Raw genomic sequence first — 57185 nt, forward strand, 5'->3', positions numbered from 1 at the left:
CCGTGCCGGCGATTCGGCATGCCTTGACCGTTGAGCTTGCGCGCACCCTGGGCACGATGCACCGGGGGGGCGTGAACCATCGTGATTGCTACCTGTGCCACTTCCTGTTGCACACCGACCAACCGGTTACCGTGCACAACATCAAGCTCTCGGTGATCGACCTGCACCGTGCCCAGGTGCGTTCGAAGATTCCCCGGCGCTGGCGTGACAAGGACCTGGCGGGGCTTTACTACTCCGCCCTGGAGATCGGTTTGACCCGGCGCGACAAACTGCGGTTTCTCAAGGCGTACTTCCAGCAACCTTTGCGCCAGATCCTGGGCGAGCAAAGCGCGCTGCTGTCGGCGTTGGAACGCATGGCCGCCAAGCTTTACGCACGCAAGCAACGATACGGGGATGCGCTCTGATGGCGGGTTGGAACCTGGAACCCGCTTACGCCGCCCTGGCGGATGACTTTGGTAGCCTGGAAGCCGTGTTCGCCCTGCAAGGCGAGCGGCTGACCCGCGATCCGTTGTCCGAAGTGATTCGCGTGGAGCGCGGCGGGGTCAACTATTACGTCAAGCGCTACGTCGGTGCAGGCAAGGGGTTGCGCCGCTATCTGGGCAAGCCACGAGTCAAGTCCGAATGGCAGAACCTCAAGCGCTTCGCCAAGTGGGGCATACCCACCGCCGATGTGATCGCCTGGGGCCTGGAGCGTAAAGGCCTGGCGTATCACCGCGGGGCGATGATCACGCGCGAGCTGCCGAAGACTGAAGACTTGTCGGCATTGGCCGAGCGCAATGACCCGCAACTGTCAGACCCGGTGTGGGTCAACAAGATCAGTCGCCAGCTCGCTGAATACACGCGGACCATGCACGACCACCGGTTTACCCACAACGATTTGAAGTGGCGCAACTTGTTGGTGGACGACCAGCAAACCCTGTACCTGATTGATTGCCCCAACGGCGATTTCTGGCGCGGGTTCTGGCTCAAATACCGCATCACCAAGGACCTGGCCTGCCTGGACAAGGTCGCCAAGTATCACTTGTCGGCCACCCAGCGCCTGCGCTTCTACATGCAATACCGTCAGCGCAAACACTTGAGCGCGGCGGACAAACAGCGAATTCGCCACGTGGTGAAGTTTTTCGAGGGGCGAGAATGAGTGATTTCCTGGCGGCCGAAGATCGAGCATTGCTTGAGCGCAACGGCCTCGGCACTTTCGACGCGCTGTGGGCCAAGCAACTGGATGCGGTGGACGAGCCCAATACCAGCCGCGGCGGCTGGAGCAGCGTGTTTCGCCTCGAACTCGAAGGCCAGGGCTACTACCTCAAGCGCCAGAGCAACTACCTGACGCGCACCTTGCACCGCCCGTTTGGCGAGCCGAGTTTTGCCCGCGAATTTCGTAATATCAGCCGCTATCGGCAATTGGGTATTCCGGCATTGCAGGCGGCGTTTTTCGGTGAGCGCAAAGTGGCCGGAGAGCATCGGGCGATGTTGCTGACCCGGGCGCTGGATGGTTGGAATGACCTGGATTCATTGCTGGAGCAATGGTCTGAGTTGAGCGACGTGCAGCAGCGGGCAATCCTGCTGGCCTGCGGTCAGCTTGCTCGTCAGTTGCACAGCGTGAGCCAGGTGCATGGCTGTTTTTATCCCAAGCATATTTTCCTGCAAGCCACCGGCGACGGGTATGCGGCACAGTTGATCGACCTGGAGAAAACCCGCCCGCTGCTGTTCGGCTGGCGGGACCGGGTCAAGGACCTGGAACCGCTGCTGCGCCGTGCGCCGCAATGGTCGGACGATCAGGTTCGCCAGCTGTTGGCGGCCTACCTGGACCAGCCGCAGGACAGCGCATTGGTTGCCACCTGGCACCAGCGCCTGGCGGCCCGGCGCAGTCATAAGGAGAACCGCTGATGCGTTTGTCCGAACTGAAAAATGCCGGCCGCACGCCAAGCCTGCCCCTGAGCATCGAACTGGCAGACGCTGCCGGGCCTGGGCAGTTGCAACTGCTGAGCCTGCTGCGGGTATTGCCGGGCCAGCGTTATGTCGGCGCAGCTGTGTGGCGCGGGCGCCCGGTGCTGGCCAAATTGTTGGTGGGCAGCAAGGCGGCGCGGCATTTTCAGCGTGAACTCAAGGGCGTGCGGCTGTTGGCCGAGCAAGGCCTGACCACGCCGCTGTTGCTGGCCGATGGTCTGCAAGAGGGTGAGGGCGGTTGGCTGCTGTTCGAGTTTCTTGAAGGCGCCGACAGCCTGGCTGATGCTTGGCAGGCTGTTGAACACCTGCCGCCGCTGGCTGACCAGCAGCAAGCGGTGCTCGCCGAAGCGCTGGGTGCGATTGCGCAGATGCACGCCAAGGGCCTGTGGCAGGAAGACCTGCACCTCGACAACCTGCTGCGTCAGGACGGCAAACTGTATTTGATCGACGGCGCCGGGATCTGTGTCGAAGAGGCGGGCAAACCGCTGTCGCGTAACCGGGTGCTGGAAAACCTTGGGGTGTTTTTCGCGCAGTTGCCGAAAAACCTCGAGCCGTTTACCGAAGAGTTGCTGGTGTATTACCTGCTGAGCAATGGCGAACACGCGTTGCCGCTCGAAGCGTTGCAGAAGCAGGTACGCAAGGTCAGCGTCTGGCGCTTGAAGGACTTCCTGAGCAAGGTTGGCCGGGAGTGCACGCTGTTCAGCGTCGTGCGCGGGCCGTTCGCCCTGCGCGCGACTCGTCGTGAGGAAGAAGCGGCGATGCTGCCGGTGCTGGCGCAGGCTGACGCGCTGCTGGATCAGGGCCACCTGTATAAAACCGGTGGGGCGGCCAGTGTCGCCAAGGTCGAGGTGGCCGGTCGACCACTCGTGATCAAGCGCTACAACATCAAGGGTTTTGCCCATTGGCTCAAGCGCTTCTGGCGCCCGAGCCGGGCCTGGCATTCGTGGCGCGAAGGCAATCGCCTGGCGTTCCTCGGCATCGCCACGCCCAAGCCGCTGGCGTTGCTGGAAAAGCGCTTCCTGTGGCTGCGCAGCCGCGCGTATCTGGTGACCGAGTACCTGCCGGGGCCGGACATCATCGAGCGGTTCGCGCCGTATGTTGAGAGTGGCGAGGCACCCGAGGCCGAATTGCAGGCCCTGGATTATTTGTTCGCAGAGTTGATCCGCGAGCGCATCAGCCATGGGGATTTCAAGGGGCATAACCTGTTCTGGCACACGGATCGCTGGGCGCTGATCGACCTGGATTCGATGTGTCAGCACACGTCCTTGAGCAGCTTCGCTCCGGCATATGCCAGGGATCGGGCAAGGTTTATGCGTAACTGGCCTGAGAGCAGTGCGTTGTATCGGGTGATTGATCAGCGGTTGCCAAAGGCAGTGGGCTAGGGGTTTAGGGCCGCTGCGCGGCCCAACGGGAGCAAGCTCCCTCGCCACAAGTTCGATGGTCAGTTTCTAAAATGTGTACTCGGCGCCGGCGCCTGCATACCACGAGCGTCCCGGCGCTGCTTCGTAATAGCGGCCGTTGCCGTCTCCGACGATGACCGACCCTACGTACTGGCGATCCAGCAAGTTATCCAGGCGCAGGGTCTGGTGGAACGTCCAGTGCTCCACCTTCTGCTCAAAGCGTGCACGCCAGTTGAACACGCTGTAGCCCGGTGCCGCGTGTTGCTGGTTGGTATCTTCGACGTAGACCTTGCTGCGGTACATGCCTTCCACGGCGGTGCTGACCCAGTCCCGGGGTTTCCAGTTGAGCTCTGCGAACAGTGTGGTTTGTGGCACACCGGGGAGGTAGTTGCCTTTGTCCACCGGTTTGCCGCCGCCAATGAAGTCGCTGTCGTAGGTGGCTTGCAGGCGGGTGTAGGCGATGTTGGTACTCCACTGCTCGCTGAGCTGGCTTTCGATGCCCAGCTCGAAGCCGCGGCGCAGGGTGCGGCCGGCGTTCTGGTAGCTGGTGCGGCCACCGATCGATTGGTCCACCACCAGCTCGTCCTCGGTGGTGATCTGGAAAACAGCGGCGTTGACCCGGGTGTCGTTCAACTGTGCCTTCAAGCCCACTTCATACTGCGTGCTTTCCGACGGCTTCAGGCCGAAGTTGAACCCTTCGATGTTGCCCGGCGCGTACGCCAGTTCCGCCTGGGTTGGCGTCTCGAACCCCTTGCCGGCACTGACGTAGCCGTGCAGGTCGGGCGTGAAGGCATACATCACGCTCACGGACGGTGTGTTCTTCTGATAGGTCTTGTTGCCGCTGGAGTCGCCGTTGCTCAGGAACTGGTCGTCGACATCCAGTTCCATGGTGCTGTGGCGTACCCCGGCTTGCAGGGTCCAGCGATTGATGGCCCAGTTGGCCTGGATGTAGGGGTCGAGGCTGCGGGCGGTGTCGATTTCATCCCGGCGCAACTGGCCTTTTACGCCAAGGGTGCTGCCGCTGTAGTTCTGGTAGCCGTGGCGGCTGTCTTCGCTCTGGTCGAAATCCAGGCCGGTGATGATCATCAGCTCGCCCGGTACGCTGTCGACCGGTTGCATCCAGCGCACGGAGCCGCCGTAGAACTTGCGGTCGAACTGCACCACGCCGCCGCCGCGTTCGTTGGCGGGCGTTCCCTTGGGAATCGACAGGTACTGAATCACGCTCCGTCGCCCGGTATAGGCATTCACCTGCAGTGTGGCGTCACCGAAATACCGCTCGTAATTCATCCCCAGTTGCTGGTGGTCGATGCTTTTGCGGGTGTTGTACAGCTCGGCAGCGCTGCTGACTGAGCGCGGGTCGGCCTTGTACGCATCCCACGCCTGCCCCAGCGGATCCTGCGTGCCGTTCTGTTCCAGGCTGCTGTAGATCAGCGCCAGTTCGCTGTCTTCATCGGGCTCGAAATTGAGCTTGGCAAAGGTCTGGTCGCGGCGGGCGCTGCTGTGGTCGCGATAACCGTCGGTGTCCATGCGCGAGGCGTCCAGCACGAAGCCTGCGCCGTCTGCCGCGCCTTCGGCGGTGAGGTGGTTCTTGCTCAGGCCGTCACTGCCCACCAGCGTCTCGGCACCGATGCGCGGCGGGCCTTCGCCGTTGCGGGAGAACATCTGGATCACGCCGCCGGCATTGCTGCCATACAGCGTGGCGGCCGGGCCGCGCAGGACTTCGATGCGCTCGGCGGTGTCGAGGTTGAACGTCGCCGCCTGGCCCTGACCGTCCGGGGTGCTGGCGGGTATGCCGTCGGCGATCAGCTTGATACCGCGCACACCAAATGCCGAGCGAGCACCGAAGCCACGGGAGGAAATCTGCAAGTCCTGGGCGTAGTTCTGGCGATTTTGAACCACCAGGCCGGGCACGCGGGACAGTGCCTCTGAAGCATTGATGCCCAGTTGGCCATCGCTGATTTGCTCGCGGCTGATGCTGTCCACCGAATACGGCAGGTCAAACGATGGGCTGGCACTGCGCGAACCGGTGACCACGCTGGGGTCCAGGACCAGTGGCGCTTCATCGGCCTGGGCGCTGCTGTACAGGCCAAGCAGTCCGGGAAGCAGCATCGCAAATCGAGTGGGTACAACAACTTTCATGAGTAAACCAGCATCCATGGCGCACAAAAGTGCGCGAGTTTAACGATTCAGCCAGCTTTTGCCATTTCGGAATCTTCTTACATGGCGCGGCGGTGCGTGGGGTCTGGGTCACCAACAGGGCCGATGTTAGCGTTGCTGGCCATTCAGAGGGCTTGCCATGACGCTAAAAATGACTGCTGCGCTAAGCATTGGAATCCTTGTGTTGAGCGGCTGCGGAACGGCCAATACGCTGTTGCGCGAAGACGCGGCGGCGGCACGTGAACTCAGGAAGCAAAAAACCTACTGCCAGTCGATTCCCCGTGTCTACAGCGGGGTTGCCTTTGATTTCTGCCTGCTGCACGCCGCGCCGGACCTCACTGGCGTGCTGATGCCATTCGTTCTATTGGATATAACGGTCTCGGGCATTGTTGATACAGTGGTCCTGCCCTATACGGTCTACAAGCAAGGTACCGATGGCAACATCAGTATCTATTGGCGCCCGGGTTCATAAACGGATCCGGCAAGGTTGTATGGGGCAGGGATGAATGCCCACACTTATGCCAAATGGAGTTGTCCGTGAGTCTTGCAACCAGAGTCCTTCTCGCCGCTGTACTGGTATCCACCACCGGTTGCGGCACCATCAACACGGTGTTTCGCCCGGACGCCGTTGCCAGCCAGAACCTCAAGGAATCGCGCAGTTATTGTGAAAACGTGCCGCGTATCTACAGTGGGGTGATCTATGGTTTCTGCACCTTGAACGGCGCGCCCGACACCACCAAAGAGCACACGCGCGATGCCTCCGGCTCCCTGCCGATCTTCGCCGCCGAGCTCGTGGCCTCCGGCTTGCTCGACACCCTTGTGCTGCCCTACACGGTCTACCGCCAGAACAGGGACGGCAGCATCGAGATTTTCCGCTAGGCCTGCAGTGACAACCGGTCGCCACAATCCCTAGATCATCCCGCGCCGTGTTTACGCTATAATCCCGCCCTTTAGCTGTTTCTCGCCCAGGCGGGGAGCACACTTTTTTCAGGCGTGACGCGCCTGCATGCAGACTAAAAGAGGCTAGACCCCTGTGGCATTGACGATTCTTGGCCTGTCCGGCGCCCTTAGCCATGATCCTTCCGCAGCCTTGTACATCGACGGCAAGCTGATCGCGGCCGCCGAAGAAGAGCGCTTCGTGCGCGACAAACATGCAAAGAACCGCATGCCCTACGAGTCGGCGAAGTTCTGCCTGGAACAAGCCGGTATCAAGCCTTCCGACGTTGATGTGGTGGCGATTCCGTTCGCCCCCATCAGCCTGTTCGGCGAGGCCCGCTGGCACTACGCCAAGCGTTACTGGTACGCCCCGGACCGCGCCCTCGACGCGATCCTGATGGGCAACCGTCGCTACAAGCGCTATCGCAACAAGATCGTCTGGTGCCTGGAGCAACTGGGCTTCGATCCGAAGAAAATCAAGATCGAACCGGTTGAACACCATCTGGCTCACGCCTCCAGTGCCTACCACTGCTCGGGCTTCCAGGAGAAGACCGCGATCCTCGGGATCGACGGCAAGGGCGAGTACGCCACCACCTTCTTCGGCTACGGCGAAAACGGCAAGATCCACAAGATCAAGGAATTCTACGATCCGGACTCCCTCGGCGGCCTGTATGGCGCGATCACCGAGTTCCTCGGTTTCGAGATGCTCGACGGTGAGTTCAAGGTCATGGGCATGGCGCCGTATGGCGATGCCAGCAAGTACGATTTCTCGCGCCTGGCCTCCTTTGAAAACGGCGAGCTGGTGATCAACACCGACTACGCCAACGTCATCGGCCTGCGCCGCTACAAAGAGAAGGGCAAGGGTTTCTACTTCTCGCCAAAACTGATCGAGTGGCTGGGTCCGAAGCGCGAAGGCGATATCGCCGACGAGCCATACATCCACTACGCGGCCAGCATGCAGGCGCTGTTCGAGAAGCTGGCGTTGCAGATGATCGACCATTACCTGGGCGACATCCTCAAAGACACCGGCAAGCTGGCGTTTGCCGGCGGCTGTGCGCTGAACGTCAAGCTGAACCAGAAGATCATTGCCCGCGACGACGTCAAGGAGCTGTTCGTGCAGCCGGCGTCCGGCGATGCCGGTACTGCGGTGGGTGCAGCCGCCTACGTGTCTCACGCCCGTGGCGTACCGGTTGAGAAGATGGAACACGTCTATCTCGGCCCGTCCTACAGCAACGAAGACGTGATCGCAGCGTGCGCCAAGCACGAGAGCAAGCCGGTTTGGCGCAAGATTGAAAACATGCCCAAGCGCATCGCCAGGATCATGGTCGACGGCAACCCGGTGGCCTGGTTCCAGGGCCGCATGGAGTTTGGCCCGCGTGCCCTGGGCGGTCGTTCGATCATCGGTTGCCCAAGCGCCACCGGCGTGGCTGACCGGATCAACCACCAGATCAAGTTCCGCGAGCGCTGGAGGCCTTTCTGCCCGTCGATGCTCGACACCGTTGCGCCACAGATGATCAAGGTCGATCACCCGGCGCCGTTCATGACCTTCACTTTTGAAGTGTCGGAAGAGTGGAAAACCCGCGTGCCGGAAGTGGTCCATGAAGATGGTACCTCCCGTGCCCAGGTGCTCAAGCGCGAATACAACCCGCGCTACTACGACATGATGAAAGAACTGGAAGTACTGACCGGCAATGGTGTGTCGCTGAACACCTCGCTCAACCGTCGTGGCGAAGCGATGATCTGCTCGCCGACCGACGCGCTGAATATGTTCTTCGGTTCCGACCTGCAGTACCTGATCATGGAAGACATCCTCGTGGTCAAGGACGGCGTGGACCCTTATGACGCCGTGGTCTAAATGCTGAACCGCTTCCAGGGCTGGCGTGAACGTGGCTGGACGCCTGTCGAGGCCGAGGTTTACGCCCAGGCCTGGCAGCGTTTTGGCGGCAGCGTGGCGACTCATCCGCAGATCGTCGAGCGGCTGGCGCACCTGGCGCAGATTCCGGTGCGCTACCTGGGCTGGGAGCAGGACGGTGAGCTGAAGGGCGCAATTGCTACCTGGGGGCGCGACCTGGCCCTGTCCAAGGACGTGCTCAAGCGCAAAGGCAAAAAAGGCCTGTTTGATCTGGGTAATGCCGAGATCATCCTGCCGATTGCCGCCGATGCGCAGGTGCCATTGCGCCATCGCGCGCGTTATCTCTCTGCACTGAATGAGGGGCGCGTAAGCACCCTCAAGCCCCAGGCCGAGCAGTTGGCCATGGCGCGCACACCGGAAGAGTTGTCGAAGAAGTTTCGCTACAACCAGCGCCGCGAACTGCGTTTGCTGGAAGAGGCGGGCGGCGTGGTAAGGGCGGTCGGCGAGTTTTCCAGCAGCGAACTGGCGGCGATTTACTGCGACCTGTTCCAGCGGCGTTGGGGTTTCCCTGCGGCGGGGGCCGAGCGTTTGGCCGAGGTGCTGGAGTTGCTCAAGGAATTCCTGTTCGGCTCGGTGCTGTTTCTCAATGATGCTGCGATTGCCGTGCAACTGGTGTATCAGGTGCAGGCGCCGCAGTGGGTCAGCGCCGAATACGTCAACGGCGGTGTCGACCCTGAAACCAAGGCGTTCAGCCCCGGCAGCGTGCTGAGCTTCCTCAATACCCAAAGTGCCTGGGAGCAAGCGCGGGCGAGCGACAAGCCGCTGCGTTTCTCCTTCGGGCGTTCCGACCGTGAATACAAGGAGCGCTGGTGCAACCCGGTGCCGGTGTTCAGCGTATGAGTCGCAAACAGCAATTGCTCAAGCAGCACCGGCGCAACAAGCGTATTGCGCTGTTGGTGGGCCTGTTGCTATTGGTGGCTGTCGGTGTGCTGGTGGCCTGGTGGTTGCCGCTGGTGCTGGCCGTGGTGCTGTGGGCCGCGCATGAGGCCTGGTTTGCCGATCATCTGTTCTACTCGCCTAAAGACGACTATGAGTACGCGTTTCCTGAAGGGAGCGAGTGCACGGGCCTGCGTCTTGAAGCCGGGCGCCTGCTGTTGGACACGCCTCTGGTGGGCGATGAAACCCTGATCGTCGGGATTGAACTCAAAAGCTCTTGGCTCGGGCGTTTTCTCGACCCGGCGGTGGACGTGTCGGGCCTGGATGCACCCGACCGGCAAGTCTTCGAGCGTGGTCTTTCAGGCCGGCGTTACCTCAACCTGACGGGCATGGGCGAAGCACTCGCCGGCGGTAAGCTGCGCTTGCGCGGGCGCTTCTGCCGGATCAAGGGGCAGCCGACGCTCTGGTTGTTCCGCCAGCCGGACTACCGTCGCCAACGGGTGATGGTCATCGCGCCCCATGCCGACGATGCCGAATTGGCCGCTTTCAGCCTGTACAGCCAAGCCGACGAGAGCTGGATCGTCACCCTGACGGCGGGCGAAATCGAAGCCGATCACTATCAGCAGATGGGCATGCCCAAGGCCGATGCCGCACGACTCAAAGGCCGCCTGCGTGCCTGGGACAGCGTCACCGTGCCGCGTTGGGCGGGCGTTCCCGAAGCGCAGTGCGTGCAGTTGGGGTACTTCTGCATGCAGCTTGCAGCGATGCAGGCCGCACCGGATCAGCCCCAGGCTTCCCGGGAAGCTCAGTTGGACGATACGCGGCTGTTTCGCCAGTTCAATGCCCTGGCCTTGCCCGGGGATGTGGACGGCGCCCCGACCTGGAATAACCTGATTGCCGACCTGCGGGCATTGCTGCTCAAGGCGCGCCCGCAGGTGATCGTGTTGCCAACGCCGTTGCTGGATCCGCACCCGGATCACATCTGCGCCCACGCCGCGATTCTCGAAGCCTTGCAAGGCCTGGAGTGGCAACCGGGCACGTTGCTCGGCTACGCCAACCACCTGCATGATAACGATCGTTGGCCCATGGGTGATTCGGGCGCTGGCGTGGCCTTGCCGCCGCGTTTTGATGCCTCCCGTGAACTTGTGCCTTGCAGTTTGCCGCTGACGCTCAGCCAGCAGCAGGACAAGGCCATGGCCCTGGGCATGATGCACGACTTGCAGCCGCGGGCGCCGTTCAAGCGCCGCGTGCGCAGGTGGTTGCAGCAATTATTGGCGGGCCGTAGTCCATCGCCTTACGGAGAGAATGAGTTCTTCCGCAAGGCGGTGCGCCGTCATGAGTTGCTCTGGGTGTTGAAGCAGGATTGAGACCTTATTGAAGGCAGGCTTGCAGCGCCTGCCGCCCCTTTTCGCCGGGCTGCGCGCCCGCAGCCAGATTGCAGCATGGAGAGTTATGAAACCTCGTTTCAAGGTTTTGCAGTTACAGCCGGACTACAACGTCAAGACCCACGACTTCGCCGACCTCGGCGAGCAGATCGTCAAGGCCTTGCCGGCTGAACGTTTCGAGGTCACATCCGGGTTCCTCAGCGGCCGCCCGCTGCCCGGCCAGCCCCTGAGCGTGGCTGAGCACTCCCATTATTTCGAGTTGCCGGAAAAGTCCCTCAAGGGCATTCGTTTCGGCGCGATGTGGCAGATCTACAAATATTGCCGCGAGCAGAAATTCGACGTGGTCATCTGTAACCGCTTCAAGTCGGTGAACATGATGCTGTCGCTCAACCGCTGGTTGAAGATCCCCCTGTGCATCGGCATTTCCCACGGTTTTGGCGAGTACGCCCGAGGCTACCGCCGGCGCCAGACGCAGAAGTGGGTCAGCCCGGCGTGGCGATTCGTCGGGGTGTCGGCAGCGGTCAGGGATTACCTGGTGGACCTCAACTGCGGGTTCACCCGCGAAAACACCACCTTTGTCACCAATGCCATCGACATCCCCCAGGCCGAAGCCTTGCAGTTGCCACGGGATGAAGCGCGCGAGGCCCTGGGCCTGCCGCTGGATGCACGGATGATTGGCGCCCTGGGCCGCCTGGTGCCGATCAAGGGCCACACCCATTTGTTGCAAGCGTTCGCCACCCTCAAGGACAAATACCCTGAGGCCCAGGTGGGGATCATCGGCTCCGGCCGCGCCGAAGCTGACCTGCGCGCCGATATCGAGCGCCTGGGCCTGACCGGCCGTGCGCACCTGCTGGGCTTTCGCGAAGATGGCATGAAGTATGTGCGCGGTTTCGACATCTGGACCATGCCGTCGTTGTTCGAAGGCCTGGGCCTGGCGCTGCTGGAAGGCATGAGCGGCCATCTGCCGGTCATCGCCTCCAATGGCCCGGCGATGCTGCCGTTGGTGCAAGGTGCCGGCGGCCTCTCCCATGATCCGGGCAATGTCGAGCAGTTGGCGGCAGCACTGGACACTTACCTGGCGCTGAGCGACGAAGAGCTGCGTGCCAAGGGTGAGCAAGTGTTCCGCTACCTGGAAGAAAACCACACCTTGGACGAGTTCCGGCACAAGTATTTGAACCTGATCGAAACCGGTCTGCGTGAAGTAGGTAAAGCATGAGTCTGCAGCAACCCCTGGTCACTGTGATCATCGCCTCCTACAACCACGGGCCGTACATCGAGCAGAGCATTCTCAGTGTGCTCGGCCAGACCTACCCCAACATCGAGTTGCTGGTGGTAGACGATGGCTCCAGGGATGACAGCGTGGAGCGCATCCAGCGCTTGCAGGCCGAACACGGGTTTGATTTCCAGGTGCAGCAGAACCAGGGCCTGACCAATACCCTGAACGGTGCCATCGCCCGCGCCAAAGGCAGCCTGATCGCGCCATTCGGCTCCGATGACATCATGCTGCCCGAGCGCATCGCCACCCAGGTTGCCTACATGGAAGGCAAGCCGAAGGTGGGCATTTGCGCCGGCAATATCGAGTTGATTGATGGGGACGGCAAGCCATACCCGGAGAAGAAGCAGCGCCGCGACTTGCCGTTTCGCAGCCTGGATTTCGATGACCTGTTCCTCGATCGCAAGCCCTTTCCGCCGGCACCGACGCTGATGATCCGTCGGCAGGCGCTGGAAGAGGTCGGAGGGTTCGATCCGCTGATTCCGCTGGAAGACTTGCTGATCGAATTGAAGATCACCCACGCCGGGTACACCATCGACGTGTTGAGCGTGGTGATGGCGCGCTATCGCCAGCACGCGACCAATACCTACAAGAATCACCGCTACATGATCCAGAACATCCTCAAGACCTACGGGTTGTTCAGCGATCATCCCGCCTACGATCAGGTTCGCTACAACTTCCTGAACTCGATGTTCCTCAAGACCGCCGACCGTGACCGCCCACTGGCGCGGGAGATCCTCAAGCAGATTCCGTTGAAGTTCTGGGGTCGCAAGACCTTGCGTGGGTTGGTGCGGCTGTACCTGGCGCCGCAGCGCAGCTCATAGGGCTTCGGCCGGGCCATTGCGTTCATCGCAATGGCCCGAGGCCTGCAACCCCGGCGCTTCAAGCCATCACTTGGCCGGGTTCGCTACCTGCGCAACCGGACGATTGAGCCTGGACACCTGGTCACGGATCTTCGCCGTGGCGCTTGGCGATGCAGCCGAAGCGTAGCCAGCGGCGAGTTGTTCAAAGTGGGTTTCGAACAACCAGTTGCGGTCCTGGGGATAACGCTGCATGTGCCGCAGGTTGCGCTGGCGCAGGGCGTTACGCAGCGGCGATGGGTAGATGCGCATGTCTGCCACGTCAATCAGGCCGAACTCGCCATCATCCATCAAAAGTACGTTGCCCAGGTGCAGGGAGCGGAAGTACACGCCGCGCTCGTGGAGCTGGGCCATGAACCGGCCGAAACGTTCGATCAGCGATTCCCGCAGGCTGCTGTCCAGGCTTTGCAGGGCCTGGCGCAGGGTCAGGCCGGGCAGCGGCTGATAACGTACGGCGCTGCTCGCATCCTTTAACTGATAGAGATTGAGGATGACCGGTGATGGAATCCCCAATGCACGCAGTTGCTCGCTGTTGCTGGCAAAGCGCTCTGAATAGGGATTGAAGCTGCCTGAGGTGTACCAGCGACGAGGGCGGAACAGCTTGAGGAAGCTGCCATCCTCCAGGCGCAGGACCTTGGGCCCCAGGCCATCGGCTTCGATCACGTGGGCGTTGGCGCACAGCTGTTCGAAGTCTTGCGATTTCAGGCGTTGAACCGGCATGCGCAGCAGGCTGCGGCGACGCTGGGCGATGCTCAGGCCGGCGATCAGTGCCAGCGGGATCCACAGCAGGAACCAGTGTTCTTTTGGCCGCGAGAGAATGCCGCCGCCTTCGGTCAGGCCGGCACCGATGCCATAGGCCAGCAAGGAGGAGGCCAGGATGAACAATGGCTGTGCACGTTCCTTGAGGCTTTTGTACAGGCCCCAGCCGAGCATGAAGGCCCACGGGATGAAGCCGATGATGCCGACGTAATACAGCACGCCGAGGGCAAAGCTGTGGGGTTCGCGCAGTTGATAGCCGTCGGCAATCGTCAGGTACAACTCTGAGTCGTAGCTGTGGCCGATCCAGGGGTGTTCGGCGATACGCGCGAGCGACATGCTCCAGAGTTCGAACCGGAACGAGCTGCCACGATTGGTGATCATTTCGGGATAGAACAGCAACAGCGCCGCAGCGCCCAGCGCCATACAGGCGATCAGCAGGGCCGAGCGCCGATTGCGACTGATGAAACTCATCCAGAGCACGGCGAGGACCAGTGCAACCATCGGTGTTCTCGAGCCGGTGGCCAGCACCGCCGCGGCCATGATTGCCAGTGCCGGAACGCTGAACCAGAGTACGTGAGCACGCTTGGTAGTCATGCACACGTACAGCCAGTAAACGCAGAAGAATCCGAATACGTGAGAGCTCAGCAGCGGATTATCAAGTGCCCCACGCCCGCCGATCATTCGCGTGCCATCCGAGATATGGGGAGCAAAAGCCACCAGGCTGCAGGCGCTCGATACAAGCGCAATCAGCGCGGCGCAGAAGAAGATCGGCTTGAACAGTTCGTTGCGGTAATGCAGCAACAGTCCGAAACCGGCAAACAACGTGAAGGTATTCGGTGGCCGCTTGAACAGGTCGGAGTCTGTCGTAGCCTCAGGGCTCCAGAGCAGGCTGGTGAGCGCCCAGCCCGAGAAAACCAGGAAGGCAATCGCCAGGGGCTCGCGCAATACCTGCTTGAATTCCGTCGGGCGCAGGCACAGCAGCAACAGTGTCGGCGCGGCGAATAGAAGGTAGTAAAACCTGTGCAGCACATTTCGATTGGTAACGAAGAACAGCGCACTCAGGAGCAGCAACAAGCCGATGGGCAGAATCCACAGACAGAGGAAGTCGAAAACGCGGTTTGAGCCATAGGTAAGGCGCTTGGATTGCATACAGAAAAGCCGTTCCAGTATAAAGAAAGCCAACCATACTAAAGTAGTGGCTATACAATGTCGCCCGTTGGATCCAACGGGGCCGCGGTTGTGCCGCGTGCAAGTACAACAGAGAAGCTGTGCTAAAGTCAGCCTCCTTTTTCAAAACCGCCGCGTGATATGACCGACTCCAGTCCGAGCGCAAGCCCTTCGAGCTTGAAAATATACTTCCGCCTGCTCAGCTACGTTAAGCCCTATGCCGGCTTGTTCGCGCTGAGTATCGTCGGCTTTCTGATTTTCGCTTCGACCCAGCCGATGCTGGGCTACATCCTCAAGTACTTTGTCGATGGCCTGTCCAACCCTGAAGCGGTGTTGTTCCCCACGGTGCCTTTCCTGCGTGACCTGCAACTGCTGCAGGCCGTGCCGTTGCTGATCATCCTGATCGCCGCGTGGCAGGGCCTCGGTTCGTTCCTGGGCAACTACCTGCTGGCCAAGGTTTCCCTGGGCCTGGTCCACGACCTGCGGGTGCAGTTGTTCAACAACCTGCTGACCCTGCCGAACCGCTATTTCGACAATCACAACTCCGGGCACCTGATCTCCCGCATCACCTTCAACGTGACCATGGTCACCGGTGCTGCGACCGATGCCATCAAGGTGGTGATTCGCGAAGGCATGACGGTGATCTTCCTGTTCGCCTCGCTGCTGTTCATGAACTGGCGGCTGACCCTGGTGATGATCGCCATCCTGCCGTTGATTGCCGTGATGGTCAGCACCGCAAGCAAGAAATTCCGCAAGCAGAGCAAGAAGATCCAGGTTGCGATGGGTGACGTCACCCACGTTGCCTCGGAAACCATCCAGGGCTACCGCGTGGTGCGCAGCTTCGGCGGTGAGGTGTATGAGCAGAAGCGCTTCCTCAAGGCGAGCCTGAGCAACACCAACAAGCAACTGCGCATGACCCGCACCGGCGCGATCTATACGCCGGCGCTGCAACTGGTGATCTACAGCGCCATGGCAGTGTTGATGTTCCTGGTCCTGTACCTTCGCGGTGATGCGTCGGCGGGTGACATGGTGGCCTACATCACGTTGGCCGGCCTGTTGCCCAAGCCAATCCGCCAGCTGTCCGAAGTCAGCTCGACCATCCAGAAAGGCGTGGCCGGTGCCGAAAGTATTTTCGAGCAGTTGGACGAAGACGTGGAAATCGATCGCGGCACCATCGAGCGCGACAAGGTCAGCGGCCGCCTGGAAGTGCGCAACCTGAACTTCACCTACCCGGGCACCGAGCGTCATGTGCTCAAGGACATCACTTTTACCGCAGAGCCCGGGCAGATGGTTGCCCTGGTGGGGCGTTCGGGTAGCGGCAAGTCGACACTGGCCAGCCTGATCCCGCGTTTCTACCACCATGAGAGCGGTGAGATCCTGCTCGACGGCGTGGAAATCGAAGACTATCGCCTGCTCAACCTGCGTCGGCACATCGCCCAGGTGACCCAGCACGTGACCCTGTTCAGCGACACGGTGACCAACAACATCGCCTACGGTGACCTGGCCGGCGCACCGCGGGCCGATGTCGAGGCGGCAGCGGCCGATGCCTATGCCAAGGACTTCATCGACCAGTTGCCCAAGGGCTTCGACACCCAGGTCGGCGAAAACGGCGTGCTGCTGTCCGGCGGCCAGCGCCAGCGCCTGGCAATCGCCCGGGCCTTGCTCAAGAACGCGCCATTGCTGATCCTCGACGAGGCCACCTCGGCGCTGGACACCGAATCGGAGCGCCATATCCAGGCCGCCCTGGACAAGGTCATGCAAGGCCGCACGACCCTGGTGATCGCTCACCGCCTGTCGACCATCGAGAAAGCCGACCTGATCCTGGTGATGGACGATGGCCGGATAGTCGAGCGCGGTACCCACGGCGAATTGCTGGCGCAAAACGGTTACTACGCCCGGCTGCATGCCATGGGCCTGGACGCGCCGATCCCGGCCGACATCACCTGATCTGCAGGAGCCGGCTTGTCGGCGATGGCCACCGCGGTTGCACTGAAAAACCGCGGTGGCCGCATCGCCGGCAAGCCGGCTCCTACATTGCACAAGCCTTTGACAACCCTGTGGTAATATCGCGCCCCTGTTCATTTTGTATGTGGGTTGCTCCATGAAGTTGTCCATGCCGCGATTCGATCAAGCCCCTGTCTTGGTGGTCGGCGATGTCATGCTCGACCGTTACTGGCATGGCGGTACCTCACGGATTTCCCCTGAGGCACCGGTACCGGTAGTCAAGGTCGAGCAAATCGAAGACCGTCCAGGTGGCGCTGCCAACGTTGCCCTCAATATTGCCGCCCTCGGCGCCCCGGCGTCCCTCGTGGGTGTGACCGGCGACGACGAGGCTGCCGACAGCCTGGCCAACAGCCTGAAGGGTGCGGGTGTGCGTGCGCTGTTCCAGCGCATTCCCCACCAGCCGACCATCGTCAAGCTGCGGGTGATGAGCCGGCACCAGCAATTGCTGCGTATCGATTTTGAAGAACCCTTCGCCACCGACGCCCTGGTGCTCAGCGCCCAGGTCGACGAGATGCTCGAAGGCATCAAGGTGCTGGTGCTGTCCGACTACGGGAAAGGCGCCTTGAAAAACCATCAGGTACTGATCCAGGCCGCCAAGGCCCGGGGCATTCCGGTGCTGGCAGATCCCAAGGGCAAGGACTTCTCGATTTATCGGGGCGCCAGCCTGATCACGCCGAACCTCAGCGAATTTGAAACCATCGTCGGCGGTTGTGTCGATGAGCACGAGCTGGTGACCAAGGGCGCCCAACTCATGGCCGACCTCGACCTGGGTGCCTTGCTGGTGACCCGTGGCGAACACGGCATGACCTTGCTGCGTCCTGATCACCCGGCCATGCACCTGCCGGCGCGGGCCCGTGAAGTGTTCGACGTGACCGGTGCCGGTGATACCGTGATTTCCACCCTGGCCGCGGCAATTGCGGCGGGCGAGGAACTTCCCCATGCGGTGGCCCTGGCCAACCTGGCAGCAGGTATCGTGGTCGGCAAGCTCGGTACGGCGGCCATCAGTGCACCTGAGCTGCGCCGCGCCATCCAGCGATCCGAAGGCTCGGAGCGCGGCGTGTTGAGCCTTGAGCAACTGTTGCTGGCGATTGACGATGCCCGTGCCCATAACGAGAGCATTGTCTTCACCAACGGTTGCTTCGACATCCTCCACGCCGGTCACGTGACCTACCTGGAGCAGGCGCGGGCCCAGGGCGATCGCTTGATCGTGGCAGTCAACGATGATGCGTCGGTCAGCCGCCTCAAGGGGCCAGGCCGGCCGATCAACAGTGTCGACCGTCGCATGGCGGTGCTGGCAGGTTTGGGTGCGGTGGACTGGGTGATCAGCTTTGCCGAGGCGACCCCGGAAAACCTGCTGGCCCAGGTCAAGCCGGACGTGCTGGTCAAGGGCGGTGATTATTCCGTCGACCAGGTGGTGGGTGCCGATATCGTCAGTGCCTACGGTGGCAAGGTCAAAGTGCTGGGGTTGGTGGAAAACAGCTCGACCACGGCGATTGTCGAGAAGATCCGCAATAACTGATGGTGGGAGCGGGCTTGTGTGGGAGCGGGCTTGCTCGCGAAAGCGGTGGGTCAGCTGGCTGATGCAGTGACTGATACACCGCCTTCGCGAGCAAGCCCGCTCCCACATTTGACTGCCGCGACCTGACGTCCGGTTACCGGTTGGCTTTTTTCTTCGGCACGATCTTGCGCAAGATCTGCCGCGCCTTACCCGTCAAGCGCTTCAGCTTCGACTCTTTCTCGGGTGCACTCAGCCCCTGCTGGCGCAGCCAGTCCTTCCAGCGGATCCGCTCATCCCGCACGATCCAGCCTTCCTGCTGGGCAAAGCTTTCAGCCAGATACAACCCTCGCGTACTCGCCGGATACAGCTGATCCTTCTTCAAGGTATACAGCTCCGCACACGGCTGCCCGTCCTTCAGCGGCATCAGGTACAGGTCCGGGCGCTGGCGGTCCAGGCGGGCCACCAATTGGTCGCCCTCCAGGCGCTCGTCCACATGAAACAGGCTCAGGGACTTCGCCTCCTTGGGCACTTCCAGGCGCAAGTCATAAATCAACTGCAGCGAAGCCGTGGGCAGGTGCACGTAGGCGCGTGGCCGTTCAATCAATTGCATGGTGGCGCAGCGCACCGGGCGCGCGGCCCCGGACAGCGGTGAGAGACGAAACGGCAACGCTTCGCGGTAGTGCAGGGCTGACGAGTAGGGCGCCGGCAGCCAGGTGTCATTGAAGCGCCCGCCCAGCCAGCCTTCCGGGGTTTCCAGCAGGCATTCCTCGGCGATTTCCTGGATGGCGGTGTGCAGTGGCAGGTTCAGTTCGTGGGCCGGCACATAGCCGGAGATCAGCTTGAGCACGACGTCGCCACGGTCTTGTCGGCGCTGGCGCACCAGCACCCAGTAATCGCGGTTCTGCCAGTGCAGCGTCAGGCGCACCGAGACCCCAAGGTTGGCCAGCTCCAGCACGAAACGCTCGGTGTCTTTCACCTCCACCGGCTTGCGCCGTTGCAGGGTCTGGGCGAAGTTGAGCGGCATGCCGACGCTCTGGTAGCTCAAGCCTTCGGGGGTTGCTTCGACGTGCAGCGGCAGTGTCTTGAAGTTGCTGGGGTTCTTTCTTATGAGCGTTCGCGGCATGTCGGCTCCTTCTTGCGTCGGGGTCGGCCGCGTCGGCGGCATCAGAGTTGGCGAATGACCTTGGCAGCGGTCGCCACGTTGTGGGCGAGGTGCAGCGGATTAATGGTCCCGACAATAGCACTGGCAACGCCAGTTTGCGCAAACAACAGCATGAAACTGGCGTGAATTGGATCCACTCCGGATTCCAGGCAGACATGGCCACTGGCTAGTGCCTTTTTCACCAGGATGCCCTTGCCGTGTGCGGCGGCATAATCAATGACGGCTTTCTCGGCCTGTTCGTTCAAATTGTAGGTGACCATGGCGCAATCACCTTGTTCCAGAGCCTTTACACCGCCCTCGACGGTTTTGCCGGAGAAGCCGAAACCACGGATCTTGCCCTCGCGCTTGAGGTCTTCCAGGGTCTGGTAAACCTCGCAATCATTGAGGATATGCAGGTCGTTGCCGTCGGAGTGCACCAGCACCAGATCGATAAAATCCGTTTCCAGTCGTTTCAGGCTGCGCTCCACCGAAAGCCGGGTGTGGGCTGCGCTGAAGTCGTGATGGGATACGCCTTCGGCAAATTCTTCGCCCACCTTGCTGACAATTACCCATTCCTGGCGCTGGCCGCGCAACAGCGGGCCCAGGCGTTCTTCGCTGCGGCCATAGGCGGGCGCAGTGTCGATCAGGTTGATGCCCAATTGCCGGGCCTGGCGTAACAGCATCCGCGCCGCATCGTCATCGGGAATCTGGAAGCCACTGGGGTATTTCACCCCTTGGTCGCGGCCCAGCTTGACGGTGCCCAGGCCCAGCGGCGAGACCAGCAGGCCGGTGCTGCCCAGCGGGCGGTGGAGGTCGTGCAGAGTCGGCAGGGTCATGGCAGCAGTTGCTCCCAGGCAGGTTGGGCGATGGCGGGTTTCGGCAGCTCGGGCAGTTTTTCGGTAGTTCCGGGCTTGATGCCGTCACGTTCCAGTGCGTTGATCACTCGATCGGCGAAATCCGGTGCCAATGCCAGCTTGGTCGGCCAGCCCACCAACAGGCGATCCTGTTCGGCGAGGAACGCGTTGTCCGGGCGGGTCAGGCCTGACTGCAATGGTTCGGCGCGGTCGACGCGCAAGGTGGCCCATTGGGTCTGGCTCATGTCGATCCAGGGCAGCAACTGCCCCAGCTCTTTTTGGGCGGTGGCGATCTGTTGCTCCGGGGTACGTGCCACACCTTCGGCTTCGGCGATATCGCCGCCCAGGTACCACACCCAATTGCCGTCGGCGGCGGGATGCGTGGTCACGGTGATGCGCGGCTTGGTGCCGCCCCCCAGGCAGTGGGCGTACAGCGGCTTCAGGCCGGGGCCCTTGGCGATGATCATGTGCAGCGGTCGGCGTTGCATGGCGGGCTGGCTCAGGCCCAGGGCGCCGAGCAGGTCAGCGGTGCCGCCGCCGGCGCTGATGACGATACGCTGGGCGCGGATCTCACGGCCATCGACCTTCAGGCCGACCAGTGTGCCTTGTTCCAGCAAGGGTTCGATCTGTTTGCCCGCGAGCAAACCGTCGCCGGCCAATTGCGCCAGGCGTTCGATAAGGCTTGGGACGTCGATCACCAGTTCGGCCAGGCGATAGACCTTGCCCTTGAAGCGGCGATCTTGCAGGGCCGGTGGCAGGTCATCGCCCTTCACTTGATCCACGCGGCCACGCACGGCCTTGCTCGCGAAGAAACTGGTGAGGTTGCCGGCGATGGTGCCCGGCGACCACAAATAGTGGGCTTCGGACAGCAGGCGCACACCGGAGAGATCCAGTTCACCGTTGCCCGCCAGGGCTTCGCGCCAGCGGCGGGGCATGTCGGCGATGGCTTCGGAGGCACCGGTCAGGGCGCCGTGCAGTGCATATTTGGCGCCGCCGTGGATGATCCCCTGGGACTTCACGCTTTGCCCGCCACCGAGGGTGGCGCTTTCCACCAATACCGTGGAAAAGCCCTGGCGTCGCAGGCGCGCATTGAGCCAGAGGCCGGCAACCCCGGCGCCGACAATCAGAACGTCGGTGGAAATAACGGATGGCATGCAGCGACCTCAGTGTTCAAGACAGGCTGCGCAGTATACAGGCTCATGAAGTGAATCTTCGCCCCAACGCTCCCGGATGACAGACGCACCGCGGGAGCTGTCGAGTGGAACGAGGCTGCGAGTTTCGGCCTCAATTGAATCTCACGTGAACGCTCAGTGCCCGGCCGTTTTCGAGAACAACTGAATCACCACCACGCCCAGCACAATCAGGCCCATGCCCAGCATCGCCGGGATATCCAGTTTCTGCCCGTAGATAAACAGCGCGGCGATGCTGACCATCACGATGCCCATCCCGGCCCACACTGCATACGCGACACCCACCGGCACGGTGCGCACCACCAGCGTGAGCATCCAGAAGGCCACGCCGTAGCCGACGATCACCAGCAACAACGGGATTGGCGTGCTGAAACCCTTGATCGCTTTCATGGAAACGGTGGCGATCACTTCCGAGCAGATGGCAATGGCCAGGTAATAGTAGGCGGCGTTCATGGGGTAAATCCTCGGTACAGGGTCGCTTGATAAGGTTGGCATTTTAGAGACTTGTCAGATGCGGTAAAGTCATTACCTATTTGAATTGAAGATGGGTTGAGCCATGAGCGTGCAGTGGAGTCTTGAGCAAATGCGCCTGTTTGTCAGCGTCGCCGAGCAGCGTTCATTTTCGGCGGTGGCGCGGGACCAGCGTCGGGCGCAATCGGCGGTCAGCAATGGGATTGCCCTGTTGGAGGCGGACCTGGGCGTATCCCTGTTTGACCGCAGCAGCGGCCGCCAGCCCCGTTTGACCGAGGCGGGCACGGCACTGCTCGAGGAGGCGCGGGAAGTCTTGCGCCAGTGCGAGCGCCTGAATGGCCGTGCCTTGTCATTGATGCGCGGTGAGGAGGCGCGCCTGCGCCTGGCCCAGGATGAAGCCATGCTCTATCAGCCGGTGCTCGATAGCCTCGAAGCGCTGGCGGGAAAATTTCCCAGCCTGGAAGTGCAGTTGTCCAGCGCCGCCCAAGGCGATGTCGCGCGCAAGCTGGTGGAGCGCAAGGCGGATCTGGGCCTGCTGTTCTATCACGATCAGATCCCCGAAGCGTTGGAGCGCCGCGTGCTGGGCAGTGTGGAGATGGTGACCGTGTGCGGTATCGGGCATCCCATGGCTAAGGAACAGTTCGTGGATTGCCAGCGCCTGGCGCAGTTTCGCCAATTGCTGATGGCGACCCAGACCAGTGTGTATCCCGGCAGCGAGGCCGCCAGCCCGCAAGTGTGGCGGGCTGACAGTTTCTACGTGCTGGCCGAATGGCTTGCGCGCGGCCTGGGTTGGGCCTGGTTGCCGCGGCATGTGGTGCAGTATCCGGCCTATCAGAACCAGATGGTCGAACTGAACAGCGAATGGACCCCGCCGGCGCTGGTGGTGGAGCTGGTCTGGCGCCGCGACGAGCCCCTCGGCCCGGCCGCGCGTTTCCTCGCCGAACGTTTTGCCGAGTGCTTGCAGGCGATCGACTGAAAAAGCCGATAAACTCCGCCGCCATGAATAGAACTCTCTACAGCTGTCTGTTTTACCTGGCGCTGCCGTTGGTGGCTTTACGTCTGTGGCTGCGGGCCCGCAAAGCGCCGGCTTACGCGAAGCGCGTGGGAGAACGCTTCTCCTGGGGCTTGCCGGTGATGCAACCCGGCGGGATCTGGGTGCATGCGGTGTCGGTGGGCGAAAGCATCGCCGCTGCGCCGATGATTCGCGGGCTGCTGGAACGTTATCCACAGCTGCCGATCACCGTCACCTGCATGACGCCCACCGGTTCCGAGCGCATCCAGGCGTTGTTCGCCAACGAGCCGCGCATCCAGCACTGCTACCTGCCGTACGATTTGCCCTGTGCGGCCAAGCGTTTTCTCGATCGCGTGCAGCCGAAACTGGCGGTGATCATGGAGACCGAACTGTGGCCCAACCATATTCACCAGTGCGCCAAACGCGGGATTCCCGTGGCATTGGCCAACGCGCGGCTGTCGGCTCGCTCGGCCAAGGGCTACGGGCGTTTCGCCAGGCTGACCGCGCCGATGCTGGCGGAAATGAGCCTGTTCGCCGTCCAGACCGAAACCGAGGCCGAGCGTTTTCGCAGCCTGGGTGCACGGCCCGAGACTGTCGAAGTCACCGGCTCGATCAAGTTCGACCTGGCCATCGACCCGCAACTGCTGGCGCTCGCCGCCGCGTTGCGTGAACAGTGGCACGCCAGTGAACGCCCGGTGTGGATCGCCGCCAGCACCCACGAAGGCGAAGACGAAGTGGTGCTCGCCGCCCATCGCCAGTTGCTTGCCAGTTATCCCAATGCGTTGCTGATCCTGGTGCCGCGCCATCAGGAGCGCTTCAACCCGATGTTCGAGCTGTGCCAGCAGCAGGGTTTCGCCACGGTGCGTCGCTCCAGCGGCGAGGCGGTGACGGCGCAAACCTCGGTGTTGCTGGGCGACACCATGGGCGAGTTGCTGTTTCTGTATGCCCTGGCCGACAGCGCTTTTGTCGGCGGTAGCCTGGTTGCCACGGGCGGGCATAACCCGTTGGAGCCGGCGGCCTTGGCCAAGCCGGTGATCTGCGGGCCCCACGTGTTCAACTTCCTGGAAATCAGCGCAATGATGCGCGACGCCGGCGCGTTGCAGGAAGTGGACGATGCCGAGGGTTTGGCGGTGGCGGTGCAGCGTTTGTTCGAGCTGCCGCAGGACGCGCAGAAGATGGGGCAGGCGGGGCTGGCGGTGATGCGCGCCAATCAGGGGGCATTGAAGCGTTTGCTGGACGGATTGGGCAGACTGCTTAACGTCTAACAACACAAATCAAATGTGGGAGCGGGCTTGCTCGCGAATGCGCAGTGTCAGTCAGCGAATAAGTCGACTGATACACCGCTTTCGCGAGCAAGCCCGCTCCCACATTGGGTTAACGGGCAGTCTTAGTAACCCGGGTTAGCCTTCAGCTGCGCCGCGGCGGCCTTGGCCAGGTCCGGCGGCAGGAAGTCCTTGTCCGGGTTGTAGTCGGCCTTCAGGTAACGCGCCAGATCCTGCAAGTCCCCCGGGTTCAACGTGCCCGCCGCCTGCTTCAAGCGCAGGTTGTCGAGGATGTAGTCGTAGCGGCTGTTGTTGTAGTTGCGCACCGAGGTGTACAGCTGGCGCTGGGCGTCCAGCACATCGACGATATTGCGCGTGCCCACCTGGTAACCGATTTCCGTGGCTTCCACCGCGCTTTGGTTGGAGATGATCGACTGGCGGCGCGCCTGTACCTGCTCCACATCGGTGTTCACCGCGCGGTGCAGGTTGCGGGTGTTTTCCACCACCTGGCGACGCAGGCCCTCGCGTTGCTGCTCGGTCTGGCCCAGGCGGGAATAGGATTCGCGCACTTGCGAGCTGGTCAGGCCGCCGCTGTATAGCGGGATGCTCAACTGCAAGCCTACGGTGCGTTGCGACACGTCACCGTGATACGGCTGGCCAAAGGCGCTCGGGTTGCTGAAGCCCAGGGCGTCGTTGTCACCTTTTTCATATTGCGCCACGGCATCCAGGGTCGGTGCGTGGCCGGCCTTGCGTTGCTTGAGGGTTTCTTCGGCGGCGGTGACCGCGTAGTTGCTGGCCAGCAGGTTCAGGTTCTGGCGGCCGGCGGTTTCGACCCAGGCCTTGGCGTCGTTCGGCGCCGGTGGCAGCACCGGCAGCGTGTGGACGATGCCCTGGATCGAGTTGTACTGGCGGTTGGTCAGGGTGATCAGCGCTTCGAAGGCGTCGTCCACCTGGCGCTGGGCCAGGATGCGATTGGCCCGTGCGGTGTCGTAGCTGGCCTGGGATTGCAGCACGTCGGTCTTGTCCGACAGGCCGACGTCAAAGCGTTCGTTGGACTGGTCCAGTTGGCGTTTGAACGCGGCTTCTTCGGCCTTGGTGGACGCCAGGTTGTCCTGGGCCCGCAGCACGGCGAAGTAGTTTTCGGCGCTTTGCAGGATCAGGTTCTGTTCGGTGGCCGAGAGTTGCAGCGCGGCCTGCTCGTTGACAGCTTCAGCGGCTTGCAGCTGGAACCAGCGATCAGCGCGGAACAGCGGCTGGCTCAAGGTCGCGCGCCAGGAATGGGCGTCGCGGTTGACCGTGGCGGCGGGCTGGTCCAGCTGGGTGCGCACATTGTTGATGTCGGCACCGGCCGACAGGTTCGGCAGCAACCCGGCGCGGGCCTGGGGCACCACTTCTTTCTGCGCGCCGTATTGGGCGCGGGCGGCGGCCAGGTCGGCGTTGTTGTCCACCGCTTCCTGGTAGACGCTGACCAGGTCGGTTTTGGTCGTCAGGGGCGCTTCAGCTGCCCAGACCAGTCCGTTGGTCGCACAAGACACGGCAAGAGCCAGTGAAAGTTTGCGCAGCATGAGGCGATCCCTAGAATAAATATTACAGCGATAATTTGGAGCCCAAGGCTAAGGCGGCCCATTCCTGGCGTCAAGACCTCAGGCAGTCACCGAGTGTAGTGGCGCTATCACGGCACAACAATCCTGTAATTACGCCATTCATCACGATGAATGCACCGCCGTTGGCAATTTGCCTGCTCCATGGTCTAGACTGGCCGCGTTCTTGTCGGGGTGCCTTGTTGGAAGGCTGAGATCGGTAAATACCGGATCCCGTTGAACCTGATCAGGTTAGCGCCTGCGTAGGGAACAAGATTTCTCGTCACCCGGCGAGTCCTCTTGTGCTTCGTCCGGGATGTTGTTCGACAATCGAACAGCCCGTGCGCCAAGCACAGCACTGTCACAGTGCGTCCATCCGTCACAGGTTCACTCCGACAAAAATCCACCGCCTGGATAGTTGGAGAGCCCGTGATGAGCATCGAATTAAAAAGCCAAAAATCAAAAAACACCGTGCACTTGAGTGAATCGGCCAAGGTCGACTCCGGTTCCGTGCAGCCGTTTACCCGCTCGCAAAAAATCTACGTCCAGGGCACCCGTCCGGATATCCGCGTGCCGATGCGTGAAGTCAGTCTCGACGTGACCCCCACCGACTTCGGCGGCGAAATCAATGCGCCCGTAGTGGTCTACGACACCTCAGGCCCCTACACCGACCCGAACGTGATCATCGACGTGCGCAAAGGCCTGGGCGATGTGCGCTCGCCGTGGATCGAATCCCGCGGCGACACTGAGCGCCTGTCGGGCTTGAGCTCGCACTTCGGTCAGCAGCGCCTGAGCGATGCCGAGCTGACCGCGCTGCGTTTTGCCCACGTGAAAAACCCGCGCCGTGCCAAGGCCGGGGCCAACGTCACCCAGATGCACTACGCCCGCAAAGGCATCATCACCGCCGAGATGGAATACGTCGCCATCCGCGAAAACATGAAGCTGGAAGAGGCCCGCGCCGCCGGCCTGCTGGACCAGCAACACGCCGGCCACAGCTTCGGTGCCAGCGTGCCGAAAATCATCACCCCGGAATTTGTGCGCGAAGAAATCGCCCGTGGCCGCGCGATCATCCCGGCCAACATCAACCACACCGAACTGGAACCGATGATCATCGGCCGTAACTTCCTGGTGAAGATCAACGGCAACATCGGCAACAGCGCCCTGGGTTCGTCCATCGAAGAAGAGGTGGCGAAACTGACGTGGGGCATTCGCTGGGGTTCGGACACGGTGATGGACCTGTCCACCGGCAAGCACATCCATGAAACCCGCGAGTGGATCATCCGCAACTCGCCGGTGCCGATCGGTACCGTGCCGATCTACCAGGCCCTGGAAAAAGTCGGCGGCGCCGCTGAAGACCTGACCTGGGAGCTGTTCCGCGACACCCTGATCGAACAGGCCGAGCAGGGCGTCGACTACTTCACCATCCACGCCGGCGTATTGCTGCGCTATGTACCGCTGACCGCCAAGCGCGTCACCGGCATCGTGTCCCGTGGTGGTTCGATCATGGCCAAGTGGTGCCTGGCGCACCACAAAGAGAACTTCACCTACACCCATTTCGACGAAATCTGCGAAATCATGAAGGCCTACGACGTCAGCTTCTCCCTGGGAGACGGCCTGCGCCCGGGCTCGATTGCCGACGCCAACGACGCCGCGCAATTCGGCGAGCTGGAAACCCTCGGCGAGTTGACCAAGATTGCCTGGAAGCACGACGTGCAAACCATGATCGAAGGCCCCGGCCACGTGCCGATGCAGTTGATCAAGGAGAACATGGACAAGCAGCTGGAGTGCTGCGACGAAGCGCCGTTCTACACCCTCGGTCCGCTGACCACCGACATCGCCCCGGGTTATGACCACATCACTTCGGGCATCGGGGCGGCGATGATCGGCTGGTTCGGTTGCGCGATGCTCTGCTACGTCACGCCGAAGGAGCATTTGGGCCTGCCGAACAAGGACGATGTGAAGACCGGGATCATCACCTACAAGATCGCGGCCCATGCGGCGGACTTGGCCAAGGGGCATCCGGGGGCGCAGATTCGTGACAACGCGTTGAGCAAGGCGCGCTTTGAATTCCGTTGGGAGGACCAGTTCAACCTGGGCCTGGACCCGGACACGGCGCGTTCTTACCACGATGAAACCTTGCCGAAGGACTCGGCCAAGGTCGCGCATTTCTGCTCGATGTGCGGGCCGAAATTCTGCTCGATGAAGATCACCCAGGAAGTGCGTGAGTACGCGGCCAACCAGCGCATTGAAGCGGTGGATGTGGACGTGGCCAAGGGACTGGCGGAGCAGGCGGAGCGGTTCAAGCAGGAAGGTAGTCAGCTGTACAAAAAGGTCTGAACCCGATGATCGTTCCCACGCTCCGCGTGGGAATGCATCCCGTGACGCTCCGCGTCACAAAAGCGGACGCAGAGCGTCCAAAGCGGCATTCCCACGCAGAGCGTGGGAACGATCATGTCCCTCTGAGATAGCACCCTTGAGCATTCAACCCAGCACCTATTCCCCAGACATCGCAGTCCCCTTGGACAAACGCGTCTTCGGCGCCCGCGATCTCTTCTCCTTGTGGTTCTCCCTGGGCATCGGCCTGATGGTCCTGCAAACCGGTGCACTGTTGGCGCCGGGCCTGGGCCTCTCCGGTTCCTTACTGGCAATTTTCCTCGGCACTTTGGTCGGCGTGCTGTTGCTGGCCGCCGTCGGCGTGATCGGCAGCGATACCGGCCTGTCATCCATGGCCGCCCTGAAACTCAGCCTCGGCACCAAGGGCGCAAGCCTGCCGGCGCTGCTGAACCTGCTGCAGCTGATCGGCTGGGGCTCATTCGAAATCATCGTGATGCGCGACGCCGCCAGCCTGTTGGGCGCCCGCGCGTTCAGCGAAGGCAGCCTGCTGACCAGCCCATTGTTCTGGACCCTGGTATTCGGCGCCCTCGCGACCTTGCTTGCCGTCAGCGGTCCGCTGACTTTTGTGCGGCAGATCCTGCGCAAGTGGGGCATCTGGCTGCTGCTGGCCGCCTGCCTTTGGCTGACCTGGAACCTGTTCGCCAAAGCCGACCTGGCCGCACTCTGGGCCCAGGCTGGTGACGGTTCGATGCCGTTTGCCGTTGGCTTCGATATCGCGATTGCCATGCCGCTGTCCTGGCTGCCACTGATTGCCGACTACTCACGTTTCGGCAAACGCGCGAAAAACGTGTTCGGCGGCACGGCACTGGGTTTCTTCATCGGTAACTTCTGGCTGATGAGCCTTGGCGTGGCCTACACCCTGGCGTTTGCGCCGAGCGGTGAAGTGAATGCGTTGCTGCTGGCATTGGCCGGAGCCGGCCTGGGGATTCCTCTGCTGCTGATCCTGTTGGATGAATCAGAAAACGCGTTCGCCGATATTCACTCGGCGGCGGTGTCCAGCGGGATTCTGTTGCGCTTGAAAGTCGAGCACCTGGCATTGGCCATTGGCGTTATCTGCACGCTGATCGCCTGCTTTGCACCGTTGGCGCAGTACCAGAACTTCCTGCTGCTGATCGGCTCGGTGTTCGCGCCGCTGTTCGGCGTGGTGCTGGTGGATCACTTCATCCTGCGCCGTCGTGGCCATGGTGTTGCCGCCAACCTGCGCTGGCCGGCACTGCTGGCGTGGCTTGGAGGGATCAGCACCTATCACCTGTTGGCGAATCTGTACCCGGATGTCGGTGCGACCCTGCCGGCGCTGGTGCTGGCAGGGCTGTTGCACTTCATCCTGGGCCGGGCCTTCAGTGGCGTGCGGGCACCAGCTCAGGCTTGATCACGCCGGTGAGGCGCGCATAGGGGATGGTCATTTCGATCAGCCCCAATGCGTACGGCGCGATGGTGGTCACGTTGTACTTGAGCACCACGCCATTGCTGGTCAGCGCCACATTCGGGGTTTTCTGGAACGGCCAGTTCTTCACGAACTCCGGGTCGCGGTCCATCTGCGAGTTGATCAGCCAGTTGTTGTGGGCGACTTTCGCGGTCTTCCAGAATGCATCTTCCTGGCCCGGCAACAGCATGTCGGTCAGGCTCAGCTCTTTGTGCAGCAGGCGTGAATAGTTGATGAAGCCGCGGCCCGGCTCGCCGTGGGCGGTGCCGGTGTCCAGGTAGCTGGACACTTCGATGATCACCAGTCCGTCATGCTGCTCACGTACCTTGGCCTGCAAGTACATGCTGTTGCGGTCCGGGGACTCACGCAAGAACTTGTCGCGGTAGGCGTTCAGGGTGGCGGGCATGGCCTGGCCAGGTGAAGTGCGGGCCATCTGCAGCAGGCGCTGTTCGATGATCTGGTCCAGTTGCGGCTCGGACGGGAAGTGCACGGTATCGATATTTACCAGCGGGCAATCCGGACTGCTGCAGCCGGGTTTGATCTGCTCGGAGGCGTCGGCGGTGGTGTCCAGCGGCTTCAGATAGGCCGGTTGGAACAGGCTCTGGCAAGCACCCAGGGTCAAGGCGATACAGGCCACGGAGGCGATTTTTAAAAGCGACATGTGTGTCCTTCATAAATCGAGGAAAGGTGAAAATGTGGAGCTTCGACTCCCGACAAGGCAGTCAGTTCGCCACTAAGCTGATTAGAGTGAGTTTGACGCCCGCCGTCTATCCCGGCAACCGGAAAGGGGCTGCATCAAGGGGCACGAGCGCGTTAGGATGGCGCGATGTCGAGGCCGCCTCGACACCGCAAGGCAATAAACGAGGGTTGATATGACGGACACAGCGAAATCGACGCCGAGCAAGGTCGAGATTGTTCAGCGCGACAATGCCTACAAGGGCTTCTACAAACTGGATCGGCTGAAACTGCGGCACGAGAAGTTTGATGGCGGCATGAGCCGTGAACTCAATCGCGAAGTCTTTGTGCGTCATGACGCCGTGTGTGTACTGCCCTACGACCCGCAGCGCGATGAAGTGGTGCTGATCGAGCAGTTTCGCGTCGGCGCCATGGGGCGTACCGACAACCCGTGGCTGATCGAAATGGTCGCTGGCCTGATCGACAAGGATGAGCAACCGGAGGAGGTTGCACACCGCGAAGCCGAGGAGGAAGCTGGCCTTACATTCTCCGCACTCTGGCCGATCACCAAGTACTTTCCGTCGCCGGGTGGCAGCACCGAATTTGTCCACTTGTTCCTGGGTCGTTGCGAAAGCGCCGGGGCCGGTGGCGTCCATGGACTGGAAGAGGAAGCCGAAGATATCCGCGTCACCGTCTGGGTCTTTGAAGACGCTCTGCAGGCGGTACGTGACGGTAAAATTTCCAACGCAGCGAGCATTATTGCCCTGCAATGGCTTGCGCTTAATCGCGCGGAAGTGAGGGGGTTATGGCAGTAAAGGCACGGGAGCGATATCGGGTTGACCTGATCGGGCTGCAAGCAGCCTGCGAGGCCAACTATGCACGGCTGATGCGGCTGCTGCCGGACATGCGCCACACCCCCGAGGCGCGGCGCATTGCCGTGACTCACGGCGACCAGATGCTCGGCGTGCTGACCCTGGAAGTGATCGTGAACTGCCCGTACACCACCACCCTGCGGGTGCGTCAGGAGCACAGCCTGCCGTGGCTGCCGGTGCCGCAGCTGGAAGTGCAGGTGTACCACGACGCACGCATGGCCGAAGTGATCAGCGCCGAACATGCACGACGCTTTCGCAGCATCTATCCTTACCCCAACGTGTTCATGCACCAACCCGATGAGAAAGCACAGCTCAATGTGTTCCTCGGTGAATGGTTGAGTCACTGCCTGGCCCTGGGCCACGAGTTCGAAGTCGTTCGATAGATGTGAACTGCGTCCGCTTCACGGGTTTCCTCTTTGTGTCCTGCCCCAGCATAATCGCCTCAAATGTCCATTCCTGTGATCACGCCCTGGGAGAACGCCTTGCCGAGCGTATCCGCCTTGAACCCTGACGCTTCGGCGTTGCTGGTGCAGTTGTCCGACAGTCACCTGTTTGCCGAGGCGGACGGCGGCCTGCTGGGCATGAATACCCGCGAGAGCCTGCAACGGGTGATCGACACGGTGCTGGTGCAGCAGCCGCAGATTGATCTGGTGCTGGCCACCGGGGATTTGTCCCAGGACGGTACGCTGGAGTCGTATCAGGCGTTTCGTGACATGACGCGGCAGATTCAGGCGCCGGCGCGCTGGATCCCGGGGAATCACGATGAGCCGCAGGTGATGCTGCAAGCGGCGATCAACAGTGCGTTACTGGAACCGGTGGTGGATGTGGGTAACTGGCGGATTACCCTGCTGGACTCGGCGGTGCCGGGCTCGGTGCCGGGGTATTTGCAGGACCAGCAACTGCAACTGTTGGCGCAATCGTTGAGTGAGGCGCCGACTCGGCATCATCTGGTGTGTTTTCACCATCATCCGGTGTCGATTGGGTGCGCTTGGATGGAGCCCATCGGTTTGCGCAATCCTGAGGCGTTGTTTGCGGTGCTGGATCGGTTTCCGCAGGTGCGGGCGGTGCTTTGGGGGCATGTGCATCAGGAAATTGACCGGGAGCGCAATGGGGTGCGTTTGTTGGCTTCGCCTTCTACCTGTATTCAGTTCGCTCCCGGGAGTGAGGATTTCAGCGTGAGTGAGCAGGCACCCGGGTATCGCTGGCTGCGGTTGCATGCCGACGGGCGGTTGGAAACCGGTGTGGAGCGGGTGCAGGGCTTCGCGTTTCAGGTGGATTACGGTAGCAACGGCTACTGAGATTTCCCTGTAAACTGCGCCTCTTTGGCAGACCCACAGAGGACCCGGAATGTCCGCATCGATCTTGTATATCCACGGTTTCAACAGCGCACCAGCCTCCAACAAGGCCAGCCAGTTGATCACCGTGATGGACAGCCTCGGTCTGGCCGACCAACTGCGCGTGCCGGCCCTGCATCACCACCCCCGCCAGGCGATCCCCCAGTTGGAGGCGGCTATCCGTGACCTCGGAAGGCCACTGCTGGTAGGCAGCTCACTCGGCGGCTACTATGCAACCCATCTTGCCGAACGCCATGGCCTCAACGCCTTGCTGGTCAACCCGGCAGTCAGCCCTCATCGGATGTTCGACGGTTACCTGGGCACCCAGAAGAACCTCTACACCGATGAGACCTGGGAGCTGACTCACGACCACGTCGCGGCCCTGGCCGAGCTGGAAGTGCCGGCGCCCCAGGACGCCCAGCGTTATCAGGTGTGGTTGCAGACCGGCGATGAAACACTGGATTATCGCCTCGCCCAGCAGTATTACCGGGCCTGTGCCTTGCGCATCCAGGCCGGTGGCGATCACGGTTACCAGGGCTTCGCCCAACAGTTACCGGCGCTGTTGAGTTTTGCCGGCATAGGCTCCGATCAGTACCAATCCTTCGATTTCACCGCATTGTGAAACCGCAGGTTACTTTTTAATCGAACGACTCACGACGAGACCCCATGGCCACTCCCAGCGCTAGCTCTTATAACGCCGACGCCATCGAAGTCCTCTCGGGCCTCGACCCGGTGCGCAAACGCCCCGGCATGTACACCGACACCAGTCGGCCGAACCACCTTGCCCAGGAAGTCATCGACAACAGCGTCGACGAAGCCTTGGCCGGGCACGCCAAGTCGGTACAAGTCATCCTTCACGCCGACCATTCCCTGGAAGTGTCCGACGACGGTCGTGGCATGCCGGTGGACATTCACCCGGAAGAGGGTGTGTCGGGCGTCGAGCTGATCCTCACCAAGCTGCACGCCGGCGGCAAGTTCTCCAACAAGAACTACCAGTTCTCCGGTGGCTTGCACGGTGTGGGTATTTCCGTGGTCAACGCCCTGTCGAACCACGTACGGGTCAAGGTCAAGCGCGACGGCAACGAGTATCAGATGACTTTCGCCGATGGCTACAAGGCCACCGACCTGGAAGTGATCGGCACCGTCGGCAAGCGCAATACCGGCACCAGCGTGTACTTCGCGCCGGACCCGAAATACTTCGATTCACCCAAATTCTCCATCAGCCGCCTCAAGCATGTGCTCAAGGCCAAGGCTGTGCTGTGCCCGGGCCTGCTGGTCAGCTTTGAAGACAAAGGCACCGGCGAAAAGGTCGAGTGGCATTACGAAGACGGCCTGCGGTCCTACCTGGAAGACTCTGTCAGCGAATTCGAGCGCCTGCCGAACGAGCCGTTCTGCGGCAGCCTGGCGGGTAATAAAGAAGCCGTGGACTGGGCCTTGTTGTGGCTGCCGGAAGGTGGCGACAGCGTCCAGGAAAGCTACGTCAACCTGATCCCGACGGCCCAGGGCGGTACCCACGTCAACGGTTTGCGCCAGGGCTTGCTGGATGCCATGCGCGAATTCTGCGAATACCGCAGCCTGCTGCCGCGCGGCGTGAAGCTGGCGCCGGAAGACGTCTGGGAGCGGATCGCGTTCGTCCTGTCGATGAAAATGCAGGAGCCGCAATTCTCCGGCCAGACCAAGGAGCGCCTGTCGTCCCGTGAGGCAGCGGCGTTCGTCTCCGGGGTGGTCAAGGATGCCTTCAGCCTGTGGCTCAACGAACACCCTGAATTGGGCCTGGCCCTGGCGGAGTTGGCGATCAACAACGCCGGCCGTCGCCTGAAGGCCAGCAAGAAAGTCGAACGCAAGCGCATTACCCAGGGCCCGGCACTGCCTGGCAAGCTGGCGGACTGTGCCGGGCAAGACCCGATGCGTTCCGAGCTGTTCCTGGTGGAAGGTGATTCTGCCGGCGGTTCCGCCAAGCAAGCGCGGGACAAGGAATTCCAGGCGATCCTGCCCCTGCGGGGCAAGATTCTCAACACCTGGGAAGTCGATGGCAGTGAAGTGCTGGCCAGCCAGGAAGTGCACAACATTGCCGTGGCCATCGGTGTCGACCCGGGCGCGGCGGACATGAGTCAGCTGCGCTACGGCAAGATCTGCATCCTCGCCGACGCCGACTCCGACGGTTTGCACATTGCGACCTTGCTCTGTGCACTGTTCGTCCAGCACTTCCGCCCATTGGTGGATGCCGGTCACGTCTATGTCGCCATGCCGCCGCTGTACCGCATCGACCTGGGCAAAGAGATTTTCTACGCCCTGGACGAAGCCGAGCGCGATGGCATTCTCGACCGCCTGGTGGCCGAGAAGAAACGCGGCAAGCCGCAGGTCACCCGATTCAAGGGCCTGGGTGAGATGAACCCGCCGCAGCTGCGGGAAACCACCATGGACCCGAACACTCGGCGCCTGGTGCAGTTGACCCTGGAAGATTTCGCCGCCACCTCGGAAATGATGGACATGTTGCTGGCGAAGAAACGCGCGCCGGATCGCAAGAACTGGCTGGAGTCCAAGGGCAACCTGGCCGAGGTTCTGGGCTGATGCGCAGCGGTTTCGCCCTGGCGATACTGTTGTTGAGCGGGTTGGCGGCCACCTCGGTGGTCGCAGCGCCTGCGGCTGAGCTGAAGCTGTTGTCGGAACACCCGGTGGAAGGCATGCGCGGCGGTAACCTGTCGGGCCTGGCCATGTGCGGCAAGGAGTTGTGGACGGTGTCCGACCGCGACGACGATCAGATCTACCGTCTCGATATCAGTGCCGATACCTGGCAGGCCGAAACGGTGAAGATCGACGTGCCGCCGGTGCCGGAGTCCGGCTTGCCCTTTGGCTTGCGCTCGCGCACCAAGGCGGCGTCGTTGATTCGCGGTGGTGACCTGGATTTTGAAGGCATCAGCTGCGATGCGGCGGGCAACCGTTACATCGTCAGCGAAGCCCATGCGGCGGTGCTGCAAGTGCCGGTGAGCGGTGCGCCGGAGTGGTTGAAGATCGCCCCGGGCATGGTGCGTGAGGCTCGGGCCAATGGCATGCTGCTGCACTTCAATGCGTTGTTTGAAGGCCTGGCGGTGAACCCTGAGGGCAATCAAATCTGGCTGGCGGCTGAACGCGAGCGGCGCGGGTTGATTTCGATCAAGCGTCCGCAATCGCTCTGGGATTGCGACGGTCCTTGTGTGTTGTTGAGCGAGGCGGGCACCGAGATGCAGCCGGCACAGATGCCCAAGGCCAAGGCGGTTTCGCGCAATTTCTCTGACGTCGCGCTGTTCGAGGGCAAGCTGTTCACCCTCGAAAGCAGCCAGTTTCAGTTGTGCCGTCGTGATCCCGTGACGGCGAAGGCCGAACAATGCTGGTCCTACGCCGATGAAATGCTGGCGCCGCAACGCCAATACAACCAGCCCTACGGCCTGGCCGAAGCGTTGGTGGTGGAGGCCGATGGCGCGTGGATCGGCCTGGACAACAACTTCGGCGCCCGCGCCGATGGCGAAAAGCGGCCGGTGGTCTATCGTTTCGCCGCCCCTGCGGGTGGCTGGAGCGCCAAGCCATGAGTGCGCAACCACCCGGCAAGCGCGCCGGGCGTGTGTTGATGTTCGTCGCGTGGGGCGCCGGCCTGTTTTTGGCGACACGATTTTTTGGGCAGTGGGAAGCGCGACAGGAAAACCCCAATGCCGTGGTGACCTCGGAGCAGCACGAGGGTTATATCGAAGTAAAACTGCTGGGCAACGGCCAAGGGCATTTTGTCGCCACTGGCCAGATCAACGGCAAGCCGGTGCAGTTCATGCTCGACACCGGGGCCACCGACGTGGCGGTTCCGGCTGAATTGGCCGACCGTCTCGGGCTTGAACGCGGCATGCCGGTTGGCGTGAGTACGGCCAACGGGCGAACCCAGGGCTTTCGGACCGAGTTGGGCCGTCTGCAACTGGGCGATATCGTCCTTCGGGACGTGCGCGCCATCGTGGTACCGGGTTTGGGCGATGAACAGGTATTGCTGGGCATGAGTGCATTGAAACAACTTGAATTTACCCAGCGCAGCGGCACTTTGCTGCTGCGCCAGACCAAACAATGATGAGGCCCGCATGAGTGACATCCTTGCAGACAGCTTAGATGGCGTTGAACGCCGGTCGCTGGCTGACTTCACCGAAAATGCCTACCTCAACTACTCGATGTACGTGATCATGGACCGTGCCTTGCCGCATATCGGCGACGGCCTGAAGCCCGTACAGCGGCGCATTATCTATGCGATGAGTGAGTTGGGCCTGGACGCTGACTCCAAGCACAAGAAGTCGGCGCGTACCGTCGGTGACGTGCTCGGTAAATTCCACCCTCACGGCGACTCGGCGTGCTACGAAGCCATGGTGCTGATGGCCCAGCCGTTCAGCTACCGCTACACGTTGGTGGACGGCCAAGGTAACTGGGGTGCGCCGGATGATCCGAAGTCCTTCGCCGCCATGCGTTACACCGAAGCGCGTCTGTCGCGGTATTCGGAAGTGCTGCTGAGCGAACTGGGCCAGGGCACGGCCAACTGGGGCCCGAACTTTGACGGCACCCTCGACGAGCCGCTGGTGTTGCCGGCACGTTTGCCGAATATCCTGCTCAATGGCACCACGGGTATCGCCGTGGGCATGGCCACTGACGTACCGCCCCACAACCTGCGGGAAGTGGCCAGCGCCTGCGTGCGCCTGCTGGATGAGCCGAAGGCTACGGTCGAACAGCTCTGCGAGCATATCCAGGGCCCGGATTACCCGACCGAAGCAGAAATCATCACGCCTCGCGCCGACCTGCTGAAAATCTACCAGACCGGTAAAGGCTCGGTGCGCATGCGCGCCGTGTACCACATCGAAGACGGCGACATCATCGTCACCGCGCTGCCGCATCAGGTATCCGGGGCCAAGGTGCTGGAGCAGATTGCCGCGCTGATGCAGGCCAAGCCGTCGAAGCTGCCGCAAGTCGCCGACCTGCGTGACGAGTCCGACCACGAAAACCCGTGCCGCATCGTGATCATCCCGACCAACAGCCGGGTCGACCATGAAGTGCTGATGCAGCATCTGTTCGCCAGCACCGAGCTGGAGTCCAGCTATCGGGTCAACATCAACATCATTGGCCTGGACGGCAAGCCGCAGTTGAAGAACCTGCGGGCTTTGCTGGTGGAATGGCTGGAATTCCGGGTGCAGACCGTGCGTCGCCGCCTGCAATTCCGCCTGGACAAGGTCGAACGCCGCCTGCACCTGTTGGACGGCTTGCTGATCGCTTACCTCAACCTGGATGAAGTGATCCATATCATCCGTACCGCCGAGCACCCGAAGGCCGAGCTGATCGCGCGCTTCGAACTCAGCGAAATCCAGGCCGACTACATCCTCGACACCCGTCTGCGTCAGTTGGCGCGACTGGAAGAGATGAAGCTGCGGGACGAACAGGACGCGCTGCTCAAGGAACAAGCCAAGCTCCAGGCCCTGCTGGGCAGCGAGGCCAAGCTGAAGAAGCTGGTGCGCACCGAGCTGATCAAGGACGCCGAAACCTATGGCGACGACCGCCGCTCGCCGATTGTCGAGCGCGCCGAAGCCAAGGCCCTGACCGAAACCGAGCTGCTGCCCAACGAGAAAATTACCGTCGTTCTGTCGGAAAAGGGTTGGGTTCGCTCAGCCAAAGGGCATGATATTGACGCCACCGGCCTGTCTTACAAGGCTGGCGACGGTTTCAAAACCGCGGCGGCGGGGCGTTCCAACCAGTTTGCGGTGTTTATCGACTCCACCGGTCGCAGTTACTCGGTGCCGGCGCACACCTTGCCATCGGCGCGGGGGCAGGGCGAGCCATTGACCGGACGCCTGACACCGCCGCCGGGTGCGAATTTTGAGTGCGTGCTGCTGCCGGACGATGACTCGTTGTACGTCATCGCTTCCGATGCGGGCTATGGGTTCGTGGTCAAGGGTGAAGACCTGCAGGCCAAGAACAAGGCGGGCAAGGCGTTGTTGAGCCTGCCGAACAACGCCAAGGTGATCCTGCCGCGTCCGGTGGAAGATCGTGAAGGCAACTGGCTGGCGTCGGTGACGACCGAAGGGCGCCTGCTGGTGTTCAAGATCAGCGATTTGCCGCAGTTGGGCAAAGGCAAGGGCAACAAGATCATTGGTATTCCCGGGGAGCGGGTGGCCAGTCGCGAAGAGTACGTGACCGACATCGCCGTAATCCCGGAAGGCTCGACCCTGGTGTTGCAGGCCGGCAAGCGCACGTTGTCACTGCGCCCTGACGACCTCGAGCACTACAAGGGTGAGCGGGGTCGTCGTGGCAATAAACTGCCGCGCGGCTTCCAGCGAGTGGACGCTTTACTGGTGGAAACGCCCGTTTAAGGCGATATAGAGCGCCCGATCTACGATTTAACCCGTAGATCGACGCTTTCGCGCTGGAGTCATGGCGCATATTCACGGATGATATGGCCTTTCCAGCGCCGGCGTGGCTGAGCGCGTACAGGTTATTTTTGAGTATTACATTGTGGTTCGCCTTGTGGCAGCCACCTGGATGGGATGATGACTGCTCCGCGCCTTCCTTTATTTTTGTTGCTCGCTGGCCTTTTGGGCCTGGCGGGTTGCAGCACACACCAACCGGTGTCGCTGTATCAGCTGGACAGTGGAAGTCCGGCTCAGCCTGCACAAAGTGCCGGCATGGCTGTATTGCTTGGCCCTGTTGTAGTGGCCGACTATCTGCAACGTGAAACCCTGCTGCAACGTCAGAACGACGGCAGCCTGCAAGGTTCCACCGATGGCCGCTGGGCCGGTAGCCTTTCGTCCGACATCAATCAGTTGATGTTGCGCCAGGTGGCTGGCCACCTGGACAGCCAGCGTGTGGTATTGGCGCCGGCGCCGTTGGGTTTTGCCCCGGACGTACAGGTGCTGCTGACCATTACGCGACTGGACTCGGGCGTGTCGCAGCCCGCTATCCTCGACGCGCAATGGCGCTTGATCGACCGTCGTGGCCAGGTGCGGGATAACCGCATCGTGCACTTGCAGGAAGAGCACAGCGGCAGCACCGCGTCCCAGGTCCAGGCCCAGGGTGTGTTGCTGCAACGTTTGGCTGACCAGCTGTCGGTGGCCCTCAAGCCATTGGCCAATCAGCCAGCGGTGGCAGAAGCGCCACGCAAACAGGCCCCGGCGCAGCCCAAGGCTGCGGCACCAGAGAAGCCGAAGATGCCGATGGCCGTGCCGATTCGCACCGATATGGAAGTGTTCAGGTTCTGACCTGAATACAGACCAACAAAAAGGCCCGCTGATGAGCGGGCCTTTTGTTTGTGCGGGATTTGAGCGGTACGCAGATCTAATGTGGGAGCGGGCTTGCTCGCGAAGGCGGCCTGTCAGTCAGCCTATGTATCGACTGATCCGCCGCCTTCGCGAGCAAGCCCGCTCCCACATTGAGTTGCCTCGATCTTTAGTTCTTCGCCCGCGTCTCATGCATCCGCGCCAGCTGGCGCTCAAGCATCGACGGGTAAGGCTCCATCAACCGCTCCACACAGCACGCACCTTCAGGGCTGGCAATCGGGCGGATCCGCGCACGCTGGCGAATCAGCACGTCGTCACTGATCTTGCGTTCCACCAGCAGCAGGTTGCGGCTGTGTTGCGACAAGGCCAGCGCATCCTGGGCAATCTCGGTCAGGAGCAGATCGATCTGGCTCATGCCATACAGATCGTCGCCCACCGTCAAGCCCAATTGCAGTTGCAGGGTGATGCCGCTGTCGGCCACTTCGATTTGCAGCGCATGGCCCAGGGCCCGCAGCAGTTCACCGCAGCAGATGGCGTTGGTCAGGTAGTCTTCGCCGCTGTCTTCGCTGTGGAACAGCATCAAGGTGCTGCCGTCGTTCAGGGTGTGCAGTTCGCTCTGATACAGCGAGGCCGCCTGGTCGAGGCAGTCACGATAACGTTCCAGCAGCTCGGTCAGGCGTGCCCGCGGCAAGCGACGCAGTTGATCCTGTGCGCCCAGTTGCACGGCCAATACGGCGCTGTGCTGGGGCTGGGTGCTGCGCACCGGAGCAGGCTGCACAGCAGGAGCGGTTGGCACTGAAGTATCGCGAAGATCGGCGAACGGGTCTTCTTCGTCCAGTTCGTCTTCTTCTGCCTTGATCACATGACGGGTCGCCGGCTTTTGGGCCGCTACCGGCGCAGACTCGTCGAAGCTCGGGTCCCGCAGGTTGCGCACTTCAAACTCGGGCTCGTCGTCTTCGTAGTCGGTGTCGTCGAACTCGGGCTCGGGTTCAACCTCGGGCACTACGGGCTCCGGCGCGAAGCTGGTGTGCAGTTGGCGGGCGAGGTCGCCGATTTCGTCCTGGCGGTCGGTGGCCGGGGTGTGTTCATCGATATCCCGCAGCCAGATGCGCAGTTGCATCAGTGGCGTGGAGATATGCCGGCCCAGGCGCAGGCTCAAGGCCAGGGACAGTGCCAGCAGGATCGCACTCAAGATACCCATGCTTTGCAGGCTGATGGTCATCGGCTGCTGGAACTGTTGCATGTCCAGGCTGATGCGCAGTTGGCCGGCCTTCACGTCCTGAAACGTGATATTGCTCTGGTACAGGCCTTCGGCTTCACCCAGCAGGCCGTTTTTCGGGCGTTGCCCGGCTTCGGCCATGATCCGGTTGTCCACGCTATAGATAGCGGCGTGGGCCACCAGCGGGTTCTTGGTCAGGTTGTTGAGCAGCACGTTGAGGCTGAGGATGTCGTTGGACACCAACAACTCAGTCGCCGAGGTGGCGGTCTGGGTGGTCAGGCTCTCGCCCAAAGCGTCGGCTTGCTCGTGCATGGCCTGCTTGAACTGCAAACCCATCACGCAGGCGTAGATGACCAGGGCCAGGGCGACCAGGATCACGTTATGGCTGGCGATGCGTAATGCGATCGGTACACGGCGGTGGCGCAGTGCCCGGAAGATCAGCAGGAAGAAGTTATCGGTTTTTACTGGCGTGGGCCGGTTCACTTAAGCTCGGCTCTTTAGTCCGTGAAGTTGACGCGCAGTATAGCGACAGGCCCAAGACCGGCAAAGCGCTGGCTGTGCCCGATGGTCACTGAAAGTGGGTAGAATGCGGTTTTTTTCCAGCTCGGGGGTGCGCTTTGCGCGAAATTGTCCTGATTAACATCACAGGTGAGGACCGTCCGGGTCTCACCGCAGCCATTACCGGTGTTCTGGCCCAGGGTGGTGTGAACATTCTCGACATCGGCCAGGCAGTGATTCACGACACGCTGTCGTTCGGCATCCTGGTGGAAATTCCCAGCACCGAGCAAGCCTCGTCCGTGCTCAAGGACATCCTGTTTACGGCGTATAAGCTGGATCAGCAGGTGCGTTTCACCCCGGTGTCCGAAGAGGATTACCAGAGCTGGGTGGCCGGCCAGGGCAAAAAACGCCACATCGTGACCCTGTTGACCCGCAAGGTGACGGCCGAGCAATTGCAGCGTGTCAGTTCGATCACGGCTCAGTACGGTTTGAATATCGACCACATTGACCGTCTGTCGGGTCGTATGCCGTTGGACACGCCGGCGGACAAGGGCAAGGGCTGCATTGAGTTCTCCGTACGCGGTGAGCCGGCAGATCCTCAGGCCCTGCGTGCCGAATTCCTGAGCGTTGCCCAGGAGCTGAATGTCGATATCGCCTTCCAGGAAGACTCGCTGTTCCGCCGCAATCGCCGCCTGGCGGTGTTCGACATGGACTCGACGCTGATCGAAGCCGAAGTCATCGACGAATTGGCCAAGGCTGCCGGTGTAGGCGAGCAGGTTTCGGAAATTACCGAGCGTGCCATGGCTGGTGAGCTGGATTTCCGAGCCAGCTTCAAGGAGCGCCTGGCGCTGCTCAAGGGCCTGGATGTGAGCGTACTGGACTCCATCGGTGCCTCCCTGCGACTGACCGAAGGCGCCGAAACCCTGTTCGCCGAACTCAAGCGCCTGGGCTACAAGACCGCGATCCTGTCGGGCGGTTTCACCTACTTCGCCAAGCAATTGCAGGCCAAGCTGGGTATCGACTATGTGTTCGCCAACGAGCTGGAAGTGGTGGACGGCAAGGTGACGGGCGTCGCCGTGGAGCCGATTGTCGACGCACAGCGTAAGGCTGACCTGTTGCGGGAATTGGCACACAAGGAAGGGTTGCGTCTGGAGCAGACCATTGCGGTCGGCGACGGGGCAAATGACTTGCCGATGCTGGCGATTGCCGGGTTGGGTGTGGCGTTCCGGGCCAAGCCGCTGGTCAAGCAATCGGCCAAGCAGGCGATTTCGACTTTAGGGCTGGATGGCGTGTTGTACCTGTTGGGCTTTCGCGACCGCGACGGTCAGCTCTGAAGATCGTTCCCACGCTCTGCGTGGGAACGCCGCCCTGGACGCTCCGCGTCCGATTTTGAGGTTGAGACGCGGAGCGTCCCGGGATGCATTCCCACGCAGAGCGTGGGAATGATCGCTAGGTCAGGCTTTCGGTAAACCCATGCCCTGGCCCATCTGCACCGGCGTCCCCGCGCGCATTTCTGCCGACCATGTCACCTGGTCCGGCCCAAACAGCACGATCGCCGTCGAACCCAGCTTGAAACGTCCCAGTTCCGCGCCTTTTTCCAGATGGATCGGCCCGCGGGCAGCTTCGTCGTAGCGGAAGGTTTTCAGTTCGCGCTTCGGCGGTGTAACCAGGCCGGCCCATACGGTTTCAATCGACGCCACGATCATTGCACCCACCAGCACCACGGCCATCGGGCCACGTTCGGTGTCGAAAATGCAGGCAACACGCTCGTTACGCGCAAACAGTTCCGGCACATTTTCGGCCGTGGTCTGGTTCACCGAGAAGATTCGGCCAGGGATATAAACCATTTCCCGCAGGGTGCCGGCCAATGGCATATGCACCCGGTGGTAGTCCTTCGGCGACAGGTAAACAGTGGCGAAATTGCCGCCCATGAACGGCGCAGCCACCGCCGCATCGCCGCCCAGCAATTCCAGCACGCTGAAGCTGTGGCCCTTGGCCTGGAACACCCGGCCATGTTCAATCGGGCCCAACTGGCTGACCGCGCCATCGGCCGGGCTCAACACCGCGCCTGGGGTCTGATCCAGCGGGCGTGCACCGTCTTTCAGTGCGCGGGTGAAGAAGGCGTTGAAGTGCTCGTAAGCGGTCACGTCTTCAACCAGGGCCTGGGACATGTCCACTTGATAACGCTTGGCAAACCAGCTGGTGAACGCATTCTTGAACCAGCGCACGCGGCATTCGGCAATGCAACCGGCCAGACGCGACAGCAGGTGGTGGGGCAGCAAGTACTGGCTGAGGATGAACAACTGCTTTTTCATTAACTGTCCTTAAACCTTAAATCTCAACGGGGGTGTCGGGGTGGTTGCCCCATTCGCCCCAGGAACCGGCATAACCTTTGACTCGTGGATAACCGAGCGCCTTGGCCACCAGGTAGGTGAAGCCAGAACGGTGGTGAGTCTGGCAGTGGGTGATGATTTCTTTGTCGCGGGTCAGCCCGAGGTCTTCGAGGATCTGCGGCATGTCGCGGCGGATGCGCAGTTGGCGTGCCTTGTCCATGCCGGCGGTCCATTCGAAGTTCACCGCGCCCGGGATGTGTCCACCCTTGGCCGCGAGGACTTTCTCGCCGGAGTATTCCAGCGGGCCACGGGCGTCCCAGATGCCGAGGTCGGCAGCGCCGAGACGGCTTTGCAGGTATTCGCGGGTGGCGGTGGGTTCTTCATGCAACGTCAGGCTGACCGGGCCGCCGGCGCTGGCCGGTACCTCGGTGGACACTGGGTGTTTTTCTTCCAGCCACGCCAGCAGGCCGCCGTCGAGGTAGTGGTATTTCTTGTGGCCGATGACGTCGAGCATCCAGATGAATCGCCCGGCCCAGCCACCGCCTTCGTCGTCATACACCACGTAAGTGGCATCCGGGGTGTGGCCCAGTTCGCCGAACAGCTTTTCAAGATCGGCCTTGCCCGGCAGCAGGCCCGGCGCTGGTGGCTGGCCCAGTTGAGTGCGTTTTGGATCAACGAAACGTGCGCCGGGGATATGCCCTTCGGCGTAACGCGCAGCGCTGGTGAGGTCCACCAGGATCAGGTGTTCGGCATCGAGGCGACCGAGCAGGTCACTGGCCTCGATGACCAGCGGCAAGCCAGAGAAGTCAGGCATGTGAGGTCTCCTGGGCATAAAAATTGGGCGCTAAGGGAGGGCGATTGTAGCGCAAGCGTCAGGCACTGCGGTTGGTAAAGCTGTGCAGGGCCTTTTCGATGCATTGGGCGGTTTTGCCGAAGGCCTGCACGGTGGTTTCCGAGAACGGCCCGCCGCCCTGGTCGGCCACCATCAGCATCACCACCCGGCCATTGCAACTCAGGGAGCGCAGCAGCAGGTGTTCGCCCTTGAACAGGCGGCGCAGTTCCGGCGGCAGCAGTGCCGAGAACTGGGCGTGGTTGTCGGGGTTGAGGCGCACCTGGGCGGACTTGGCCAGCAGGCGTTGCAGCAGGGTGCTTTGCGCCACGTCGAGGCTCATGTGGTCGGCGTCCTTCGGCAGGCCGTCGACTTGATGCACACGTAGCGTGCTCAAGGTTTTGTCCGCCATCAGCAGCATCACCCGTTGCATGCCGCAGGCCACGAGGGCTTCCTTGGCGCAGGTGGTCAGGTGCATGGCATTGGCAAAGCGGCTCGGCTCTACGAGCAATTCGGTGCAGCGCTTGCGCCAGATCGCCAGGGACTCGGCGGTGGGTGGCGGTGCCGGCAGCAAGCCGTGGTGAACGCGCTGCACATCCCATGGCCAGATCAACGACAGCGCCGGGTGCCACAGGTCGCGCATCAGGGTGCTGCGGGCGCTGATCGCCGCGTGTTGGTGGGACTGTTGCTGCACTTCGGCCAACGGTTGCTGCAGGTAAAGCGCAGTGAGGTATTGCCAGCGCTGGGTGTGCGGGCAGGTCCAGGACTCCTGCGCCGCCAGCGCCAGGCCGTTGGCCAACAGCACAGTGTTGGCCGGCTGGTTCAGCCAGCGGCGCAGGTTCGGGTCGGCATCCAGCAACTGCTGTTGGCGCAACGGCTCGTCTTCACGGGCAATGCTCAGCGCCTTGACCAGCAAGCGTTGTTCCGTCAGCAGCAACGTATAACCCTGGGATACCCAGATCGGCAGGCGCCAGGTGTTGGTCAACCCCAGGCACAGGTCCAGCAGGCGTACGCCGAACAGCTCCTGTTCGACTGTGCGGGCCGATTCGCCCTTGTGAATCACCCGCAGCTCCCATTCTTCCAGCAGCTTGGGATAGGCAATCGCCATCGGCCACAGCGGCGAAAGGAACAGCAGGCTGCCCCAGTGAATGTCTTGCCACAACCGCGCCAGGCGGCTGGCGAACAGGCCGCTGGCTTGTTGCGACGCGTGCTGGCTGATCATCTGCAGCTGGCGCAGCGCCACGGGGATTTCATTCAGCGGCACGGAAGGCAGGCGCCGCAGCAACTCCTCGGTGCGCTTGAGGCCGAGGCGATTGATCGCCACTTCGAGGTTTTCTGCCGGCTCCGCGAGGCTGCCGTGGGCCTGGTTGTTGGCCTCGCGCATCACGCTCAGCACCAGCGCCGGGCTGTTCTGCATCAGCTCTGCAATATCCCGCAACGAACTGCGGTTGTCGCCGATGGCCTTGCAAACCCGGTCGTGGCTCGCCTGTGGAACAGGCAACAGCACATCGTCCAGGCGCTTTATCCAAGCGGCGAGAGTGGCGGGTTTTTGAGTTGGGACTGTCGTTTCATTTGCCATGATTGGGGCGCGATCATCACTTGCGGTCAACACGCCCGGGACGGGCCGAACTGGTTTTTCGCCATAACGGGCTATAGTCTGGCGCAGATTTGCCGATAAGTAGAACAAGAGTTTTCAACTCTTGCGAATATGACCCTGAACCCGACGGCGCAAGTACTCATCCCCTATGGCTAAAATTATCGGCATCATCGTCGTCATCGCGAGCGTGCTCGGCGGATACGTCCTTTCCCACGGCAAGATTGCGGCGCTGATCCAGCCTTTCGAAGTGCTGATTATCGGCGGTGCGGCGTTCGGCGCATTCCTGCAGGCCAACCCCGGCTACATGACGATGCACGTGATCAAGAAGTCGCTGGGCATGTTCAGCTCGCGCTTCTCCCACACCTTCTACCTGGAAGTGCTGGGGCTGATCTACGAGATCCTCAACAAGAGCCGCCGCGAAGGCATGATGGCCATCGAAGGCGACATCGAGGACGCCGCGGCGAGCCCGATTTTTGCCAAGTACCCGGCCGTGCTCAAAGACGAGCGCATGACCGCCTACATCTGTGATTACCTGCGCATCATGTCGTCCGGCAACATGGCGCCCCATGAGCTGGAAGGCCTGTTCGACATGGAACTGTTCAGCCTCAAGGAAGAGCTGGAGCACCCATCCCACGCCGTGACCGGCATCGCCGACGGCATGCCCGGTTTCGGTATTGTTGCCGCGGTGCTCGGGATCGTGGTGACCATGGCCTCCCTCGGTGAAGGCGACCAGAAAGCCATCGGCATGCACGTAGGTGCGGCACTGGTAGGTACCTTCTTCGGTATTCTCGCGGCCTACGGTTTCTTCGGCCCGCTGGCCACGTCCCTGGCCCACGATGCCAAGGAAGAAGTGAATCTGTACGAAGCCATCAAGGCCTGCCTGGTGGCTTCGGCTTCCGGCATGCCGCCATCGTTGGCAGTGGAGTTCGGGCGCAAGGTTCTGTATCCGAAGCACCGTCCAAGCTTCGCTGAGCTGGAACAAGCGGTTCGCGGTCGCTAAGCCATGGAAAACAACCAGCCGATCATCATCAAGCGCGTCAAGCGCTTCGCTGCGGGGCACCATGGCGGCGCCTGGAAAATCGCCTTCGCCGACTTTGCGACGGCGATGATGGCGTTCTTCCTGGTGCTGTGGCTGATGTCCACTGCCACGCCGGAACAGAAGATCGCCATCGCCGGTTACTTCAAGGACCCCATCGGTTTCTCCGAGAGCGGCACGCCTTTTGTGATCGACCTCGGTGGTTCGCCGCAACTGGCGCCCGAGCGCACCATCAACCCGGAAATCAAGACCGACTCGCCCCAGGAAAAGATCCCGATCGAGCGCGACACCGTCGAGAGCATGGCCGAACAGGTCGAGCAGGAACGCCTGGAATTGCTGCTGCAGGAACTGCAAACCAAGGTTGAGGAAAACCCGCAACTGCTGAAGTTCAAGGACCAGATTTCCTTCGAGATCACCCCGGATGGCTTGCGCATCCAGATCACGGACGCCGCCAACCGGCCGATGTTCGATTCCGGCAGTGCACGCTTGAAGCCGTACTTTGAAGACATCCTGCTGGCCATGGCCGACACCATCAAGGCGGTGCCGAACAAGATCAGCATCAGCGGCCACACCGACGCCAAGCCGTATGCAGGCCAGGGCGACTTCGGCAACTGGGAGCTCTCGGCCAACCGGGCCAATGCCGCGCGTCGTGCACTGGTGGCCGGCAGCTATCCGGACCCGCAAGTGGCACGGGTGGTGGGGTTTGCTTCCTCGCAGCTGTTTGATCCCAAGGATCCGTTCAACCCGATCAACCGACGCATCGATATCGTCGTACTGACCAAAAAGGCCCAGCGGGCGATTGAAGGCGAACCGCCTGCGACGCCACCGGTACCGACCCAGGGTGAAGGCGCGCCGGGCGAAGTGCCGGCAGACCCGAACGCACTGCCGCCCGAGCAGGAGCCGCTGCCAGCCCATGAGCTGCGGCAGAAGCTGAACCTGTTTGACGATGGCGGTGTGAAGGATCCGACTCAGCCAGCCACTGGCTCGTAAGCAGATACAAAAAGGCCGCGATGATCGCGGCCTTTTTGTATCTGCTACATCCTGTAGGAGCGAGCTTGCTCGCGATGGACGTTAACGATGACGCGTGCTCTCTGAATGCACGCGGCGCCCTCAAGCTTTTCGCGAGCAAGCTCGCTCCTACATGTTAATAGCTGGTCTCGGGCAAGCTGGCGATGATCGAGCGATAGCTGTTCATTCGCTGCTGCTGCACGCGGCCGTCTTCCAGTGCCTTGAGCAGGGCGCAACCTGGCTCGCGGTCATGTTTGCAGTCACGGAAGCGGCAGGTGCCGATCAAGTCGTTGAACTCGATAAAGCCCGCTTCAACATCGGCACGGCTCACATGGCCCAGGCCGAATTCACGGATGCCGGGGGAGTCGATCAGTTCACCGCCGCCCGGGAAGTGGAACAATCGCGCGGTGGTGGTGGTGTGGGTGCCCTGGCCGGACAGCTCCGACAATGGACCCACACGGGTTTCGACTTCCGGCAACAGGCTGTTGACCAGGGACGACTTGCCCACACCCGACTGGCCGACGAACACGCTGATGCGCCCGTCCAGTTCAGTCTGTAACTGTTCCATGCCATTGCCGTGATGCGCCGAGACTTCCAGCACCGGGTAGCCGAGGGTGCGGTACACCGCCAGCAACGCGTTGAGCGCCGGGGCGTTCTGTTCGTCGATCAGGTCGAATTTGTTCAGCAGCAACAGCGGGCGAATGCCGGCGTGTTCGGCGGCTACCAGGTAGCGGTCGATCAGGTTGGCATGGGGCTCAGGCAGTGGCGCGAAGACAATGACGATCATGTCGACGTTGGCCGCTACCGGCTTGAGCTGGCCACGGCTGTCGGGGCGACGCAGTTCGGTGGTGCGCGGCAACTGGGCGACGATCACGCCGATGCCCTGGTTGCCGGCACGCCATACCACCTTGTCGCCGGTCACCAGCGCAGGCAGGTTGGCGCGCAGGTGGCAACGGAACACCTGGCCGGCGTGATCGCCTTCGGTGGCCTCGACTTCGACCTGCACACCGAAGTGCGCGATCACCAGGCCCGTTTGCTCGGGGCCCAGGTCGCCGCCCTCAAGCGCTTCCACGGCGGAGGATTCACGTTTGGCGGCGCGGGCAGCGCGTTCGCCCTGAATCTTTTCGATGCGCCAGTTTTGGCGACGGTTGAGCTGGCGTTTGGCCATTGGTGTTCCGTGTCGATAATGCAAAGGTTAGGTGAAACGGTCGCGAGTCTAGCACGCCCTGCCTGCTAAACTGCGCAGCTACGCCAAGGTGCCAAGGAACCACGACATGCAAAACCCACAGAACCTGATTTGGATCGATCTGGAAATGACCGGTCTGAACCCTGACACCGACGTCATCATCGAGATGGCGACCATTGTCACCGACAGCAACCTCAACACCTTGGCCGAAGGTCCGGTGATCGCCATTCACCACAGCGACGCGGTGCTGGCCACCATGGACGAGTGGAACACCCGCACCCACGGCAACTCGGGCCTGACCCAGCGTGTGCGCGACAGCCGCGTGAGCATGGCTGAGGCTGAAGCCGAAACCATCGCCTTCCTGGAAAAGTGGGTACCCAAGGGCAAGTCGCCAATCTGCGGCAACAGCATTTGCCAGGACCGCCGCTTTCTCTATACCCACATGAAGGCGCTGGAAAGCTACTTCCACTACCGCAACCTGGACGTGTCGACCTTGAAGGAGCTGGCCGCGCGCTGGGCGCCGGAAGTCAAAGACAGCTTCCACAAGGGCAGCACCCACCTGGCACTGGACGATATCCGCGAGTCGATTGCCGAGCTGCAGCATTACCGCAAGCATTTCATCAAGTTCTGACTTGAGTTGTGGTGAGGCGTTTTTGTGGCGAGGGAGCTTGCTCCCGCTGGGCTGCGAAGCGGCCCTGAAAAATGGGACTGCTGCGCAGTCCAACGGGAGCAAGCTCTCTCGCCACATCAGCAAGAGCTTTAAGCTCTTCAGCGCTCGCCCCCTTTTGGTGCCATCACCAAATGATTAGACTGCGCGCCTCTTTGCAAGGATCGCCATCATGCTGCTGATGCTCTACCTCATCGCCATCACCGCCGAAGCCATGACGGGTGCCTTGTCCGCCGGGCGGCGCGGGATGGACTGGTTCGGTGTGGTGCTGATCGCCTGCGTGACGGCGCTGGGCGGCGGTTCGGTGCGTGACGTGTTGCTCGGCCACTACCCGCTGACCTGGGTCAAACACCCGGAGTACCTGGTGCTGACCTCCGTCGCGGCCCTGGTGACCATCTTCATCGCTCCATTGATGCGCCACCTGCGGTCGCTGTTCCTCGCGTTGGACGCCGTGGGCCTGGTGGCCTTCACCCTGATCGGCAGCATGACCGCCCTGGAAATGGGCCACGGCATGCTGGTGGCGTCAGTCAGCGGTGTGATCACCGGGGTATTCGGCGGCATCCTGCGGGATATCTTCTGCAACGACATTCCGTTGATCTTCCGCCGCGAGCTGTACGCCAGCGTGTCGTTCCTGGCCGCCTGGTTCTACATGCTGTGCATCTACCTTGAGCTGCCAAGTGAGCAATCGATCCTGCTGACGCTGTTCAGCGGCTTTCTATTGCGCCTGCTGGCGATCCGTTTTCACTGGGAAATGCCCAAGTTCGTCTACAACGACGACGTGCACTGACGTTCGGCGTGCTGGTTCAGCGCCCATTCCACATGTTCGCGCACCAGTTCCGAGGGGTATTCCCGACGCGCCTTCAGCGCTTCCAGCACCGGAATGCTTGATGGCGCATTGCCCAGGCCCACCGCCAGGTTGCGCAGCCAGCGCTCATAGCCGGCGCGGCGCAGGGGAGAACCTTCGGTGCTGCTGAGGAATTTGTCCTCGTCCCACATAAACAACTCGGCGAGCTCTGCGTTATCCAGGTTGTGCCGTGGCTTGAAATCGCCTTCGTCGGTAGGCCGCGCGAAACGATTCCACGGGCAAACGATCTGACAGTCATCGCAGCCGAATACCCGATTGCCGATCAGTGGGCGCAGTTCTTCGGGGATCGCGCTTTTCAGCTCGATGGTCAGGTAGGAAATGCAGCGCCGGGCGTCCAGCACGTAGGGCCCGACGAAGGCATTGGTAGGACAGATATCCAGGCAGGCGGTGCAGCGGCCACAATGTTCGGTGGCGTGGGGTGGGTCGACCGGCAACGGCAGGTCGACAAACAGCTCGCTCAGGAAGAAGTAACTGCCCGCCTTGCGATTGAGTACCAGGGTGTTCTTGCCGATCCAGCCCAGCCCGGCCTGCTCGGCGATGGCTTTTTCCAGCACGGGGGCGCTGTCGACAAAGGCGCGGAAGCCGAACGGGCCGATTTGCGCCTGGATGCGGTCGGCCAGTTGCTGCACGCGCTTGCGGATCAGCTTGTGGTAGTCGCGGCCCAGGGCGTAGCGGGAGATGTAGGCTTTTTCGGGTTTGGCCAGCAGTTGGGCCATTTGGGTGTCGCCCGGCAAGTAGTCCATGCGCAGTGAGACCACGCGCAAGGTGCCGGGTACCAGCTCCTCCGGGTGTGAGCGCTTGCTGCCGTGGGCGCCCATGTAGTCCATTTCGCCGTGGTAGCCGGCGTCGAGCCAGCGTTGCAGGTGCTGTTCATGCTCGGCGAGGTCGAGGCCGCTGATGCCCACTTGTTGAAAGCCCAGCTCGCGGCCCCAGTCTTTGATCGATTGGGCGAGGGCGGGCAGGTCGTAGGTAATAGCAGGCATGAACAAGAGAAACCGCAGGTTAGATGCGTATAATTCTGCCAGACATCAGAGCTTGAAGACGCATGCCGCAGACAAAACACGAAATACCCGACGTTCAGCACCTGTTGCCCGGCCAATTGCCGCAACTCGCTGCGCGTTCCCCGGACGCCCATAAAGGCCAGTTCGGCCATGTATTGCTGATCGGCGGCGACCGCGGTTTTGGCGGCGCCTCCTTGCTCAGTGCTGAAAGTGCCCTGCGCAGTGGTGCCGGCATGGTTTCCCTGGCGACCCGTAGCGAACACGTCGGTGCGGCGATGGCGCGGTTGCCGGAAGTGATGACGGTGGGCGTGCACTCGGCCAATCAATTGATGGGCCTGCTGGAAAAGATTTCCGTGATCGTCATCGGCCCGGGCCTGGGCGAGGTCTCCTGGGGCAAAAGCCTGCTGTCGGTAGCGGCCAATGCCAGGCAGCCGCAAGTCTGGGACGCCGATGCCTTGAACCTGCTGGCGGCGGGCAGCGTCAGCCTGCCGGCCAATTGCGTGATCACTCCGCATCCTGGCGAAGCGGCCCGCTTGATGGGTATTTCGACAGCCGAGGTTCAGGCCGACCGCCTTAACGTGGCGCGCGCCTTGAGTCAGAAATTCAATGCGGTGGCGATCCTCAAGGGTGCCGGCAGCTTGATCGCCAGCCCGGACGGTCGGGTTGCCCGCTGCGATCAGGGCCATCCTGCAATGGCAACCGCTGGCCTGGGCGATGTGTTGGCCGGCCTGGTCGGTGCTTTGCTGGCGCAAGGCATGCCGGCATTTGATGCCGCCTGCCTGGCGGTCTGGCTGCATGCCACTGCCGGAGATCGCCAGGGTACCTACGGTCGCGGGCTGGCCGCCAGTGACCTGATTCCTGCCATTCGTCAGTTGCTGGAGGAGCAATCGCCGTGTCTGAAGTAGTTCTTTTCCTGCCTGATGAAGACGCCATGGTCGCCTTGGGCAACCGTATTGCCCGGGTCACTCAAGGCTCAGGGCTGATCTTTCTGGAAGGCGATCTCGGCGCCGGAAAAACCACCTTGTCCCGGGGCATCATTCGCGGGTTGGGGCACGCGGGTGCTGTGAAAAGCCCTACGTTCACCTTGGTAGAACCCTACGAAATCGGTGACGTACGAGCGTTCCACTTCGACCTGTATCGCCTGGTGGACCCGGAAGAACTGGAATACATGGGCATTCGTGATTACTTCGATGAGGACGCCTTGTGCCTGATCGAGTGGCCAGATAAAGGCACAGGCTTTTTGCCAAAGCCGGACCTGACCATTACCATTACCCCGCATAAGCAAGGACGTCAGCTGAAGTTGTTGTCCCAGAGCGCGCGCGGCGAGTCGTGGTGCGCCGCCTTGGCATTGGAATTCAAATAATTGATGGGGTTAGGTATGCGCTTTCGCGCGTTGGTTACTGTCGTAGGGGTGTTGCTTGCGGCAATGACTTTCAATGCACTGGCGGCCTCACAGGTGAAAAGTGTTCGCCTGTGGCGGGCACCGGATAACACGCGACTGGTATTCGACCTGTCTGGCCCGGTTCAGCACAGCGTCTTCACCCTCACGGCGCCTGATCGCCTGGTGATTGATATCAACGGTGCGACCCTGGCCGCGCCGTTGAAAGTCGCCATGGCCAATACCCCGATTACCGCGATGCGCTCGGCCCAGCGTACGCCGACCGACCTGCGGGTGGTCATCGACCTGAAAAAGGCCGTGACCCCGAAAAGCTTCGTGCTGGCGCCCAACGCACAGTATGGCAACCGGCTGGTGGTCGACCTGTTCGACAACGCCGCCGATGCCGCGCCGCCGCCTGCGCCAACTCCAAGCGTCGCGACGATACCTGCGGTGCCGGTCAACCAGTCGCAACCCCAGGTCAAATTGCCGCCGTTGCCACCGGCTCCTGCGGGCAAGCGTGACATTATTGTGGTTATCGATGCCGGTCACGGCGGCGAAGACCCGGGAGCCTCCGGTTCGCGCGGCCAGCATGAAAAAGACGTGGTACTGGCCATCGCTCGCGAACTGCAGCGCCAGATCAATGGCATGAAAGGCTACCGCGCCGAGCTGACCCGGACCGGCGACTACTTTATTCCGCTGCGTGGCCGTACCGAAATCGCCCGCAAGAAGGGCGCCGACCTGTTCGTCTCGATCCACGCCGACGCCGCACCTTCGGCCGCGGCGTTTGGTGCCTCGGTGTTTGCCCTGTCTGATCGCGGCGCTACGTCCGAGACCGCCCGCTGGCTGGCGGACAGTGAAAACCGTTCCGACTTGATCGGCGGGGCTGGCAACGTATCCCTCGACGACAAGGACAAGATGCTCGCTGGCGTATTGCTCGATCTGTCGATGACTGCCTCGCTGACCTCCAGCCTGAACGTGGGGCAGAAAGTCCTGAGCAACATTGGTCGCGTCACCTCGCTGCACAAACAGCGCGTGGAACAGGCCGGGTTCATGGTGCTCAAGTCGCCGGATATTCCGTCGATCCTGGTGGAAACCGGGTTTATCTCCAACTCAAACGAAGCCTCGAAACTGGCCTCGGCCAGCCACCAGCAGGCGTTGGCGCGCTCCATCAGCGCCGGTGTTCGCCAGTTCTTCCAGCAGAACCCGCCGCCGGGCACTTATATAGCCTGGCTGCGTGACTCCGGGAAAATCGCCCAGGGCCCGCGTGACCATCGCGTGCAGCCGGGCGACACCCTGGCGATGCTGGCGGTGCGCTTCCAGGTGTCAGCGGCAACCTTGCGCAGTGCCAACAACCTCAAGACCGATGAATTGAAGGTCGGCCAGGTGTTGACCATCCCGGGCACTGAACTGGCGGCGCAATAATGAGCGAAACAGTCTTGAGCAATACCTCGCGCATCGAGCTGCTAAGCCCGCGTCTCGCCAACCAGATCGCGGCGGGTGAGGTGGTCGAGCGGCCAGCGTCGGTGATCAAGGAGTTGCTGGAAAACAGTATCGACTCCGGTGCCAGGCGCATTGATGTCGATGTTGAGCAAGGCGGCGTCAAGCTGCTGCGAGTGCGCGACGACGGCAGCGGGATTTCCTCCGATGACCTGCCGCTGGCCCTGGCCCGTCACGCCACCAGCAAGATTCGTGACCTGGAAGACCTGGAGCGGGTGATGAGCCTCGGGTTTCGTGGTGAGGCCCTGGCCTCCATCAGCTCCGTGGCTCGCCTGACCCTGACTTCCCGCACCCGCGACGCCGACCAGGCCTGGCAGGTTGAAACCGAAGGCCGCGACATGGCGCCCCGGGTCCAGCCGGCGGCACATCCGGTGGGCACCTCGGTGGAAGTACGCGACCTGTTCTTCAATACCCCGGCCCGGCGTAAATTCCTCAAGGCCGAAAAAACCGAATTCGATCACCTGCAGGAAGTCATCAAGCGCCTGGCCCTGGCGCGGTTTGATGTGGCTTTCCACCTGCGCCACAACGGCAAGACCATCCTCAGCCTGCACGAGGCCCATGATGATGCGGCCCGTGCGCGGCGTGTCTCGGCCATCTGCGGCGCGGGGTTCCTGGAGCAGGCGCTGCCGATCGAGATCGAGCGCAATGGCCTGCGGCTGTGGGGTTGGGTGGGTTTGCCGACTTTCTCCCGTAGCCAGGCGGACATGCAGTATTTCTTCGTGAATGGCCGGGCGGTGCGCGACAAGCTGGTGGCCCACGCGGTGCGCCAGGCGTATCGCGACGTGCTGTTCAACGGGCGGCATCCGACGTTTGTGCTGTTTTTCGAGGTCGACCCGTCGGTGGTCGACGTCAACGTGCACCCGACCAAGCACGAAGTGCGCTTCCGTGACGGTCGCATGGTCCACGACTTTCTTTACGGCACCCTGCACCGCGCCTTGGGCGATGTGCGGCCAGATGATCACCTGGCGGCGCCGATTGTCACGGCTGTTGTCCGTCCTTCAGGGCCGGAAGCCGGCGAGTTCGGGCCCCAGGGCGAAATGAGCCTGGCGGCCAACCTGCTGCAATCGCCGCAAGCCCAGCCGAGCTTTACCGCACCTGGTTCAGGCGCCGGCGCCGGTTATCAATACCAGTACACCCCGCGTCCGCAATCGGCGGTGCCGGTGGCCGAGGCCCAGGCGGCCTATCGCGAGTTTTTCGCGCCGCTGCCCGGCGCCGAGCCAGGTGCTGCCGCGTTGCCGGAAGGCCAGGGCGACGTGCCGCCGTTGGGTTACGCGCTGGCACAGCTCAAGGGTATTTATATTCTTGCGGAAAACGCCCATGGCCTGGTGTTGGTGGACATGCACGCCGCCCACGAGCGGATCATGTACGAGCGCCTGAAGATCGCCATGGCCAGCGAAGGCCTGAGCGGCCAGCCGCTGCTGGTGCCGGAATCCCTGGCGGTCAGCCAGCGGGAAGCGGATTGCGCCGAAGAGCACATCAGCGTGTTCCAGAAGCTGGGCTTTGAGCTGCAACGCCTGGGGCCGGAAACCCTCGCTATCCGCCAGATTCCGGCTTTGCTCAAGCAGGCAGAGGCCAACCGGCTGGTGGCCGACGTACTGGCAGACCTGATGGAATACGGCACCAGTGACCGGATCCAGGCCCACATCAATGAACTGCTCGGCACCATGGCCTGTCACGGCGCCATCCGCGCCAACCGCCGGCTGGCCTTGCCGGAAATGAACGGCCTGCTGCGGGACATGGAAAACACCGAGCGCAGCGGCCAGTGCAACCATGGCCGCCCGACCTGGACCCAGATGGGCCTGGACGACCTGGACAAACTGTTCTTGCGCGGCCGTTGATGAGTGCCTTGCCCCCCGCCATCTTCCTGATGGGCCCGACGGCCGCCGGCAAGACCGACCTGGCCATCGAGCTGACCAAGGTCTTGCCGTGCGAGTTGATCAGTGTCGACTCTGCACTGGTTTACCGGGACATGGACATCGGCACTGCCAAACCTTCAAAAGAGCTGCTGGCCCAGTATCCGCACCGGTTGATCGACATTATTGATCCCAGCGAGAGCTATTCGGCGGCGGATTTTCGCATCGATGCGCTGGCCGCCATGGCCGATATCACCGCGCGGGGCAAGATTCCGCTGCTGGTCGGCGGCACGATGCTCTACTACAAGGCCTTGCAGGAAGGTCTGGCTGATATGCCGCCAGCTGATCCACAGGTGCGCGCCGAACTTGAAGAAGAGGCTGCGCGCCTTGGCTGGCAGGCCTTGCACGATCAGTTGGCCATTGTGGATCCGGTTTCCGCCGCGCGAATTCATCCCAATGACCCCCAGCGCCTGACGCGAGCGTTGGAAGTCTGGCGGGTCAGTGGCCAGACCATGACAGAACACAGGCTGAAACAAACTGCGCAAAGTGCTGAAGCAGGCGCCTCGGGACACTC

Annotated in this window: 50 protein-coding genes, 1 pseudogene and 1 riboswitch (2 of these 52 running past the window's edge); of the genes and pseudogenes, 37 read left to right on the forward strand and 14 right to left on the reverse strand. The window is 61.9% G+C overall.

Annotated features, from left to right (window positions below):
- The 4 genes in view from rfaP to V6607_RS02535 are tightly spaced (each overlapping or abutting the next) and all read left to right on the forward strand, a layout consistent with a single transcriptional unit that may run on beyond the window.
- Positions 1 to 404 carry the 3' portion of a lipopolysaccharide core heptose(I) kinase RfaP gene (rfaP, locus tag V6607_RS02520; protein ID WP_134325629.1) on the forward strand. Its footprint begins 403 nt before the window's first position, so the window shows 404 of its 807 coding nt (coding positions 404-807); its start codon lies off the left edge, out of view; it ends in the stop codon at positions 402 to 404.
- Positions 404 to 1138, forward strand: coding sequence for a lipopolysaccharide kinase InaA family protein (locus V6607_RS02525; protein WP_003209451.1), 735 nt, complete (start codon positions 404 to 406; stop codon positions 1136 to 1138). Before rfaP ends, V6607_RS02525 begins: the two co-directional genes overlap by 1 nt.
- Positions 1135 to 1887 (forward strand): lipopolysaccharide kinase InaA family protein, encoded by a 753-nt coding sequence (locus V6607_RS02530; protein WP_134325630.1) that lies wholly within the window; start codon positions 1135 to 1137, stop codon positions 1885 to 1887. Before V6607_RS02525 ends, V6607_RS02530 begins: the two co-directional genes overlap by 4 nt.
- Complete coding sequence (locus V6607_RS02535) at positions 1887 to 3329, forward strand: lipopolysaccharide kinase InaA family protein (RefSeq protein WP_008439147.1); 1443 nt, start codon at positions 1887 to 1889, stop codon at positions 3327 to 3329. The genes V6607_RS02530 and V6607_RS02535 overlap by 1 nt, the downstream gene beginning before the upstream one ends.
- A 66-nt stretch (positions 3330 to 3395) precedes the next feature.
- On the opposite strand, the gene V6607_RS02540 is transcribed toward V6607_RS02535, so the two are convergent.
- Positions 3396 to 5456, reverse strand: a complete 2061-nt coding sequence (locus tag V6607_RS02540) for a TonB-dependent receptor (RefSeq protein WP_338743077.1) — start codon at positions 5454 to 5456, stop codon at positions 3396 to 3398.
- 187 nt (positions 5457 to 5643) lie between these two features.
- Here V6607_RS02540 and V6607_RS02545 point away from each other — a divergent pair, with 187 nt between their 5' ends.
- The 7 genes from V6607_RS02545 to V6607_RS02575 all read left to right on the forward strand — a co-directional run bounded on the left by V6607_RS02545 (position 5644) and on the right by V6607_RS02575 (position 12710).
- The gene (locus V6607_RS02545) at positions 5644 to 5976 is read left to right on the forward strand and encodes a YceK/YidQ family lipoprotein (protein ID WP_010169294.1); all 333 of its coding nucleotides are present in this window, start codon (positions 5644 to 5646) and stop codon (positions 5974 to 5976) included.
- A gap of 53 nt (positions 5977 to 6029) precedes the next feature.
- Positions 6030 to 6383 (forward strand): YceK/YidQ family lipoprotein, encoded by a 354-nt coding sequence (locus V6607_RS02550; RefSeq protein ID WP_008439144.1) that lies wholly within the window; start codon positions 6030 to 6032, stop codon positions 6381 to 6383.
- Between the two features lie 154 nt (positions 6384 to 6537).
- Positions 6538 to 8295 (forward strand): carbamoyltransferase, encoded by a 1758-nt coding sequence (locus V6607_RS02555; protein WP_008439143.1) that lies wholly within the window; start codon positions 6538 to 6540, stop codon positions 8293 to 8295.
- The gene (locus V6607_RS02560) at positions 8296 to 9192 is read left to right on the forward strand and encodes a GNAT family N-acetyltransferase (protein WP_008439141.1); all 897 of its coding nucleotides are present in this window, start codon (positions 8296 to 8298) and stop codon (positions 9190 to 9192) included.
- Entirely contained in the window at positions 9189 to 10595 is a 1407-nt protein-coding gene (locus V6607_RS02565) for a PIG-L family deacetylase (RefSeq protein WP_008439139.1), read from the forward strand. The genes V6607_RS02560 and V6607_RS02565 overlap by 4 nt, the downstream gene beginning before the upstream one ends.
- An 85-nt stretch (positions 10596 to 10680) precedes the next feature.
- A complete protein-coding gene (locus V6607_RS02570; protein WP_134325632.1) occupies positions 10681 to 11829 on the forward strand; it encodes a glycosyltransferase family 4 protein in 1149 nt (382 codons plus the stop codon).
- The gene (locus V6607_RS02575; protein ID WP_003209477.1) at positions 11826 to 12710 is read left to right on the forward strand and encodes a glycosyltransferase; all 885 of its coding nucleotides are present in this window, start codon (positions 11826 to 11828) and stop codon (positions 12708 to 12710) included. The genes V6607_RS02570 and V6607_RS02575 overlap by 4 nt, the downstream gene beginning before the upstream one ends.
- Positions 12711 to 12776: 66 nt before the next feature.
- Here V6607_RS02575 and V6607_RS02580 read toward each other — a convergent pair whose 3' ends face one another.
- Entirely contained in the window at positions 12777 to 14654 is a 1878-nt protein-coding gene (locus V6607_RS02580; RefSeq protein ID WP_134325633.1) for a bifunctional O-antigen ligase/aminoglycoside phosphotransferase family protein, read from the reverse strand.
- Between the two features lie 159 nt (positions 14655 to 14813).
- Here V6607_RS02580 and msbA point away from each other — a divergent pair, with 159 nt between their 5' ends.
- Together msbA and hldE are read left to right on the forward strand one after the other, a co-directional pair.
- Positions 14814 to 16619 (forward strand): lipid A export permease/ATP-binding protein MsbA, encoded by a 1806-nt coding sequence (gene msbA, locus V6607_RS02585; RefSeq protein WP_003209481.1) that lies wholly within the window; start codon positions 14814 to 14816, stop codon positions 16617 to 16619.
- 154 nt (positions 16620 to 16773) lie between these two features.
- On the forward strand, positions 16774 to 18195 hold the full coding sequence (hldE, locus tag V6607_RS02590) for a bifunctional D-glycero-beta-D-manno-heptose-7-phosphate kinase/D-glycero-beta-D-manno-heptose 1-phosphate adenylyltransferase HldE (protein WP_003209486.1): 1422 nt from the start codon (positions 16774 to 16776) through the stop codon (positions 18193 to 18195).
- 133 nt (positions 18196 to 18328) lie between these two features.
- On the opposite strand, the gene V6607_RS02595 is transcribed toward hldE, so the two are convergent.
- The 4 genes from V6607_RS02595 to V6607_RS02610 form a co-directional block, all read right to left on the reverse strand.
- On the reverse strand, positions 18329 to 19297 hold the full coding sequence (locus tag V6607_RS02595) for a hypothetical protein (protein ID WP_008439131.1): 969 nt from the start codon (positions 19295 to 19297) through the stop codon (positions 18329 to 18331).
- Positions 19298 to 19338: 41 nt separating this feature from the next.
- Positions 19339 to 20151, reverse strand: coding sequence for an aldo/keto reductase (locus V6607_RS02600; RefSeq protein ID WP_003209490.1), 813 nt, complete (start codon positions 20149 to 20151; stop codon positions 19339 to 19341).
- Complete coding sequence (locus V6607_RS02605; protein ID WP_003209491.1) at positions 20148 to 21323, reverse strand: FAD-dependent oxidoreductase; 1176 nt, start codon at positions 21321 to 21323, stop codon at positions 20148 to 20150. The genes V6607_RS02600 and V6607_RS02605 overlap by 4 nt, the downstream gene beginning before the upstream one ends.
- Before the next feature lie 153 nt (positions 21324 to 21476).
- Positions 21477 to 21812, reverse strand: coding sequence for a multidrug efflux SMR transporter (locus V6607_RS02610; RefSeq protein WP_003209492.1), 336 nt, complete (start codon positions 21810 to 21812; stop codon positions 21477 to 21479).
- 103 nt (positions 21813 to 21915) lie between these two features.
- Between V6607_RS02610 and V6607_RS02615 the strand changes: the two genes are divergently transcribed.
- Positions 21916 to 22806, forward strand: coding sequence for a LysR family transcriptional regulator (locus V6607_RS02615; protein ID WP_008439125.1), 891 nt, complete (start codon positions 21916 to 21918; stop codon positions 22804 to 22806).
- A gap of 23 nt (positions 22807 to 22829) precedes the next feature.
- The gene (waaA, locus tag V6607_RS02620) at positions 22830 to 24107 is read left to right on the forward strand and encodes a lipid IV(A) 3-deoxy-D-manno-octulosonic acid transferase (RefSeq protein ID WP_102367970.1); all 1278 of its coding nucleotides are present in this window, start codon (positions 22830 to 22832) and stop codon (positions 24105 to 24107) included.
- A 122-nt stretch (positions 24108 to 24229) separates the two neighbouring features.
- Here waaA and V6607_RS02625 read toward each other — a convergent pair whose 3' ends face one another.
- On the reverse strand, positions 24230 to 25669 hold the full coding sequence (locus V6607_RS02625) for a TolC family outer membrane protein (protein WP_102604279.1): 1440 nt from the start codon (positions 25667 to 25669) through the stop codon (positions 24230 to 24232).
- A gap of 196 nt (positions 25670 to 25865) precedes the next feature.
- A riboswitch (TPP riboswitch) is annotated at positions 25866 to 25971 on the forward strand.
- Between the two features lie 145 nt (positions 25972 to 26116).
- Here V6607_RS02625 and thiC point away from each other — a divergent pair.
- Positions 26117 to 28021: a phosphomethylpyrimidine synthase ThiC gene (gene thiC, locus V6607_RS02630; RefSeq protein WP_008439122.1), complete on the forward strand. Its 1905-nt coding sequence runs from the start codon at positions 26117 to 26119 to the stop codon at positions 28019 to 28021.
- Between the two features lie 136 nt (positions 28022 to 28157).
- Positions 28158 to 29447: a putative hydroxymethylpyrimidine transporter CytX gene (cytX, locus tag V6607_RS02635; RefSeq protein ID WP_087692489.1), complete on the forward strand. Its 1290-nt coding sequence runs from the start codon at positions 28158 to 28160 to the stop codon at positions 29445 to 29447.
- Here cytX and V6607_RS02640 read toward each other — a convergent pair.
- Positions 29416 to 30162, reverse strand: coding sequence for an RsiV family protein (locus V6607_RS02640; RefSeq protein WP_087692488.1), 747 nt, complete (start codon positions 30160 to 30162; stop codon positions 29416 to 29418). The two genes, cytX and V6607_RS02640, sit on opposite strands and share 32 nt — an antisense overlap.
- Before the next feature lie 211 nt (positions 30163 to 30373).
- Here V6607_RS02640 and V6607_RS02645 point away from each other — a divergent pair, with 211 nt between their 5' ends.
- From V6607_RS02645 to V6607_RS02685, 9 genes are all read left to right on the forward strand, one after another.
- A complete protein-coding gene (locus V6607_RS02645; RefSeq protein ID WP_134325635.1) occupies positions 30374 to 30991 on the forward strand; it encodes an NUDIX domain-containing protein in 618 nt (205 codons plus the stop codon).
- Positions 30982 to 31431 (forward strand): DUF1249 domain-containing protein, encoded by a 450-nt coding sequence (locus V6607_RS02650; protein WP_003209507.1) that lies wholly within the window; start codon positions 30982 to 30984, stop codon positions 31429 to 31431. Before V6607_RS02645 ends, V6607_RS02650 begins: the two co-directional genes overlap by 10 nt.
- Positions 31432 to 31530: 99 nt before the next feature.
- On the forward strand, positions 31531 to 32346 hold the full coding sequence (cpdA, locus tag V6607_RS02655; protein ID WP_087692532.1) for a 3',5'-cyclic-AMP phosphodiesterase: 816 nt from the start codon (positions 31531 to 31533) through the stop codon (positions 32344 to 32346).
- Between the two features lie 49 nt (positions 32347 to 32395).
- Positions 32396 to 33004: a YqiA/YcfP family alpha/beta fold hydrolase gene (locus tag V6607_RS02660; protein WP_003209516.1), complete on the forward strand. Its 609-nt coding sequence runs from the start codon at positions 32396 to 32398 to the stop codon at positions 33002 to 33004.
- A gap of 44 nt (positions 33005 to 33048) precedes the next feature.
- Complete coding sequence (gene parE, locus V6607_RS02665; RefSeq protein WP_003209518.1) at positions 33049 to 34953, forward strand: DNA topoisomerase IV subunit B; 1905 nt, start codon at positions 33049 to 33051, stop codon at positions 34951 to 34953.
- Entirely contained in the window at positions 34953 to 35948 is a 996-nt protein-coding gene (locus V6607_RS02670; protein WP_134325636.1) for an esterase-like activity of phytase family protein, read from the forward strand. Before parE ends, V6607_RS02670 begins: the two co-directional genes overlap by 1 nt.
- Positions 35945 to 36466: a TIGR02281 family clan AA aspartic protease gene (locus tag V6607_RS02675; protein WP_008439113.1), complete on the forward strand. Its 522-nt coding sequence runs from the start codon at positions 35945 to 35947 to the stop codon at positions 36464 to 36466. Before V6607_RS02670 ends, V6607_RS02675 begins: the two co-directional genes overlap by 4 nt.
- A 10-nt stretch (positions 36467 to 36476) precedes the next feature.
- Positions 36477 to 38741 (forward strand): DNA topoisomerase IV subunit A, encoded by a 2265-nt coding sequence (gene parC, locus V6607_RS02680; RefSeq protein ID WP_003217539.1) that lies wholly within the window; start codon positions 36477 to 36479, stop codon positions 38739 to 38741.
- Positions 38742 to 38918: 177 nt separating this feature from the next.
- Complete coding sequence (locus V6607_RS02685; RefSeq protein WP_003217538.1) at positions 38919 to 39626, forward strand: ABC-type transport auxiliary lipoprotein family protein; 708 nt, start codon at positions 38919 to 38921, stop codon at positions 39624 to 39626.
- Positions 39627 to 39813: 187 nt separating this feature from the next.
- Here V6607_RS02685 and V6607_RS02690 read toward each other — a convergent pair whose 3' ends face one another.
- Entirely contained in the window at positions 39814 to 41346 is a 1533-nt protein-coding gene (locus V6607_RS02690) for an AhpA/YtjB family protein (protein ID WP_008439111.1), read from the reverse strand.
- A 134-nt stretch (positions 41347 to 41480) separates the two neighbouring features.
- Here V6607_RS02690 and serB point away from each other — a divergent pair, with 134 nt between their 5' ends.
- Positions 41481 to 42695 (forward strand): phosphoserine phosphatase SerB, encoded by a 1215-nt coding sequence (gene serB, locus V6607_RS02695; protein ID WP_003217536.1) that lies wholly within the window; start codon positions 41481 to 41483, stop codon positions 42693 to 42695.
- A 120-nt stretch (positions 42696 to 42815) separates the two neighbouring features.
- Here serB and asd read toward each other — a convergent pair whose 3' ends face one another.
- From asd to V6607_RS02710, 3 genes are read right to left on the reverse strand one after another with little or no spacing between them, the layout of a single operon-like run.
- Positions 42816 to 43676: an archaetidylserine decarboxylase gene (gene asd, locus V6607_RS02700; protein WP_134325637.1), complete on the reverse strand. Its 861-nt coding sequence runs from the start codon at positions 43674 to 43676 to the stop codon at positions 42816 to 42818.
- Between the two features lie 16 nt (positions 43677 to 43692).
- Positions 43693 to 44508 carry a rhodanese-like domain-containing protein gene (locus V6607_RS02705; protein WP_102367974.1) on the reverse strand — a complete coding sequence of 272 codons (816 nt, stop codon included), beginning with the start codon at positions 44506 to 44508 and terminating at the stop codon, positions 43693 to 43695.
- Positions 44509 to 44566: 58 nt separating this feature from the next.
- Positions 44567 to 46102 (reverse strand): HDOD domain-containing protein, encoded by a 1536-nt coding sequence (locus V6607_RS02710; RefSeq protein WP_003217533.1) that lies wholly within the window; start codon positions 46100 to 46102, stop codon positions 44567 to 44569.
- 166 nt (positions 46103 to 46268) lie between these two features.
- Between V6607_RS02710 and motA the strand changes: the two genes are divergently transcribed.
- The 3 genes and pseudogenes from motA to V6607_RS02725 all read left to right on the forward strand — a co-directional run.
- Positions 46269 to 47120 carry a flagellar motor stator protein MotA gene (motA, locus tag V6607_RS02715; RefSeq protein ID WP_003217532.1) on the forward strand — a complete coding sequence of 284 codons (852 nt, stop codon included), beginning with the start codon at positions 46269 to 46271 and terminating at the stop codon, positions 47118 to 47120.
- A gap of 3 nt (positions 47121 to 47123) precedes the next feature.
- The gene (gene motB, locus V6607_RS02720; RefSeq protein WP_134325638.1) at positions 47124 to 48146 is read left to right on the forward strand and encodes a flagellar motor protein MotB; all 1023 of its coding nucleotides are present in this window, start codon (positions 47124 to 47126) and stop codon (positions 48144 to 48146) included.
- 20 nt (positions 48147 to 48166) lie between these two features.
- Positions 48167 to 48298: pseudogene (locus V6607_RS02725) on the forward strand (outer membrane lipoprotein carrier protein LolA); the annotation flags it as partial.
- 2 nt (positions 48299 to 48300) lie between these two features.
- Here V6607_RS02725 and rsgA read toward each other — a convergent pair.
- Positions 48301 to 49332, reverse strand: a complete 1032-nt coding sequence (rsgA, locus tag V6607_RS02730) for a small ribosomal subunit biogenesis GTPase RsgA (RefSeq protein ID WP_003217530.1) — start codon at positions 49330 to 49332, stop codon at positions 48301 to 48303.
- Between the two features lie 106 nt (positions 49333 to 49438).
- Here rsgA and orn point away from each other — a divergent pair, with 106 nt between their 5' ends.
- Positions 49439 to 49981, forward strand: a complete 543-nt coding sequence (gene orn, locus V6607_RS02735) for an oligoribonuclease (protein ID WP_003217529.1) — start codon at positions 49439 to 49441, stop codon at positions 49979 to 49981.
- Between the two features lie 205 nt (positions 49982 to 50186).
- Positions 50187 to 50804: a trimeric intracellular cation channel family protein gene (locus tag V6607_RS02740; protein ID WP_172834585.1), complete on the forward strand. Its 618-nt coding sequence runs from the start codon at positions 50187 to 50189 to the stop codon at positions 50802 to 50804.
- Here V6607_RS02740 and queG read toward each other — a convergent pair.
- On the reverse strand, positions 50783 to 51865 hold the full coding sequence (queG, locus tag V6607_RS02745; RefSeq protein WP_003217527.1) for a tRNA epoxyqueuosine(34) reductase QueG: 1083 nt from the start codon (positions 51863 to 51865) through the stop codon (positions 50783 to 50785). The genes V6607_RS02740 and queG overlap by 22 nt on opposite strands.
- A 62-nt stretch (positions 51866 to 51927) precedes the next feature.
- Here queG and V6607_RS02750 point away from each other — a divergent pair, with 62 nt between their 5' ends.
- The 5 genes in view from V6607_RS02750 to miaA are tightly spaced (at most 14 nt apart) and all read left to right on the forward strand, a layout consistent with a single transcriptional unit that may run on beyond the window.
- Entirely contained in the window at positions 51928 to 52788 is an 861-nt protein-coding gene (locus V6607_RS02750) for an NAD(P)H-hydrate dehydratase (protein WP_134325639.1), read from the forward strand.
- On the forward strand, positions 52776 to 53246 hold the full coding sequence (tsaE, locus tag V6607_RS02755) for a tRNA (adenosine(37)-N6)-threonylcarbamoyltransferase complex ATPase subunit type 1 TsaE (RefSeq protein ID WP_003217524.1): 471 nt from the start codon (positions 52776 to 52778) through the stop codon (positions 53244 to 53246). The genes V6607_RS02750 and tsaE overlap by 13 nt, the downstream gene beginning before the upstream one ends.
- A gap of 3 nt (positions 53247 to 53249) precedes the next feature.
- Positions 53250 to 54683 (forward strand): N-acetylmuramoyl-L-alanine amidase, encoded by a 1434-nt coding sequence (locus V6607_RS02760; RefSeq protein ID WP_202948682.1) that lies wholly within the window; start codon positions 53250 to 53252, stop codon positions 54681 to 54683.
- Positions 54684 to 54697: 14 nt separating this feature from the next.
- A complete protein-coding gene (gene mutL / locus V6607_RS02765; RefSeq protein ID WP_008439101.1) occupies positions 54698 to 56596 on the forward strand; it encodes a DNA mismatch repair endonuclease MutL in 1899 nt (632 codons plus the stop codon).
- Positions 56596 to 57185: the 5' portion of a tRNA (adenosine(37)-N6)-dimethylallyltransferase MiaA gene (gene miaA / locus V6607_RS02770; protein WP_003217518.1), read on the forward strand. Its footprint extends 382 nt past the window's final position; only the first 590 of its 972 coding nucleotides appear in the window; it begins with the start codon at positions 56596 to 56598; its stop codon lies off the right edge, out of view. Before mutL ends, miaA begins: the two co-directional genes overlap by 1 nt.

Origin of the sequence: Pseudomonas sp. KK18 (assembly GCF_037094675.1) — a bacterium.
In the GTDB taxonomy this organism is placed as follows: Bacteria; Pseudomonadota; Gammaproteobacteria; order Pseudomonadales; family Pseudomonadaceae; genus Aquipseudomonas.

Coding starts and splice junctions, on each gene's coding strand:
- V6607_RS02525 (WP_003209451.1), top strand. CDS start 404: ATGGCGGGTTGGAACCTGGAACCCGCTTACGCCGCCCTGGCGGATGAC.
- V6607_RS02530 (WP_134325630.1), top strand. CDS start 1,135: ATGAGTGATTTCCTGGCGGCCGAAGATCGAGCATTGCTTGAGCGCAAC.
- V6607_RS02535 (WP_008439147.1), top strand. CDS start 1,887: ATGCGTTTGTCCGAACTGAAAAATGCCGGCCGCACGCCAAGCCTGCCC.
- V6607_RS02540 (WP_338743077.1), bottom strand. CDS start 5,456: ATGCTGCTTCCCGGACTGCTTGGCCTGTACAGCAGCGCCCAGGCCGAT.
- V6607_RS02545 (WP_010169294.1), top strand. CDS start 5,644: ATGACGCTAAAAATGACTGCTGCGCTAAGCATTGGAATCCTTGTGTTG.
- V6607_RS02550 (WP_008439144.1), top strand. CDS start 6,030: ATGGAGTTGTCCGTGAGTCTTGCAACCAGAGTCCTTCTCGCCGCTGTA.
- V6607_RS02560 (WP_008439141.1), top strand. CDS start 8,296: ATGCTGAACCGCTTCCAGGGCTGGCGTGAACGTGGCTGGACGCCTGTC.
- V6607_RS02565 (WP_008439139.1), top strand. CDS start 9,189: ATGAGTCGCAAACAGCAATTGCTCAAGCAGCACCGGCGCAACAAGCGT.
- V6607_RS02570 (WP_134325632.1), top strand. CDS start 10,681: ATGAAACCTCGTTTCAAGGTTTTGCAGTTACAGCCGGACTACAACGTC.
- V6607_RS02575 (WP_003209477.1), top strand. CDS start 11,826: ATGAGTCTGCAGCAACCCCTGGTCACTGTGATCATCGCCTCCTACAAC.
- V6607_RS02580 (WP_134325633.1), bottom strand. CDS start 14,654: ATGCAATCCAAGCGCCTTACCTATGGCTCAAACCGCGTTTTCGACTTC.
- msbA (WP_003209481.1), top strand. CDS start 14,814: ATGACCGACTCCAGTCCGAGCGCAAGCCCTTCGAGCTTGAAAATATAC.
- hldE (WP_003209486.1), top strand. CDS start 16,774: ATGAAGTTGTCCATGCCGCGATTCGATCAAGCCCCTGTCTTGGTGGTC.
- V6607_RS02595 (WP_008439131.1), bottom strand. CDS start 19,297: ATGCCGCGAACGCTCATAAGAAAGAACCCCAGCAACTTCAAGACACTG.
- V6607_RS02600 (WP_003209490.1), bottom strand. CDS start 20,151: ATGACCCTGCCGACTCTGCACGACCTCCACCGCCCGCTGGGCAGCACC.
- V6607_RS02605 (WP_003209491.1), bottom strand. CDS start 21,323: ATGCCATCCGTTATTTCCACCGACGTTCTGATTGTCGGCGCCGGGGTT.
- V6607_RS02610 (WP_003209492.1), bottom strand. CDS start 21,812: ATGAACGCCGCCTACTATTACCTGGCCATTGCCATCTGCTCGGAAGTG.
- V6607_RS02615 (WP_008439125.1), top strand. CDS start 21,916: ATGAGCGTGCAGTGGAGTCTTGAGCAAATGCGCCTGTTTGTCAGCGTC.
- waaA (WP_102367970.1), top strand. CDS start 22,830: ATGAATAGAACTCTCTACAGCTGTCTGTTTTACCTGGCGCTGCCGTTG.
- V6607_RS02625 (WP_102604279.1), bottom strand. CDS start 25,669: ATGCTGCGCAAACTTTCACTGGCTCTTGCCGTGTCTTGTGCGACCAAC.
- thiC (WP_008439122.1), top strand. CDS start 26,117: ATGAGCATCGAATTAAAAAGCCAAAAATCAAAAAACACCGTGCACTTG.
- V6607_RS02640 (WP_087692488.1), bottom strand. CDS start 30,162: ATGTCGCTTTTAAAAATCGCCTCCGTGGCCTGTATCGCCTTGACCCTG.
- V6607_RS02645 (WP_134325635.1), top strand. CDS start 30,374: ATGACGGACACAGCGAAATCGACGCCGAGCAAGGTCGAGATTGTTCAG.
- V6607_RS02650 (WP_003209507.1), top strand. CDS start 30,982: ATGGCAGTAAAGGCACGGGAGCGATATCGGGTTGACCTGATCGGGCTG.
- V6607_RS02660 (WP_003209516.1), top strand. CDS start 32,396: ATGTCCGCATCGATCTTGTATATCCACGGTTTCAACAGCGCACCAGCC.
- parE (WP_003209518.1), top strand. CDS start 33,049: ATGGCCACTCCCAGCGCTAGCTCTTATAACGCCGACGCCATCGAAGTC.
- V6607_RS02670 (WP_134325636.1), top strand. CDS start 34,953: ATGCGCAGCGGTTTCGCCCTGGCGATACTGTTGTTGAGCGGGTTGGCG.
- V6607_RS02675 (WP_008439113.1), top strand. CDS start 35,945: ATGAGTGCGCAACCACCCGGCAAGCGCGCCGGGCGTGTGTTGATGTTC.
- parC (WP_003217539.1), top strand. CDS start 36,477: ATGAGTGACATCCTTGCAGACAGCTTAGATGGCGTTGAACGCCGGTCG.
- V6607_RS02685 (WP_003217538.1), top strand. CDS start 38,919: ATGACTGCTCCGCGCCTTCCTTTATTTTTGTTGCTCGCTGGCCTTTTG.
- asd (WP_134325637.1), bottom strand. CDS start 43,676: ATGAAAAAGCAGTTGTTCATCCTCAGCCAGTACTTGCTGCCCCACCAC.
- V6607_RS02705 (WP_102367974.1), bottom strand. CDS start 44,508: ATGCCTGACTTCTCTGGCTTGCCGCTGGTCATCGAGGCCAGTGACCTG.
- V6607_RS02710 (WP_003217533.1), bottom strand. CDS start 46,102: ATGGCAAATGAAACGACAGTCCCAACTCAAAAACCCGCCACTCTCGCC.
- motA (WP_003217532.1), top strand. CDS start 46,269: ATGGCTAAAATTATCGGCATCATCGTCGTCATCGCGAGCGTGCTCGGC.
- motB (WP_134325638.1), top strand. CDS start 47,124: ATGGAAAACAACCAGCCGATCATCATCAAGCGCGTCAAGCGCTTCGCT.
- rsgA (WP_003217530.1), bottom strand. CDS start 49,332: ATGGCCAAACGCCAGCTCAACCGTCGCCAAAACTGGCGCATCGAAAAG.
- orn (WP_003217529.1), top strand. CDS start 49,439: ATGCAAAACCCACAGAACCTGATTTGGATCGATCTGGAAATGACCGGT.
- queG (WP_003217527.1), bottom strand. CDS start 51,865: ATGCCTGCTATTACCTACGACCTGCCCGCCCTCGCCCAATCGATCAAA.
- V6607_RS02750 (WP_134325639.1), top strand. CDS start 51,928: ATGCCGCAGACAAAACACGAAATACCCGACGTTCAGCACCTGTTGCCC.
- V6607_RS02760 (WP_202948682.1), top strand. CDS start 53,250: ATGGGGTTAGGTATGCGCTTTCGCGCGTTGGTTACTGTCGTAGGGGTG.